Below are 56,021 nucleotides of genomic sequence, written 5' to 3'. Positions count from 1 at the left end.
AACACGTAGCGGTCGGCGCAGTAGAGGCCGGTGAAGCTGGCCTTGAGGTCGGGCCGGGCCTTGCGCTCGTGTTCCTTGTCCACCAGTACGGCGGTGTGCACCGCGCGTGCGCCGGCATGCTTGCAGAAGTCGATGATCGCCGAGAGGGTGTGCCCTTCGTCGAGGATGTCGTCGATGATCAGCACGTCACGGTCGATGAAGGAGATTTCCGGCTTGGCCTTCCAGAACAGTTCGCCGCCGGAGGTCTCGTTGCGGTAACGGGTCGCATGCAGGTAGGACAGTTCGAGGGGGAAGTCGAGCAGCGGGAGCAGCTTGCCGGAGAAGATCAGGCCGCCGTTCATCACGCAGAAGACCACCGGGTTGGTCTCGCCGAGATCGCGGTTGATCGCCTCGGCGACGCGACCGATGGCTGCCTCGACCTCGTCGTTGTTGAACAGGCAGTCGGCTTCCGCCATGACTTGGCGGATGTGCGCGAGATCGACGGACATGGTGCTTCTCCCTGGCTGGGCTGAGAAAAAGTCGGCAAAGGTACTCATCCGGTCGCCATCGGGCAACCCCCGGCGGTCGAGTGCGAATCAGAATAATGGTCCAGACTGTGCGGAATGCATTACGCTAGCGCAATTTTTTTGCCCGCCCCCGTTGGAGACAGTCGCCCATGCCCGTACATGAGATCCGCCACCCCCTCATCCGCCACAAACTGGGCCTGATGCGCCGTGCCGATATCAGCACCAAGAACTTCCGCGAACTGGCCCAGGAAGTCGGCGCCCTGCTGACCTACGAGGCGACCAAGGACCTGCCCCTGGAACAGTACGAAATCCCCGGATGGGCCGGCCCGGTGACGGTGGAGAAGATCTCCGGGAAGAAGATCACCGTGGTGCCGATCCTGCGCGCCGGCATCGGCATGCTCGACGGCGTGCTCAGCCTGATTCCCGGCGCCAAGGTCAGCGCGGTCGGCGTCGCCCGCAACGAAGAGACCCTGGAAGCACGCACCTACCTGGAAAAACTGGCGCCGGACATCGCCGAGCGCCGCTCGCTGATCATCGACCCGATGCTCGCCACCGGTGGCTCGATGGTCGCCACCATCGACCTGCTGAAGAAGGCCGGCAGCAAGGAAATCCGCGCCATGGTGCTGGTCGCCGCCCCCGAGGGCATCGAGGCGGTACGCAAGGCCCACCCGGACGTAATCATCTATACCGCCTCGATCGACGAGAAGCTCGACGAGAACGGCTACATCATTCCGGGCCTGGGCGACGCCGGCGACAAGATCTTCGGTACCAAGCAGAAGGAAGCCTGAACATGGGCGATACCTTCCAGGAGCCGCTCTGGCGCCAGGTGCTGTCAGGCGCGCAGATGCTGTTCGTCGCCTTCGGCGCGCTGGTGCTGATGCCGCTGATCACCGGTCTGGATCCCAACGTCGCGCTGTTCACCGCCGGCCTCGGGACCCTGCTGTTCCAATTGGTGACCGGGCGCCAGGTACCGGTGTTCCTCGCCTCCAGCTTCGCCTTCATCACCCCGATCATCCTCGCCAAGGGCCAGTTCGGCCTGGCCGCGACCATGGGCGGGGTGGTCGCCGCCGGCTTCGTCTACACCTTCATGGGCCTGGCGGTGAAGATCAAGGGCACCGGCTTCATCGATAAACTGCTGCCGCCGGTGGTGATCGGCCCGGTGATTATCTCGATCGGCCTGGCGATGGCGCCGATCGCGGCGAACATGGCGATGGGCAAGGCCGGCGACGGCAGCGAGCTGCTGCCGTACCGCACCGCGATGATGATCTCGATGCCGGCGCTGCTCACCACCCTGGTGGTGGCGGTATTCGGCAAGGGTATCTTCCGCCTGGTGCCGATCATCGCCGGCGTGCTGGTCGGCTTCGCCCTGTCGTTCGTCTTCGGCGTGGTCGACACCGCCGCGATCGTCGCCGCACCCTGGCTGGAACTGCCGAAATTCACCGCGCCGGAATTCAACTGGCAGGCGATCCTGTTCATCGTCCCGGTGGCCCTGGCCCCGGCCATCGAGCATATCGGCGGGGTCATCGCGGTGGGCGGCGTCACCGGCCAGGACTACCTGAAGAAGCCCGGCCTGCACCGCACCCTCCTCGGCGACGGCCTGGCCACCTCGGCCGCCGGCCTGTTCGGCGGACCGCCCAACACCACCTACGCGGAAGTCACCGGCGCAGTGATGCTGACCAAGAACTACAACCCGAAGATCATGACCTGGGCGGCGGTGATCGCCATCACCCTGGCCTTCGTCGGCAAGTTCGGCGCGATCCTGCAAAGCATCCCGGTACCGGTGATGGGCGGCATCCTCTGCCTGCTGTTCGGCACCATCGCCTCGGTCGGCATGAACACCCTGATCCGGCACAAGGTCGACCTCTCGGAAGCGCGCAACCTGGTGATCGTCTCGGTGACGCTGGTGTTCGGCATCGGCGGCGTGCTGATCGGCAGCGGTACCGGTCCCGACGACATCGGCCTGAAGGGCATCGCCCTGTGCGCCATCGTCGCCATCGTCCTCAACCTGCTGCTGCCGGGCAATGACGGCTGGCAGAACAAGGCGCTCGACGAACAGCACAAGGATTCGCACTGAAACCAACGGGCGGAACACTTCGCTGTTCCGTCCGTATTCCACCCGCCTCGTTATTTTCAAATCATGTAGTCAATCGCTTATTACTTTGTAATTAAACTTCCTTGCATTTCCCAAATAACCACGCCATCTGACTGGCAGAGATCTACTCGCGCTGCTATATAGCCAGTCAAGCATGACTGGCGACCGCCCTGCGCCGTGCCATCCATGAACTTAGAGTTTTACGGACATATAAGGCCGATCATTTAAAGTCGTGGGAACTTTAATTATCCGCCAACGTCCTTCTGCGCCACCGACATTCATTATCGACAGGAAGTTAGAGATGAATAAACGCACTCCGGCAGTCTTGTTGTTCTGTGCCTGCGCCAGCCTGCTGGGCACCGCCCAGGCCGCCGGTACGCTAATCGGCCAGGTCGGCGTGCAGATGGTCATCGGTGCCGGCTGCACCATCATCAACGGCAGCGTCAGCGGCGGTATCAACCAGTGGGGAACCCTGGACTTCGGCAGCCATCCCGACCTCACCAACGTGGTCGACGCGCAGACCGTCGGCACCAGCGGCAACATCCAGATCCAGTGCAGCACCGGCCTGACCCCGAGCCTGACGGTGAACGCAGGCCTGCACGCCAGCGGCGGCCAGCGCTACATGCAGAACACCACCACCACCACCAGCACCATCGCCTACAACATCTATTCGGACGCCGCGCGCAGCGCGCTGATCCAGGCCAACACACCGGTGGACATCTCCTCGGTCTCCACCGGCACCGCGGTCAACATCCCCCTCTATGGCCGCGTGGTGCCCACCGGACAAAGCACGCCCACGCCGACGGCGGGGACCTACACCGACACCCTGCTGGTCACCATCGCCTGGTAAGACGCGCCGCCAGGCGCGGCGCCGGGCAGCATGGTCCTGGGGGGACCGATGAGCCTGAACCGCTACTTCACCGGAGGACTGCTCTGCCTGCTCGGCTGCAACCCGGCAAACGCGCAGACCGCCACCATCGTCCTGAGCGCCACGCTGCTCCCGGCCTGCGAGGCAGGTAGCGTCGGCAGCGGTGGCGCGATCACCTTCGGCACCCTCGACTTCGGCCAGTACGCCTCCCTGAACAACGCCATCAGCGCCACCAGCCAGCAGGGCGCAGGCTCCATCCGGGTCAAGTGCGTCAGCGGCCAGACCTATGCGATCACGCTCGACGGCGGGCTCTACGGCAGCGTCGCCACGCGGCGCATGGCGAACATCGCCAACACCGCCCTCACCCTGACCTACAACCTGTACAGCGACCGCCCCGGCGGCATCGTCTGGGACAACACCACCGGCGTTGCCGCCACCGGCAACGGCAACGACCAGTGGTACCCCATCTACGGCCTGGTGCCGGCACAGACCACGCCGGTCGCCGGGACCTACCGCGACACCGTCAACGTGACCATCAGCTGGTGATGCCGATGTCCAGCCGACATCTACTCCTGTCGCTTCTCCTGCTCCCGCTGCCGAGCCTGGTCGCGCATGCCGATCCATCGCCGATCAGCCGCGCCTTCCAGGTCGAGGCGGTGGTCGCCAACGGCTGCGCCTTCGGCACCGCCATCAGCGACAACGCCTATGACCTCGGCACCCTGAGCTTCGGCACCCTCGGCAACCTGGCCAGTCCGGTTAACGTCGCCAGCAGCTCCGGGGCCGGCTCCATCGTCCTGACCTGCACTCCGGGAATGACCGTCTCCGTCGCCCTCGACTACGGGGTCAATGGCGGCAGCAGCAGCCAGCGCTACCTGAAGCGGGTGAGCGGTAACGAGACCCTCGCCTACCAGCTCTACCAGGATGCCGCCTACTCCCAGGTCTGGGGCAACGGGGCACTCGCGCGGACCATCGCCAACTTTCCCGCCAGCACCCAGACCTACACGGTATACGCACGCCTGTTCGCGGTCGGCAGCCTGCCGTCCGCCGGCAACTACCGCGATACCGTCACCGTCACCCTTTCGTTCTGAGCCGTCATGGAGGATCACATGCCCAGTCCACACCTACCTCTCCGCCCCGGCCGCTGGCTTGCGGCGCTGCTGGCGCTGTTCCTGGGCGGCCCGGCACAAGCCGCCAGTGCGGTGCTGATCTGGCCGATCAACCCGGCCATCGAAGCCGACCAACCGGCCACCGCGCTGTGGCTGGAGAATCGCGGCAAGCAACCGGTGACCCTGCAGGTGCGCGTGCTCGGCTGGTCCCAGGCGGATTTCCAGGACGTCTATCGCAACCAGCAGGCAGTGATTCCCAGCCCGCCCTTCGTCAAGGTCGAGCCGGGCCGCCGGCAGCTGGTCCGGCTGATCCGCCAGGGCGGCCAGCCCAGCACGCCGGAGGACGCCTACCGGGTGCTGATCGATGAAGTGCCCGACGGCAGCGCGGGGCAGACGCAACGAAGCCCCGGTCTCGCCCTGCAGTTCCAGATGCGCTATTCGGTGCCGCTGTTCGTCAGCGCCGACGGCGTCTGGACCCAGCCCCGCAGCGATGTCGAGCGCGACCCGGCCGACGCGACCCGGCCGAAGCTGGCCTGGCGGCTGGTCGAGGAACAGGGCAAGCGTTACCTGCAGGTGCGCAACGAGGGTAGCGTGCACGCCCGCCTGAGCCATGTCCGCTGGGAGGGCAACGGCCGCAGCCTGGCACTGCTGGACGGCCTGCTCGGCTACGTGCTGCCCGGCCGGCAGATGCGCTGGCCGCTGCCGCCGGGGCTGTTGCCGGACGCCGGCATGACCCTGAAACTGCAACTGGCGGACAACGACGCGCCGATCAGCGTTCCCGGGTACTGAGGCGGACGTCGGTCCCGTGCCTCGCCCGTGTCAGCGGCGCTCTCGCCGCCACCGCTCGCTACTGATCGGCCTGGCGCTGCTCTCCCCTGTCCATGCGGCGGACTACCTGGCCGGACTGCCGCCGCCGCAACCCGCTCCGTCCGGCGGCGGCGGCAACGTCCTCTACTACCTGGAACTGGTGATCAACGGCCGCGACAGCGGCCAGGTGGTGCCGGTCAACGCCGCCGATGGCCATTACCTGCTCGACGCCGCGGCCCTGCGCGAAGCCGGCGTGCGCCTGCCTGGCAACCCCGCCGGACAGGTCGCGGTGGACGCCCTGCCCGAGGTCCGGGCGGACTATGACAGCGCCAGCCAGCAACTGCACCTGCAAGTGCCGCCGGACTGGCTGCCGGAGCAGCGCTTCGACGATCCCGGACTGGTCGCCCGCGCCCCGGCGCGCAGCAGCCTCGGCGCGCTGTTCAACTACGACCTGTACTACTCGGACCCCGCCGACGGCGCCACGCCCTGGCTTTCCGCGCTGCTCGAGCAACGTCTGTTCGACGGCTTCGGGGTGATCTCCAACACCGGCGTCTACACCCGCTATTTCGGCGACGCCGACAACCTCGACAGCCGCTACCTGCGCTACGACACCTACTGGCTGTACAACGACGAACGCAACATGCACAGCTACCAACTGGGCGACTACGTCAACGGCGCGCTGAACTGGACCACCCCGGTACGCATGGGCGGCTTTCGCTTCGCCCGCAACTTCGGCGTACGTCCGGACCTGGTCACCTATCCGCTGCTGCGCTTCGACGGCCAGGCCGCCGTACCCAGCACCGTCGACCTGTTCATCAACGGCTACAAGGCCAGCAGCGCCGACCTGCAGCCCGGTCCCTTCGCCATCAGCAACGTGCCGTACATCAACGGAGCCGGCGAAGCCACGGTGGTGACCACCGACGCCCAGGGCCGACAAGTGGTGACCAGCCTGCCGTTCTACGTATCCAACACCCTGCTGGCGCGCGGCCTGAGCGATTTCGACCTGTCCGTCGGGCGCCTGCGCGACGACTACGGCCTGCGCAACTTCTCCTATGCCGACAACGCCGCCAGCGGCATCTATCGCTACGGCGTCAGCGACCGCCTGACCCTCTCCACCCACGCCGAGGCCGCCAGCGACCTGCGCCTGCTCGGCATCGGCGGCGACATCGCCGTGGCCACCTTCGGCACCCTCAGCCTGGCGGCCAGCGGCAGCGACGGCCAGGGCGACAGCGGCCAGCAATACCTGCTCGGCTACTCCTACTATTCGCGACGGCTCGGCCTCAGCCTGCAACACATCGAGCGCAGCGCCGGCTATGGCGACCTCGGCACCCTGGACGGCGAGTACCAGCTGAGCCGGCGCACCGACCAGGCTACCGCCAGCCTGACCTTTGACGAGCAGGGCACCATCGGTGCCGGCTACTTCGACATCCGCGCCCGCGACGGCAGCCGCACGCGCCTGGCCAACCTCTCCTACAGCCGCCCGATCGGCAGCCGTAGCAGCTTCTACCTGGCGCTGAACAAGGATCTCGACGGCGACGGCTACAGCGCGCTGATGCAACTGGTGATTCCCTTCGACATCAACGGCCTGCTGAACATCGGCGTCACCCGCGACAGCGACCGGCGCTACAGCGAGCGGGTGATCTGGAGCCGCTCCACGCCGAGCCAGGGCGGTCTCGGCTGGAACCTCGGCTATGGCGGCGGCGCCAGCCGCTACCAGCAGGCCGACCTGACCTGGCGCATGCAGAACGTGCAACTGCAGGGCGGCCTCTATGGCGAGACCGGCAACTACACGCGCTGGGCCGATCTCAGCGGCTCGCTGGTATGGATGGACAACGCCGTGTTCGCCAGCAACCGGATCAACGACGCCTTCGTCCTGGTCAGCACCAAGGGTTATCCACAGGTGCCGATCCGCTACGAGAACCAACTGATGGGCAGCACCGACGACAACGGCCACCTGCTGGTGCCCTGGGTCGCGGCCTACTACCCGGCGAAGTTCCAGATCGAGCCGCTGGACCTTCCGGCCAACGTCAGCGCGCCCGAAGTCGAGCAGCGCGTGGCGGTACGCCAGGGCAGCGGCCTGCTGCTGGATTTCCCGATCCGTGCCGTGGTCGCCGCCAGCATCAGCCTGGTGGACGAGCGCGGCGAACCGCTGCCGCTGGGCAGCCGGGCCGAAGAAACCGGCAGCGGCCAGCGCGCCAGCGTCGGCTGGGACGGCCAGGTCTATTTCGAAGGATTGCAAAGCGACAACCAGCTACGCGTGGTCCGCCCCGACGGCCGGGCCTGCCAGGCACGCTTCCGCCTGGACACGCGCAAACCCACCGTCAGCCAGGTCGGCCCGCTGACCTGCTCGGCCCCCATCGGAGATACGCCATGAGCCGCCACTCCACGTCCGCCTGCCTGCTCGGCTTCGCTACGCTCTGCGCCAGCCCGTTGCTGCTCGCCGCCTGCACCACCAGCTCCGGCACCGGCAATTTCGGCAGCCTGAGCTCGTTCACCGTGGCCAGCACCGCCCAGACCATCACCGGCACCACCGGCTTCAAGTGCACCGGCAGCCTGTTGTCGATCCTCAGCACCAACACCATCGACGCGACCATCGCCAGCACCGCCAATCCGCTGGGCACCACGCCGCGGCTGTACAACGCCGCCAGCGGCACCTACCTGCCCTACAGCATCTGCAAGGACAACGGTTGCGGCACCGTCTACAACGTCGGCTCGACGGTACGCTGGAGCAGCACCACCTTCCTCGGCATCCTCGGCCTGTTCAACGCCACCGACGGCAGCCTGCCGCTGTACCTGCGCACCGCCACCGGGGTGACCCTGCCGGCCGGCACCTATACCGATACCATCGGCCTGAACTGGGCCTGGCACCTGTGCGCGGCGGGCATCGGCCCAGTCTGCGTATACGACGACGGCACCGCCAGCAGCAGCGTCAACGTTACCCTGACGGTGCTCAAGGACTGCTTCATCGACAGCGCTCCGGACCTCAGCTTCGGCAGCGCCGCGCTGGTCTCGGCCTTCACCGCGGTGAACCAGAACATTGGCGTGCGCTGCACCCTGAACGCCACCTATACCATCGGCTTCGACAACGGCAACAACTTCAGCGGCGGCTGGCGGCGAATGCTCAGCGGCGCCAGCGCGATCCAGTACAACCTCTACAAACCGGGCGACTCGACGGTCTGGACCACCAGCAACACCCAGGCAGGCACCGGTAGCGGCGCCGCGCAGAACGTGCCGTACCGGGCCATCGTCAACCCGGCACAGGGCAACGTCCCCGCCGGTACCTACAGCGATACCGTGCGGGTCATCCTCACCTACTGAGTCAGGCCGGCTGCCGGGACGCCTTCCAATCCTCGCCGCCCTCGCCTTCTCGTCGCAGGCTCCAGTCCTTCAGGTGCTCCAGGCTGGCGCGATAGGGCTTGAGGCCGATCCCCAGCAGGACCACTGCACCGAGCACCGCGGCCAGGGTCACCAGCAGCAGCGAGTAGCGCAGCGCCATATCGTCGGCGAAGACGAAATCGGTGACCAGCGCCACCGCCGTCGGGCCCACGCCGAGACCGAACAGGGTGACCACGAACAGGTAGATCGCCGAGGCCTGGCCGCGCATCGAGTTGGGCATGATTTCCTGGATCGCCGCCGGGGCCACGCCGAACGGCATGCTCAGGAAGAACACCGTCGGCGCCATCAGCGCCGCCGCCCAATTGGCGTTGTCCAGCAGCGGATAGACCAGGGTGAAGGGAATCACCGCCCAGGCGGCGAGCAGCCCGACGCGCATGTTCGCGTCGCTGCGCCCGCGCTTCGCCCAGTAGTCGGCCAGGCGCCCGCCGAAGACGATGCCGAGACAGCCGAACACCGCGACGATGCTGCCGTAGACCACCCCGACATGACCGGCGTCCCAGCCGTGGGTGCGGACGAAGAAGGTCGGCACCCAGGCGCCGCTGCCGTAGCCGGCGAAGGACAGGCAGGCGAAACCGAAGTTGTGGCAGAGCACGGTCTTGCGGTTGGCCCGCAGGTAGGCGCCGACCTCGCCCAGCGGCACCGCCACGCCTGCGCCGACTCCGCGCCGGGCCGGCTCGCGGATAGCCAGCAGCAACAGGCAGAAGAGCACGCCGGCGGCGCCGAGGATGAGGAAGATCAGTTGCCACGGGCGCACCTCGCCGAACAGCGGCAGGTGCACGTCGCCCTGGGCCGAGGCGAACTTGATCACCAGCCCGCCGAGCAGGAAGGCCAGCCCCGAGCCCAGGTAGATGCCCATCGAGTAGACGCTGATCGCCGTCGCCCGACGCTCGCGCGGGAAGCTGTCGGCGATCAGCGAATAGGCCGCTGGCGACAGCGCCGCCTCGCCGACCCCGACGCCGACCCGGAAGGTGAGGAATTGCCAATAGCTGCGCGCCAGACCGCAGGCCGCGGTCATCGCGCTCCACACCAGCACGCCGAACAGGATCAGACCGCGCCGGCTGCGGTTGTCGGCCATGCGTCCGAGCGGGATACCGCAAAGGGTGTAGAACAGGGCGAAGGACAAGCCCATCAGCAGGCTCATTTCCGTGTCGCTGATGGCCAGGTCGCGGCGGATCGGGCCGACCAGCAGGTTGAGGATCTGCCGGTCGATGAAGGACAGCACATAGGCGACCATGAGGATCGCCACCGTGGTCCAGGCCGCAAGGTTGGAGGGATAGCCGTTATTGTTGTTATGCATGCCGAACTCCTGGACGCCGCCGAAGCGGCGGATGCGAAGGGAGGGTCGACAGGCAGGATAAGCCGGCAACATCCGGGCTTATACCCAGGGCAAGGGACTATAGAACTGCTGAATGCGGGAAGCGGGTTCCGGCGAATGACCGCCAGGTCATTCGCCGCCGCATGCGCTCAGAGCCTGTCCAGCATCTCGCGAGCTGGGCGGGGAAGCGGAGCTGACGAGCGGCAAATGAGCACTTCAAAGCCGTCATACCGCGCCGCGCAGCGGATCATGAACAGGCTCTCAGAGCGGCCTGGCCAAGCGCCCGCTCATGTCGGCCAGGGCGCCGACCCAGGCGGGGTGGTCGTTGAGGCAGGGAATCAGCACCAGATCCTCGCCGCCGGCACTGATGAACTGCTCGCGGCCGCGCATGCCGATTTCCTCCAGGGTCTCGATGCAGTCGGCAACGAACGCCGGACACATCACCAGCAGGCGCTTCACCCCACGCTGCACCAGTTCGTCGAGCTTGGCGTCGGTATAGGGCTCGATCCACTTGGCGCGCCCCAGGCGCGACTGGAACGCCACCGACCAGCGCCCCTGCTCCAGGCCGGCGCGCTCGGCGAAGGCCTCGGCGGTGCGCAGGCACTGGCTGCGGTAGCAGAGGGCGAGGGCTTCGGGGCTGACGTTGCGGCTGTTCTCGGCCAGCAGGTCGTGGGCAGGATCCTTCACCAGCTTGCGGATGTGCCGCTCGGGCAAGCCATGGAAGCTCAGCAACAGATGGTCGTGGGGCTGCTGCAGGTACGGACGCACGCTTTCCACCAGGGCATCGAGGTAGACCGGCTGGTCGTAGAACGGCGGCAGCGTGCTGACCTCCAGCTCCAGGCGATGGGCGGCGATCACCCGGCGCACCTCCTGTTCGGCGGTGGTCGTGGTGCTGTCGGCGAACTGTGGATACAGCGGCGCCAGGGTCACCCGCCGGATACCGCGGCGCGCCAGGTCGAGCAGGACCTTCTCGATGGCCGGCTGGCCGTAGCGCATCGCCAGTTCCACCGGTCCATGCGGCCAGTGCGGCTTCATCGCTTCCTGCAGGCGACGACTGAGGACGATCAGTGGCGACCCTTCGTCCCACCAGATCGAGCTGTAGGCGTGCGCCGATTCGGCCGGACGCTTGATCAGGATCAGCGACACCAGCAGGCGCCGCAGCGGCCAGGGTAGGTCGACCACGTAGGGATCCATGAGGAACTGGTCGAGATAGCGGCGGACATCCTCCACCCGGGTCGAATCCGGGGAGCCCAGGTTGAGCAACAGCAGGGCATTCTCGGTCATGCCTGATCCTTTCGTCGGGCGTCCAGGACATCGGCCAGCGCCACGTCCAGGTCGGTGAATTGAAAACGGTAGCCGGCGTCCTGCAAGCGTTGCGGCAAGGCTCGCTGGCCGCCGAGCAGCAATCCGGACATTTCTCCCAGCCCGAGGCGCAGGACGAACCCGGGGGTCGGTATCCGCGCCGGCTTGTGCAGCGCCCGGCCCAGGGCCTTGGCGAAATCGCGGTTGCGCGCCGGGTTGGGAGCGCACGCATTATAGGGACCGCTGGCATCGGGCCGCCGCAAAAGAAAATCGATCAGCTCGATTTGATCCTCGATATGAATCCACGGCATCCATTGCCGGCCGTCACCCAGCGGTCCGCCCAGGCCGAGCCGGTAGAGCGGCAACAGGCGCCCGAGGAAGCCGCCCTCGGGGGCCAGCACCAGGCCGGTGCGCAGCAGCACGACACGGGTGCCAAGCTTCTCCGCCTCGCGGGCGATCTGCTCCCAGGCGAGGCATAGCTCGCTGGCGAAATCCTCGCCGGCCGCCGCCCCCTCCTCGGTCACCGGGCGCTCGCCGCTGTCGCCATACCAACCCACCGCAGAACCCGATAACAGAAGGTCCGGGCGCTGCTCGCGAGCGTCCAGCCATTCCACCAGGCGCTCGGTAAGGCGTACCCGGCTTTCCCACAGCAGCGCCTTGCGCTTGTGGCTCCAGGGTTTGTCCGCGATCGGCTCGCCGGCCAGATTGACCACCGCGTCGAGCGGCTGGTCGCCGTACTCGTCGAAACGATCGATGCCGCGCACGCCGGCGCCGCACAGCGATTCCACCTGCTGCGGCCACCGGCTGAACACGGTCAGCCGGTGCCCGGCCTGTCGCCAGCGGGCGCACAGGCGGCGTCCCATCAGGCCGGTACCGCCGGTCAAGAGAATGTGCATGGCTGTCTCCTCGTTTTGCCTGCGTGCCCTTTCAGTCTGGACCCTGGACATCGATCTGCCCGATGACCGTGCATCCTCCCCCCATTCCGGCGTTATCCTGTGAATGGAAGATCCGTCGGCTCCGGCCGGGGAACCCTGGCGTCGTTTTCGACTCAGCCAAGGAACAGGGCTTGCATCGCATTGGTGCCTTAGTGAACGGCGCCAGCCGTCTATTCTTCAGATAACTCGGTTGATACTTCCGAACGGAACGTCTGAAGGTTCGACAGGCCAGGAAGCGAGCCGTGCGCCGCAAGCGCGCCATCGGCGCGACGCAAGGTGCGCCTCGAAGCACGCGCAACACTGTACATTAAATCAAGCTTGTACAAGAAACCTGATTCGCCTGTCCAGACGCTACACAACCAGAGAGGCATGTCATGAGCGTCCCCATCGCCATCATCGGTACTGGCATCGCCGGGCTTTCCGCCGCCCACGCATTGAGATCCGCCGGCCAGACCGTACAACTGTTCGACAAGGGCCACGGCAGCGGCGGCCGCATGGCCAGCAAGCGCAGCGAGGCCGGCACGCTGGACCTCGGCGCGCAATACTTCACCGCCCGCGACCGGCGCTTCCTCGACGCCTTGCAACACTGGCGCGAGGAAGGCTGGGTGGACGAGTGGAAACCCGCTCTCTACCAATACCGCGACGGCCAACTGAGCCCCTCCCCGGACGAGCAGCCACGCTGGGTCGGCATCCCACGGATGAGTGCGATCACCCGCGCCCTGCTCACCGATCTGCAAGTGGTCTTCTCCTGCCGCATCACCGAGGTCTTCCGCGGCAAGCAGCACTGGCACCTGCAGGACGCCGAGGGACAGAACCACGGTCCGTTCAACCAGGTCCTGATCGCCATCCCCGCTCCCCAGGCCACGCCGCTGCTGGCCAGCGTGCCGAAACTGGCGGCCACCGCCGCGAGCGTGGTCATGGAGCCGACCTGGGCGGTGGCGCTGGGCTTCCGCGAGGTACTCGACACCCCGGTGCAGGGCTGCTTCGTGCACGGCAGTCCGATCGCCTGGCTGGCCTGCAATCGCAGCAAGCCGGGGCGCGACACCGCCCTCGACACCTGGGTGCTGCACGCCACCAGCCAGTGGAGCCGGCAGCACATCGACATGGCCAAGGAAGACGTGGTCGAGCACCTGCGCTGCGCCTTCGCCGAAGTGATCGGCTGCGCCGTGCCGGAAGCCGCCTTCAGCATCGCCCACCGCTGGCTCTATGCACGCCCGGCGGAGGCTCACCAGTGGGGCGCCCTCGGCGATCCCGACCTGGGCATCTACGCCTGCGGCGACTGGTGCTCCAGCGGCCGCGTCGAAGGCGCCTGGCTCAGCGGCCAGGAAGCCGCGCGGCGCCTGCTGGAACATCTCTGAGGGGATCGGGCCGTCGCCTGGCGGCCCGATGTGACAAGAAAATACCTATACAAATACATTGACCTGTACAAGATAAGTTCTAGGATGTGTCGTACGACCGCCCGGCTGTCGAGCTGCGCGCGAACCTCCTTTCCCCTCGGGAGACGACACCGATGCACGAATCTCACCCTTCCCTGACGCCCCGACTCGGCATCAGCGCCTGCCTGCTCGGCGAACCGGTGCGCTTCAACGGCGGCCACAAGCGATCCGCGCTTTGCGAGGAACTGGCGCGACACGTCGAATTCGTCTCCTTCTGCCCGGAACAGGCCATCGGCCTGGGCACGCCGCGCCCGGCGATTCGCCTGGAAGGCACTCCGGAAGCCGCCGAGGCGCGGAGCCGCGACGGCCTGGCGGTCGGCGAAGCGCTCGCCGAATATGCGCGGCGAGTGGCGCAACGGGCGGATACGCTGGACGGGTTCATCTTCATGCAACGTTCGCCGTCCTGCGGGCTGCAACGGGTCAAGGTCTACCCTGAAGGCGGCGGCGCGCCGCGCGCCGAAGGCCGTGGACGCTTCGCCGCAGCCCTTTGCGAAGCCTTGCCGGAGCTACCGGTGGAAGAAGAAGGCCGGCTGCACGATCCGGTCCTGCGGGAGAACTTCCTCACCCGCGTGTTCGCCCATGCCCACTGGCAGGCCCTGTGCCAGCGCGGCCTCAGCCATTCGGCCATCGTCGCCTTCCATAGCCGCTACAAGTACCAGTTGCTGGCGCATTCGCCGGAGCACTACCGCAGTCTCGGCCGCCTGCTCGGCGAAGCCGGCCACTACCAGCCGGAAGCCCTCGGCATGCGTTACTTCGGCGAGCTGATGCAGGGCCTGCGCCGCTGCGCGACCCGCGGCAGCCATGGCAACGTGTTGCTGCACCTGAGCGGCTACCTGAAACGCGACCTCGCAGCCGAAGACAGGCGTGAATTGCGCGAGCTGATCGAGCAATACCGGCATGGCAGCGTGCCGCTGGTGGTACCGCTGACCCTGCTAAAGCACCACTTCCGTCGCCACCCGCATGCATACATCGCCCAGCAGGCCTACCTGCAACCGCACCCGACCGAACTCGGCCTGCGCAACGCCCTCTAGGATTTCCCGATGAACTCGCCCCACCTCGAACGCGGCGGCCTGCCGATCCGCGAAGTCACTCGTCTGACCGGCGTCCATCCGGTCACCCTGCGCGCCTGGGAGCGCCGCTATGGCCTGGTGGTGCCGCAACGCACCGGCAAGGGGCACCGGCTCTACAGCGAAGAGCAGGTCGAGCGCATCCGCCGGATACTCGTCTGGCTCGAGCGTGGCGTCGCCATCAGCCAGGTGCGCGCGCTGCTGGAGCGTCCGGAGGAAACCCCGGCGGCGGATGTCGAATCCCCCTGGGAACGCCTGCACGAACAACTGCTGGACGCCATCGCCGCGCTGGCCGAGCGACGCCTCGACGATCTGTTCAACCAGGCCGCTTCGCTCTATCCGGTAGCGACCCTCTGCGAAAAGCTTCTGCAACCCTTGCTGCAGCACCTCGAACGACGCTGGCAGGGACAATTCGGCGCGCGCATGGAGCGGGCCTTCTTCTTCTCCTGGTTGCGCAGCAAGCTGGGCGCCCGCCTTTATCACCAGCAGCGGCTGCAACAGGGCGCGCCGCTGCTGCTGGTCAACCAGTCCGAGCTGTCGCTGGAACCGAACCTCTGGCTGTGCAGTTGGTTGCTCGGCAGCGGCGAGGTGCCGCTGCAGGTCTTCGACTGGCCGCTGCCACCGGCCGAACTGGCCCTGGCCTGCGAACGCCTGGAAGCTCGCGGCGTGTTGCTGTACGCCAGTCATCGCCTCAATCCGGAGCACCTGCCGCGCCTGCTGGCAGGGGTGAGCTGCCCGGTGGTGCTGGTCGGACCGGCCGTGGAGATCCAGCGCGAAGCCTTCGAAACCTTGGCGCTAGCTGGCCTGCTGCTGGCGAGCACGCCCCTGGAAGCCCGCCGCCTGCTCGGCGAACGAGGCCTGTTGAACCCATGAACGGACTTCCGATGAACCTGATCTGGTTTCGCTGCGACCTGCGAACCACCGATAACAGCGCGCTCCTCGCCGCCGCCGATGGGCGCCCTTGCGTGGCCCTCTACCTGCTCAGCCCGGCGCAGTGGCGGGAACACGACGATGCGCCCTGCAAGGTCGACTTCTGGCTGCGCAACCTGGGCGAGCTGCAACGCCAGCTCGCCGCGCTGAACATCCCGCTGCTGGTGCGCGACTGCGGCCACTGGCGGCAAGCCCCGGAAGTCATCGGCCGGCTCTGCCGGGAGCTGGGAATCGGCGCGGTACACGTCAACCAGGAATACGGGGTGAACGAGGAACGCCGCGACCAGGCCGTCGGCCAACGCCTGCGCGAACAGGGCGTGGCCTTCCACAGCCACCTCGACCAGCTGTTCTTCGCCCCCGGCTCGGTGCTGACCCGAACTGGCGGCTATTTCCAGGTGTTCAGCCAGTTCCGCAAGGTCTGCCACGAACGGCTGTACCAGGCCCCGCCGGGTGTCCGCCCGCGTCCGCAGCCCCAGCCACCGCACGCGCTGGCCAGCGACCCGCTGCCGGATGCCGTGCCCGCCTTCCCGCGGCCGGCCGATAGCTTGCGCCGCCTCTGGCCGGCAGGCGAAGAGGTAGCGCAGGAACGCCTGCGCGACTTCGCCGACCAGCACCTGGCCGACTACCATGAACGGCGCGACTTCCCGGCGCTTCCCGGCACCAGCCAACTGTCGCCCTACCTGGCCGCCGGCGTACTCTCGCCCAGGCAATGCCTGGACGCCGCGCTGGTTGCCAACCGCGGCGAGTTCAGCGGCGGCCAGCAAGGCGCCGCGACCTGGATCAACGAGCTGCTCTGGCGCGAGTTCTACAAGCACATCCTGGTCGGCTACCCACGGGTCTCCCGGCACCGCCCCTTCCGCGAGGAGACCGAAGCCCTGCGCTGGCGCCAGGCCCCGGCGGAACTCGAAGCCTGGCAACAGGGGCGCACCGGCATACCGATCATCGACGCGGCAATGCGCCAGTTGCTTGCCACCGGCTGGATGCACAATCGCCTGCGGATGGTGGTAGCGATGTTCCTCAGCAAGAACCTGCTGATCGACTGGCGCGAAGGCGAACGCTGGTTCATGCGCCACCTCATCGACGGTGACCTGGCGGCGAACAACGGTGGCTGGCAGTGGAGCGCATCCACCGGCACCGACGCCGTCCCCTACTTCCGCCTGTTCAATCCGCTCTCGCAGTCCGAACGCTTCGATCCACGCGGCGAGTTCATCCGCTACTGGCTGCCGGAACTGGCCGGCCTGGAGCGCAAGGCGATCCACGATCCGTCCAGCCTGGGGCTGTTCGCCGGGGTCGACTATCCACGGCCGATGGTCGACCTGAAGGCCAGCCGCGAACGGGCGCTGGCGGCTTTCCGCAACCTGCCGCCGCGCGATGGTCGCGCGTAGGGCGCGTCAGCGAGCTATCGCCTCCCGCCAAATGGCTCGCTCTTTCCATAGGGCGGGAGGCGTGGTGGAAGAATCGCAGGCATGAAAAAGCCGGGATGAACCCGGCTTTTTTCGACCGTGCCGACTAGATCGGGATCTTGTAGAACAGGCTGTAGGACTCGATACCGTCGTTCGGCTGTTTCAGGCCGGCGTTGGAATAGTGGATCGCCCGAACGCCGACCGACTGGCCGTTGGCGAACTTCAGGCCGGCACCGATGCGGTCTTCGAAGTTCAGGGAGGAACCCAGGTTCTGGTCGCCGACACGGGTGCCGGAGAACGCCGCCACGCCGATACCGGCCTCGATGAATGGCTTGATCGAGTCGCCGGCGAACTCGTAGACGAATACCGGAGCGAACGACAGCGAATGCTTGCCGGCGCCTTCATCGCCACCTTCCCAATAGGTGTAGCCCGCATCCCAGTAGCCGGTCAGGCGCCCGGTGGAGGACTGCCACCAGCTCTTGTCCCAATCCCAGCTCAGGCCCAGGCGATAGGTCATGCCCGACTGGCCGGTCGCACCGACGGCGGCCGAGACGTCCGCCGCCTGGGCGGAGGCCACGTGGACGGAGGAAAGTGCGGCCAGAACGGCCAGCGGAAGTAGTTTCTTCATTGAAACGTCCTTTTCGAAAGTTGCATGAAAGCCCCCGCATTCAAGCTGCGCATTATAAGAGCGCACTTACTAAAGCAGATACTAGACCAAACGCTTTAGTTCAAAAAATCGCTGTCACGTCTGCCAGGAACGACTAAACGACTAATTTTCCTACGCTTTCCGGGCTTCCCCAGAGGATCGGCAGGATCCTTTCCATCTCCTCCGGCAGCGCGCTGGTCCAGAAACGCGGCGTCGCGGCCTGGCCAGAGGCCAGTAGCGCCCGCGCCGACAATACGCGCTCCAGCTGCCGGGCGACAGCCGCTCCCGTATCGATCACCGCCATCTCCGCCGGGATCAGCTCGGCCAGCAGGGGTTTGACGAAGGGATAATGAGTACAGCCGAGGATCAGCGTATCGCAGCCCTGTTCGAGGATGGGCGCCAGCAGGCGTTCCAGCAGTGCCCGGGTTTGCGGCCCATAGAGATCGCCGGCTTCGATGCGCTCGACCAGCCCCGGGCAGGGCTGGGTGAAGACCTGTACGTCGCTGGCGAAGCGGTCGAGCAAGGCGGCGAAACGCGCGCTCTTCAGAGTTCCGGTGGTGGCCAGGACGCCGACCCGACCGTTGCGGGTGGCCGCCGCGGCCGGCTTCACCGCCGGCTCCATGGCCACCAGCGGCACCTGCGGATAACGTTCGCGCAATTCCGCCGCAGCCGCTGCCGTCGCGGTATTGCAGGCCAGTACCAGAGCCTTGGCGCCCTGCTCCAGAAGGAAATCACCGATCCGCTCGCAGCGTTCGCGGATGTACTCCGCGCTCTTCTCGCCGTAGGGCACATGGGCGTTGTCGGCGACGTAGAGCAACGATTCGGATGGCAGGCGCGCACGAATCTCACGCAATACGCTGAGCCCGCCGACCCCGGAATCGAAAACGCCGACCGCGGCCGACTCAACCGCCATGGCGTTGCCCGCAGACGGCACAGGAAGGATCGCGACGCACCCGCAATTCGCGGAAGCGCGTGCCGAGGGCGTCCACCAGCAGCAGGCGGCCCACCAGCGGTTCGCCGAAACCGGCCAGCAACTTGAGCGCCTCCAGCGCCTGCAGGCTACCGACCAGCCCCACCAGCGGACCGATCACGCCGGCCTCGCTGCAGGTCAGCTCGGCCTCGCTGCCGTGCCCGTAGAGGCAGTGGTAGCAGGGGCTTGCGTCGCGGCGGGTATCGAATACCGAAAGCTGGCCCTCGAGACGGATCGCCGCGCCGCTGACCAGCGGCTTGCCGGCGCGCACGCAGGCGACGTTGACCGCCTCACGGGTGGCGAAGTTGTCGGTGCAGTCGAGCACCAGGTCGACCGCCGCCACGGCGGCATCGAGGGAATCCTCGTCCAGCGCGGCGCTATGGCTGACCAGGCGGATCTGCGGATTCAGCGCGCCCAGCCGGCGCATCGCCGACTCCACCTTGCCGATACCCACGCTGGCGCCATCGTGGATGACCTGCCGTTGCAGGTTGGTCAGGTCGACCGTATCGAAATCCGCCAGGTGCAACTCGCCGACCCCGGCCGCGGCCAGGTACAGCGCCACCGGCGAACCCAGGCCGCCAAGACCGACGATCAGTGCGCGGCTGCGCTTCAGGCGCAGTTGGCCCTCGACGTCGACCTGCGCCAGCAGGATCTGGCGACTGTAGCGCAGCAGTTCCTCGTCGCTCAGCATGCCCATTGTCCGAGAGTGATCCGCTCGTTGCCGCCGAGGTCGCGCAACGTATGTACCCCGGCGAAGCCGCGGGCGCCGAGCAGTTCGCGCACCGCCGCCCCTTGATCATAGCCGTGCTCGAGCAGCAGCCAGCCTTCGTCCAGCAAATGCCGCGGCGCCTGGGCGACGATCTGGCGGATGTCGTCGAGGCCATCGCTACCCGCGACCAGCGCGCTCTTCGGCTCGAAACGCACGTCGCCCTCGCTCAGGTGCGGGTCGCTGGCAGGGATGTACGGCGGATTGCCGACGATCATCCGGAAGCGCCGGCCATCGAGGGCGGAGAACCAGTGGCTGCGGCGCACCTCGACGTTCTCTAGGAGCAGCCGCTGGCGATTGCGCTCGGCCAGCGCCACGGCCTCTTCCACGCGGTCCACCGCAGTCACCGTCCACAGCGGCCGTTCGCTGGCCAGGGCCAGGGCGATGGCGCCGGTGCCGGTGCCCAGGTCGAGCACCGTAGCGGTGTCCGCCGCGAGGGTCGCCAGCGCGGTTTCCACCAGCAGTTCGGTGTCCGGGCGCGGGATCAGGGTGTGTGGCGCGACCTCCAGGTCCAGGCTCCAGAAGCCCTGGTGGCCAAGGATGTAGGCCACCGGTTCGCCGTTGCGCCGACGGGCGATCCAGTCGTCGAACCGCTCGTTGGCCTCGCGCGGCACGATGCGCTCCGGCCAGGTACGCAGGAAGCTGCGCGGCTTGCCCATCGCCGCCGCCAGCAGCAACTCGGTGTCGAGCCGGGCGCTGGGCGAATCGGGCAGTTGGGAATCCTTGAGAAGGGTACAGATAGTGGTCATGTCAGTCGCCCAGGGCCGCCAGTTGATCGGCCTGGTATTCCTGCAGCAGCGGCTCGATCACCTGTTCCACCGCGCCCTCCATCACCTCGCCCAGGGAGTACAGGGTGAGGTTGATGCGATGGTCGGTGACCCGCCCTTGCGGGAAGTTGTAGGTACGGATGCGCTCCGAGCGGTCGCCCGAGCCCACCAGCAGCTTGCGCGTGCTGGCGATCGCCTGCTGCGCCGCGGCCTGCTGCTGGTCGTTGAGCTTGGCCGCCAGCCAGGCCATGGCCTTGGCGCGGTTCTTGTGCTGCGAGCGCTCTTCCTGGCACTCGACCACGATGCCGCTGGGAATGTGGGTGATGCGCACCGCCGAGTCGGTCTTGTTGACGTGCTGGCCGCCGGCGCCGGAGGAACGATAGGTGTCCACCCGCAGGTCGGCCGGGTTGATCTCGATCGCTGCCTGCTCGTCCGGCTCCGGCAGCACCGCGACGGTGCAGGCGGAAGTGTGGATCCGGCCCTGGGACTCGGTTTCCGGCACCCGCTGCACGCGGTGCGCGCCGGACTCGAACTTGAGCTTGGCGTAGACGTTGTCGCCCTCGACCCGGGCAATCACTTCCTTGTAGCCACCGTGCTCGCCCTCGTTCTCCGACAGCGTCTCGACCCGCCAGCCCTGGCGCTCGGCGTAGCGCGAATACATGCGGAACAGGTCGCCGGAGAAGATCGCCGCCTCGTCGCCACCGGTGCCGGCACGGATTTCCAGAAACACGTTGCGGCTGTCGTTGGGATCCTTCGGCAGCAGCATGCGCTGCAGGCTGTCGCCGAGGGCGGCGAGGCGGCCGCGCGCTTCGGCGACCTCTTCCTCGGCGAGGTCGCGCAACTCCGGGTCGCTGTCCTTGAGCAACGCCTGGGCGCCCTCGAGGTCGGCCTGCACCTTGCGGTAGTCGCGGAACGCCAGGATCACCGGTTCGACCTCGGCGTACTCGCGGGAATAGGCGCGGAAGCGGGTCTGGTCACTGATCACCTCGGCGTCGCCGAGCAGCGCCGTCAGTTCTTCGTAGCGATCGCTGAGGACATCCAGCTTTTTCAGCAGAGAAGCTTTCATGCAGGCATAGGTACCGGTCAGTGGCGCGGCGCGCCCTCGTCGAGGGCGAACAGCTCCTGGGCCAGGGCCAGCGCGTCGATGCGGCCCTCGGCGGACATTTTCTTCATCTGCACGCTGGGCGCGTGCAGCAGTTTGTTGGTCAGGCCGCGGGCCAACTGGGCCATCACCTCGGCCGGGTCGGCACCGTTGGCCAGTTGCCGCTGGGCCTTGCCCAGTTCTTCATCGCGCAGGCGCTCGGCCTGCTGCCGATAGGCGCGCAGCACGTCCACCGCAGCCAGTTCGCGCAGGCGCTGCATGAACTCGGCGACGCCGCTGCCAACCAGTTCCTCGGCAGCCTGGGCAGCGCCCTGGCGGCTCTTGAGATTCTCCGCCACTACTTCGTGGAGGTCGTCGACGCTATAGAGGTAGACGTCGTCCAGTTCGCCGACTTCCGGCTCGATGTCGCGCGGCACGGCGATGTCGACCATGAACATCGGCTTGTGCTTGCGCTGCTTCAGCGCGCGCTCCACGGCGCCCTTGCCGAGGATCGGCAACTGGCTGGCAGTGGAGCTGATGACGATATCGCTGTTGGCCAACTCCTCGGGGATCTCCGAAAGCAGCACCGCATGGGCGCCGAACTGCTCGGCGAGCAGGCTGGCGCGCTCCAGGGTGCGGTTGGCCACCACGATGCGCTTCACGCCTTGCTCGAACAGGTGGCGCGCGACCAGGGTGATGGTCTCGCCGGCGCCGATCAGCAGCGCCTGGCTGCGGTGCAGGTCGCTGAAGATCTGCTTGGCCAGGCTCACCGCGGCGAACGCCACGGACACCGGGTTCTCGCCGATGGCGGTATCGGTGCGGACGGTCTTCGCCGTACTGAAGGTGGCCTGGAACAGGCGGCCGAGCAGCGGACCGACGGTGCCGGCCTCGCGCGCGACGGCGTAGGCCGACTTCATCTGACCGAGGATCTGCGGCTCGCCGAGGACCATTGAGTCGAGGCCGGAGGCCACGCGCATCATGTGGCGCACCGCGTCTTCGTCCTGGTGCACATAGGCGCAGGCGCGCAACTCGTCGAGAGTCAGGCGATGGTAGTCCGCCAGCCAGGCGAGCACGTCGTCCGCGGTCGGATGGTCGATCTCCAGGTAGAGTTCGCTCCGGTTGCAGGTCGACAGGATGGCCGCCTCGCGGCTGGTGGTCAGGCGGCAGAGCTGCTGCAGCGCCTCGACCATCTGTTCCGGAGTGAAAGCCACGCGCTCGCGGACAGCCACCGAGGCGGTCTTGTGATTGATGCCGAGGGCAATGAAGGCCATGCAGGATCGCTGAGCTAATCGGGGAAACGCGCAATTCTCCTACTTCGCCAAGGGCAGGACAACCATTGCCGATGTATTGACCCCATAGACAGCTTCGTCGACGCCCGTCCCGGCCCCCTTGGGCTTGCCGGACGGCTTATGTCATGATGGCGCCACCCTCGCAGGTTCAAGGCCGGCTTTCTTCCTCTATGAACAAATCCCTTGCGCTGCTGACCGTCACGCTGCTGCTCGGCGGCTGCCAGTCACTTATCCACAAGACTCCCGATGGCACCCCGCCGGTGGAAGACACCGCGGTCGAGACCAAGGCCAAGCCGGAAAAGTACGGCTCCTTCAGCGAGGACAGCCTGTATTCGCTGCTGGTGGCCGAACTGGCCGGGCAGCGCAACCGCTTCGACATCGCCCTGAGCAACTATGTGGTGCAGGCGCAGAAAACCCGCGACCCCGGAGTTTCCGAGCGCGCCTTCCGCATCGCCGAATACCTCGGCGCCGACCAGGAAGCCCTCGACACCTCCCTGCTCTGGGCGCGCAGCGCGCCGGACAACCTCGATGCCCAACGCGCCGCCGCGATCCAGTTGGCCCGCGCCGGGCGCTACGAGGAGTCCATGGTGTACATGGAGAAGGTCCTCAACGGCCAGGGCGACACGCACTTCGACTTCCTCGCCCTGTCTGCCGCGGAGACCGACCCGGATACCCGCGCCGGCCTGCTGCAGAGCTTCGACCACCTGTTGAAGAAATACCCGAACAACGGCCAGTTGCTGTTCGGCAAGGCCCTGCTGCTGCAACAGGACGGCCGCCCGGACGAAGCCCTGACCCTGCTCGAGGACAACTCCGCAAGCCGCCACGAAGTTGCCCCGCTGCTGCTCCGCTCGCGCCTGTTGCAGAGCATGAAGCGCAGCGACGAGGCCCTGCCGCTGCTCAAGGCCGGGATCAAGGAACACCCGGACGACAAGCGCGTGCGCCTCGCCTACGCGCGCCTGCTGGTGGAGCAGAACCGCCTGGACGACGCCAAGGCCGAGTTCGCCGGACTGGTCCAGCAATTCCCCGACGACGACGACCTGCGTTTCTCCCTGGCGCTGGTCTGCCTGGAAGCCCAGGCCTGGGACGAAGCCAGGATCTACCTGGAAGAACTGGTCGAGCGCGACAGCCACGTCGACGCCGCCCACTTCAACCTCGGCCGCCTCGCCGAGGAACAGAAGGACACCGCGCGCGCCCTCGACGAGTACGCCCAGGTCGGCCCGGGCAATGACTTCCTCCCGGCGCAACTGCGCCAGACCGACGTCCTGCTCAAGGCCGGTCGCGTCGACGAAGCCGCCCAGCGCCTGGACAAGGCGCGCAGCGAGCAACCCGACTACGCCATCCAGCTGTACCTGATCGAAGCCGAGGCGCTGTCCAACAATGACCAGCAGGAAAAGGCCTGGCAGGCCATCCAGGAGGGTCTGAAGCAGTACCCGGAGGACCTCAACCTGCTCTACACCCGCTCGATGCTGGCGGAGAAGCGCAACGACCTGGCGCAGATGGAAAAGGACCTGCGCTTCGTCATCGCCCGCGAGCCGGACAACGCCATGGCCCTCAACGCCCTCGGCTACACCCTGGCCGACCGCACTACCCGCTACACCGAGGCGCGCGAGCTGATCCTCAAGGCGCACAAGCTGAACCCGGACGACCCGGCGATCCTCGACAGCATGGGCTGGATCAACTATCGCCAGGGCAAGCTGGCGGACGCCGAGCGCTACCTGCGCCAGGCGCTGCAGCGCTACCCCGACCACGAGGTCGCCGCGCACCTGGGCGAAGTCCTCTGGGCCCAGGGGCGCCAGGACGACGCCCGAGCCATCTGGCGCGAATACCTCGACAAGCAGCCCGACAGCGACGTGCTGCGCCGCACCATCAAGCGCCTGACCGGCGCCGAGACTCCTTGAAACCATGCGTCTACGTCTTTTCCTCGCCGCCTCCGCGCTGGCCCTGCTCAGCGGCTGCGCCGGCCTGACCTCCCACGAAGCCCTGGAAGGCCAGGGCGATGCGCAGACCTGGAAAACCCACAAGCAGCAACTCAGCGAGCTGGATGCCTGGCAGATCGACGGCAAGGTCGGCATCCGCGCCCCGCGCGACTCCGGCAGCGGCACCCTGTTCTGGCTGCAGCGCCAGGGCTACTACGACATCCGCCTGTCCGGCCCGCTCGGCCGCGGCGCAGCACGCCTGACCGGGCGTGAAGGCGCGGTGAGCCTGGAAGTCGCCGGGCAGGGCCGCTACCAGGCGGAGTCCCCGGAAGCCCTGCTGGAAGAACAACTAGGCTGGCGCCTGCCGGTCTCGCACCTGCTCTGGTGGGTACGCGGCCTCCCGGCGCCGGACAGCAAGAGCCGCCTGACCCTCGACGCCGACAGTCGCCTGGCGCGCCTGGAACAGGACGGCTGGCAGATCGAATACACCCGCTACGCCGAACAGAACGGCTACTGGCTACCCGAGCGCCTGAAGCTGCACGGCCAGGACCTCGACGTCACCCTGGTGATCAAGGACTGGCAGCCGCGCCAGCTCGGCCGCTGACATGAGCGTGCGCCTCAGCCTGCCTGCCCCGGCCAAGCTCAATCTGTTCCTGCATATCCTCGGCCGCCGCGACGATGGCTATCACGAGTTGCAGACCCTGTTCCAATTCCTCGACCACGGCGACGAGCTGCATTTCGAAGCCCGCCAGGACGGCCAGGTACGCCTGCACACGGAAATCGCCGGGGTGCCGCACGACAGCAACCTGATCGTGCGCGCCGCGCGCGGGCTGCAGGAAGCCTCCGGCAGCCTGCAAGGCGTCGACATCTGGCTGGACAAGCGCTTGCCCATGGGGGGCGGCATCGGCGGCGGCAGCTCCGACGCCGCCACGACGCTCCTGGCCTTGAACCATCTCTGGCAACTCGGCTGGGACGAGGACCGCATCGCCGCCCTGGGCCTGCGTCTGGGCGCCGACGTGCCGGTCTTCACCCGCGGACGCGCGGCTTTCGCCGAGGGCGTGGGCGAAAAGCTCACCCCGGTGGACATCCCGGAGCCCTGGTATCTCGTCGTGGTTCCGCAAGTACTTGTCAGCACAGCAGAAATTTTTTCAGATCCACTGTTGACACGCGATTCTCCCGCCATTAAAGTGCGCACCGTTCTCGAGGGGGACAGCCGAAACGACTGTCAGCCGGTAGTCGAGAGGCGTTACCCAGAAGTTCGTAACGCTTTGATCTTGCTAAACAAATTTGTTTCAGCTAGATTAACCGGCACTGGAGGTTGTGTGTTTGGGAGCTTCCCAAACAAAGCTGAAGCTGATAAAGTCTCGGCCCTTCTTCCAGACCACCTTCAGAGGTTCGTCGCCAAAGGAAGCAACGTCTCGATGTTGCACCGGAAGCTGGAAACTCTGGTCTGAGAAAGGAATGCCGAAACGGCATTCGAGCAATACCACAGGGGCGTCGCCAAGCGGTAAGGCAGCAGGTTTTGATCCTGCCATGCGTTGGTTCGAATCCAGCCGCCCCTGCCATTTTCCTCTTCTGTATTTCATCCGGATCCCTTCGGTCGACACAGGTACCTGTAGCGTGTCCAAGATGATGGTCTTCACGGGGAACGCTAACCCCGATCTTGCACGACGCGTCGTGCGTCAGCTGCACATTCCTCTTGGCGATGTTTCAGTTGGCAAATTCTCCGATGGCGAAATCAGCGTCGAAATCAACGAAAACGTCCGCGGCAAGGACGTATTCCTGATTCAGCCGACCTGCGCGCCGACCAACGACAACCTGATGGAACTGGTGGTGATGGCCGATGCCTTCCGCCGCTCCTCGGCCACTCGTATCACCGCTGTCATCCCCTACTTCGGCTATGCCCGCCAGGATCGCCGTCCGCGCTCCGCCCGCGTGGCCATCAGCGCCAAGGTAGTGGCCGACATGCTGACCGTCGTCGGGGTCAACCGTGTCCTCACGGTCGACCTGCACGCGGACCAGATCCAGGGCTTCTTCGATATCCCGGTAGACAACATCTACGGTTCCCCCGTGCTGGTGGACGATATCGAAGACCAGCGCTTCGAGAACCTGATGATCGTCTCCCCGGACATCGGCGGCGTGGTGCGCGCGCGCGCCGTGGCCAAGTCCCTGGGCGTGGACCTTGCGATCATCGACAAGCGTCGTCCCAAGGCCAACCAGTCCGAAGTGATGCACATCATCGGTGACGTCGAAGGCCGTACCTGCGTACTGGTAGACGACATGGTCGATACCGCCGGCACCCTCGGTCACGCCGCCAAGGCCCTGAAAGAGCACGGCGCCGCCAAGGTCATCGCCTACTGCACCCACCCGGTGCTGTCCGGCCGTGCCATCGAGAACATCGAGAAATCCGTACTGGACGAGCTGGTGGTGACCAACACCATCCCGCTGTCCGCCGCTGCCCAGGCCTGTGGCCGCATCCGCCAGCTGGACATCGCTCCGGTCGTTGCGGAAGCCATGCGCCGGATCAGCAACGAAGAATCGATCAGCGCGATGTTCCGCTGAGGTCCAGCCTCGGCGAACGCGCCTGAACGAAAACGCCCCGCTCCGGCGGGGCCTTTGAAATCGCCCGAACGCTGGTCGCAAGCGTTCGGGCGCATTGTTATTTTTGGAGATACACAATGGTCGACTTTATTCTGAATGCCCAAGTGCGTTCCGATCTGGGGAAAGGTGCGAGCCGCCGCCTGCGTCGTAACGCCGGTCTGGTTCCTGCTGTCGTTTACGGCGGCGACAAAGAGCCCCAGTCCGTAACCCTGGAACTGCGCGAAATCGCCAAGCTCCTGGAAAACGAGGCTGCCTTCAGCCACGTGATCGCCCTGAACGTTGGCGGCGCCAAGGAAACCGTACTGATCAAGGCCCTGCAGCGCCATCCGGCGAAAGGCTTCGTGATGCACGCCGACTTCCTGCGCGTGGTCGCCGACCACAAGCTGACCGCCCACGTACCGCTGCACTTCATCAACGAAGAAGTAGCCGTTGGCGTCAAGCAATCCGGTGGCGAGATCTCCCACACCATCTCCGAAGTCGAAGTTTCCTGCCTGCCGAAAGACCTGCCGGAATTCATCGAAGTCGACATGGCCAAGGTCGAGCTGGGCCAGATCGTTCACCTGTCGGACCTCAAGGCTCCGAAAGGCGTCGAGCTGGTACAACTGGCCCACGGCAACGACCTGGCCGTTGCCAACATCCACGCTTCCCGCGTGGTGAAGGAAGAAGGTAGCGAAGAAGGCGCCGCCGAGTAATTCATTACTCGATCGCCTTTTTATAGAGAGGGGCTCCCGTCGTGACTGCCGTACAACTGATCGTTGGCCTGGGAAACCCGGGTCCTGAATACGACCAGACCCGGCATAACGCGGGGGCCCTTTTCGTTGAGCGCCTGGCGCATGCCCAGGGCGTCAGCCTCGTGGCTGACCGCAAGTATTTCGGCCTGGTCGGCAAGTTCAGCCACCAGGGCAAGGACGTTCGTCTGTTGATCCCGACTACCTATATGAACCGCAGCGGCCAGTCCGTGGCGGCGCTGGCGGGATTCTTCCGGATCGCCCCGGACGCCATCCTGGTGGCCCACGACGAACTCGACATGCCCCCTGGCGTCGCCAAGCTCAAGACCGGCGGCGGACACGGCGGGCACAACGGGTTGCGCGACATCATCGCCCAGCTCGGCAATCAGAATTCTTTCCATCGCCTGCGGCTTGGCATCGGCCATCCGGGGCACAGCAGCCTGGTTTCCGGTTACGTGCTCGGCCGCGCCCCGCGCAGCGAGCAGGAACTGCTCGACACCAGCATCGACTTCGCCCTCGGCGTGCTGCCGGAAATGCTCGCCGGGGACTGGACCCGGGCGATGCAGAAGCTGCACAGCCAGAAGGCCTGAACCACTTTTCTAGCGCCTGTCTGAGCGCGAGGGACATAGCATGGGATTCAACTGCGGCATCGTCGGCCTGCCCAACGTCGGCAAGTCCACCCTGTTCAACGCCCTGACCAAATCCGGTATCGCGGCGGAAAACTTCCCGTTCTGCACCATCGAGCCGAACAGCGGCATCGTGCCGATGCCCGACGCGCGCCTGAACGCCCTGGCCGAGATCGTCAAGCCCGAGCGCGTACTGCCGACCACCATGGAATTCGTCGACATCGCCGGCCTGGTGGCGGGCGCCTCCAAGGGTGAGGGCCTGGGCAACAAGTTCCTCGCCAACATCCGCGAGACCGACGCCATCGCCCACGTGGTGCGCTGCTTCGAAGACGACAACGTGATCCACGTGTCCAACAGCGTCGACCCCAAGCGCGACATCGAGATCATCGACCTCGAACTGATCTTCGCCGACCTCGACAGCTGCGAGAAGCAACTGCAGAAAGTCGCCCGCAACGCCAAGGGCGGCGACAAGGAAGCCCTGGCCCAGAAGGCCCTGCTGGAAAAGCTCATCCCCCACTTCACCGAGGGCAAGCCGGCGCGTTCGCTGCTGAAGAACCTCGGTGACGAGGAGAAGCGCCTGGTACGCAGCTTCCACCTGCTGACCAGCAAGCCAGTGATGTACATCGCCAACGTCGCCGAGGACGGCTTCGAAAACAACCCGCACCTGGATGTGGTGAAGGCCATCGCCGAGGAAGAAGGCGCGGTGGTGGTGCCGGTGTGCAACAAGATCGAAGCCGAGATCGCCGAGCTGGAAGACGGCGAAGAGAAGGACATGTTCCTCGAGTCCCTCGGTCTCGAGGAACCCGGCCTGAACCGTGTGATCCGTGCCGGCTACGGCCTGCTCAACCTGCAGACCTACTTCACCGCCGGGGTGAAGGAAGTCCGCGCCTGGACCGTCCGCGTCGGCGCCACCGCCCCGCAGGCCGCCGGCGTGATCCACACCGACTTCGAGAAAGGCTTCATCCGCGCCGAAGTGGTCGCCTACGACGATTTCATCCAGTTCAAGGGCGAACAGGGCGCCAAGGAAGCCGGTAAATGGCGCCTGGAAGGCAAGGACTACATCGTCAAGGACGGCGACGTGATGCATTTCCGCTTCAACGTCTGAAGCCGGCAGGTTGCCCCCACCACTTCAATGAACAGAATCCCCCCTGGAGACAAGAGTTCTTCAGGGGATTTTCTCCCAGCCCCCCTAAGGCTGCCCGGCATCGTTGATGCGTTCCAACGCCTCCACACGCAGACGTTCCGCCTCACTGCTGAAACTGCCCCTACGCAACTCCTCCAACTGACGTTCGCGATCCTCACGGCTCAATCCCGGCGTTTTCAGCAACTCATCGCGCTGCGCGAACCATTCGCTCATGCGCCGGTCCCAGGCGATATTCTCCTGATCCAGCGCTTCGAGCCGCGCCGTCGCCTCCGCCCCTACGAGACTCATACGGATCTGGTACAACTCCTCTGCCGACCCAGCGTGCTGTTTCCATTCATCGGTCAGCGTCTTCAGGTTGAGATACTGATTCACGGCCTTGAGCGACTCTTGGAGGCCTTCCGGCAATTGCCGCTCCAGTTCAGCGAGTTGCTGCGCCCGTGCCTGCGCCGAAAGCGTCTTGTCTCGCATCAGCTCCAGTCGAGCCAATGTATAGCGATCATAGGCGTCTTCTTCGCCGAAAAACGCCACGATGACCTCGGTCGACAGATATTGCTCGCGCAGAGCGCGCATCTGCTGCATCCGCTGGCGTATCGCGTCCAGGTCAGCCCCCCCCACTTCGCGTACTTCGCTACCTTGTTGGATACTCTCCAAACCTCGTAAATAGGCGAGGTAGTCCACCAGTATCCGCTCGGCCTCTCCACGCGCCGGCTCTTGCAACCGGCCGCCCAGTTGGGCGCGAATACGCGCGACGAGAACATCCAGGCTTTCCTCACCGATGGCGGCCAGAAAATAATCGAAGCACTGGCGAAGTCCGTTGGTTATTCGCAAATGACCGTCATCGCCAGCCTCCACCGGGCAATTCACTTCGGTACCGACCAGTGATCGCGGCAAGGTCGTCGGCGCAGCGACAGCCAAGGCTTGGGCTGAAGACTCCTGGACTTTCGCCGGAGCCAGCTCTGCCCGAGAAATCCTCTCGACCGTAGCGGGCCTTGCCGTAACCAGACTCTCGCCCTGCAGCCACCATCCCACTCCCGCCCCCGCCACTGCCAAGGTGCAACACCCGAGGAACGTGAACACCTTCTTGTTCATATCGACTCCGCTGTTTTCCACTGCAAGAGGTCAGGGGCGACTCCCGCCGTCCCCACCCCGTCGAGCGCTCCGTCAGCTCTCAAAGCCCTGCCAGTTTCAGGCGATTAGCCTGTTGGAGGTAAACGGTCTTGGGATTGGTTTCATTGAGCGCAACCAGGCCCAATATGTGGTTGACGGTGTCAAGGTGATTCATCTTGTAGTCGTCGCGGATCACCATGCCGAGATGGCTGGAGCATTGCGGCACCAGACCGTCATTGGGTCCCGAGATCAACAACCCGAGAGAGAGCATCTGCCAATCCGAAGGGTCAATCGCACTGGTCAAGTGCTTGGTACCACTCCAAGAGTAGTAGCGGACCCCATTGGCCTCGGCGGCCCCCTCTCCACAGGTGCTGGTCGGAATCCCGCCCGGAAAACGCTGGTTGAAGGTCAAAGCACCGACGGCGGTCAGATCGCGCATGGCGAGCAGCGAATCCTGCTTGCCGACGGAGCCGTCACCCAAGAAGTCGAGCACCCAGGTGATGGCATTCACAGCGCCAGCGATGATGTTCGATCCGGTCGGTCCCACGATATTAGAAATGACCTGAACCGCATCTGCCACCGGCGAGCCCTTGTGCGGCGTACTGACGGAGGTCGCCGAGGCCACCAGTTCCGGCGCTACTCCCGCCACATACCGCACGGTCATGCCTCCCTGGCTATGGCCAATCAGATTGACCTTGGCCGCACCGGTGATGGCCTGGATCTCCTTGATCTCCGCCAGCAACTGCTCGCCACGAGCATCGTTGCTCTGGGCCGGTACCTGAGCGGTGACATAAACATTGGCACCGTTTTTCCGGAGCTCGCTGGGAATGCCGTACCAATAATCTATCGGGCCAATGCTGCTGAAGCCGAAAAGGCCGTGTGCGAACACGATAGGGTATTTGGTCTTGGCGTAATCGGAGTATGCATATGCAGGGGTTGCACCCACTGCGGCGGCAGCTAGTACCAGGGGAGCTATCAGTTTCTTCATGAGGACCTCGTTATGCTTGTTCGTTACGGTCGTCGGTCGCAAGGAGCCCGAAGGCATCCTCTTGGCAGTTCTTCGTTGGCCCGGGGGCTCTGCGAGCATTACGGAGGAGCCGTGGAGAGGAAATGAGGAAATCGGACATCGGCCTTGTCAGTCTGGGACATGGGTTGCCCTTTCCACTCGACATTGCGCAGGCCCGGCATTCACGCTACAAATTGATGAACAACAAAAAGCTCGCCAAGCCTCTCAGATCCCAGCATGAGACACTTCACACCACGTCCGGCTGCCGACAACACCATGGACGAGAATCCCAAGTCCGAGGGATTCTTCCTTGCCAGCATTCTTCTGGACGCATTGGAGACGCTGCGCGCCCGTGGCATCGATGCAGAAGCCATTGGCCGGGCGCTTGATCTGAACTTACACAGTCTGCTGGCCGACCCCAATGCCTGGATTCCGACTCATCTGCTGGAAACTATTCTGCACAAGGCGCTGCAGCTGTATCCCGACCCACTCTTGGGGCTGCACGCGTCCCAATCGCCGCGCGACTCTGCTTTCGGCGTACTGGGTTACCTGGGACAGACCTGCGCCACCCTGCAGGAGGTCTTCACCACCAAGGCCCGCTACGAACGGCTGGTGAGCAACATCGGTACCACTTCGATGCGACAAGAGCCTGGCATGATGCTCTGCTGCTGGAGCTGTAACACCTGTGACCCGCTATTCGCCAGGCACGCCACCGAGTTCCTGCTGGGACAATGGCTGCGGCACATCCATTCGATCCGGGAGCAGAAACACGGCCTGCTGCTGCGCGTACATTTTCGCCATTCGTCCCCCAAGCAACCCAATCTTCTGGCGGAATACGAACGCATTTTCGGCTGTCCTGTCCTGTTCGATCAGCCAGAGTCGGCGTTGGTGATTCCAACCACCGTCATGAGGCTGCGTCTGCGTACCCCTGATCCCGGCCTGCAAGCCACTCTGCAGCATCACGCCGACCTGCTGCTCAATGAACGTAATGGCGCGCCGTCGCTGCTCGACCAAATCCGTTCACGTATGCGGGTGTTGCTGATGGAAGGCAGCGTCTCCCGAGACCACCTGGCAGAAGAGCTCGGCATCAGCAGCCGTCATCTGCATCGCCAGTTGCAGAAAGCCGGCAGCAGCTACCGCGAATTGGTCGACGATATCCGCATCGAACTGGCCAAGACCCTCCTTCGTGACGATGCACTAACCGTAGAGGCCATCAGCCGGCGCCTCAACTTCAAGGAAGGTCCCTCTTTCAATCGCTGGTTCCGCGAGATGACCCAAAGGACGCCCGGCGAGTACCGCCGGCAATTGCATGCCCCTGAGGCCTCTATCGCCCCGCAGGCGCCACTGTGCCGGGGCGGGACGGCAAGTCCAGCGACCCGGGACCGTACCTTCCGTCTAAACGATTGAAAGAACAGAAAATTATCTAGAACCGGGGCTTGACAGCCCCAGCCGGTATGCGGAAAATGCGCGCCACTCGGCTACATAGCTCAGTCGGTTAGAGCGCAGCATTCATAATGCTGATGTCCCAGGTTCAAGTCCCGGTGTAGCCACCATATTTTTCAAGGGGTTAGCGCAAGCTAACCCCTTTTTGTTTTGGTCGGCAGACTACAAACCGACTACAAACCGTCTACGCCCCCCTTTACCGATTTACGGTTCGCATAAAAAAGCCCCGCATCTGCGGGGCTCTACGATCAACGTCACCGCTATCCGTGAGCAAGCAGCGGCTCAATCTCATGTTCGATCTGCTCGCCATTCGCCGCATAAGCAGTTGCTAACGAATACTCACTCTGGAGATTCATCCAGAACTGAGCGGACGTATCAAAGTAACGCCCCAGACGAATCGCCATATCTGCGGAGATACCACGCTGCTCACGAACGATATCGTTCACTGTCGGAGCGGAGACTTTCAAAGCGCGTGCTAGAGCAGCTGGAGAGATATCCAACTCCATCAGAAACTCATCGCGCAATATTTCCCCAGGATGGATGGGGCGCATACCATTGGTAGCCATGGTCCACCTCCTCAGTGGTAATCAACTATTTCGACTTCTTCGGGACCCGCATCCGTCCAGACGAAACAGACACGCCACTGGTCGTTGATCCTGATGCTATGTTGGCCCGCCCGCTTTCCCTGCAACGGCTCCAACCGGTTTCCAGGTGGAGAGCGCAGGTCTCGAAGCTCCGTAGCCGCATGAAGCATTGCGAGCTTACGCGTAGCGACTGTGAGGATCGCTCCCCACTGCCTCGAAAGACCCGTCTCAAAAAGCTGACGAGCCTCGTCGCAGCGAAAGGTCAGAATCATTCATTAACCCTTAACGTTAAGCGTTAACTTCACTACAGATTACCACAGATCCTCATGTGGTCAATTTGTAGCCAGACTGAGTAATCGGAGAAAAGCGCATCGCCGATTCCAAGTGCTCCGGCGTTAGGTGCGCATACCGCATCGTCATCGAGGAATGCCCGAGGATCCGCTGTAGGGCCACGCCATGCGCAGCGCCCCGTGTCAGGCATTTCATCTTGCTTTGGAAGCCAGGCATGCCGCATTGAAACAGTTCGAATCATTTGATAATCATTATCGATTTGTTTAGCTTTTCCGCCCATCAAAACAACAGCAACTCGGACATTTCCTCATGCCCCGCTCCATCCCTTCGCGCCCGGCTCCCCTGGCGCTTTCCCTGTCCCTCTTCGCTTCGTTTTCCGCTCCTGCGCTGGCTGCCGATCCGGTGGAGCAGCAGATGGTGGTGATCGGCTCGCGCGCGCCGACCAGCATCAGCGAGTTGCCCGGCACGGTCTGGGTGATCGAGCGCGAGCAACTGGACCAGCAGACCCAGGCCGGCGTGCCGCTGAAGGAGGCGTTGGGACAATTGATCCCGGGCCTGGATATCGGCTCCCAGGGTCGTACCAACAACGGCCAGAACCTGCGCGGACGCAGCGTGCTGGTGATGATCGACGGGGTGTCGCTGAACAGTTCGCGGGGCATCAGCCGGCAGTTCGACTCCATCGACCCATTCAACATCGAGCGCATCGAGGTGATGTCCGGCGCCAGCGCGGTATACGGCGGCGGCGCCACCGGCGGGATCATCAACATCGTGACCAAGAAGGGCGTCGGCGGCGACACTCGCTTCAACACCGAGCTGGGCGCCCGCAGCGGCTTCCAGAGCCATGAGGACCACGACCTGCGCGCGGCGCAGTCGATCAGCGGCGGCAACGACCTGTTCAACGGCCGCCTGGCCATCGCCTACCAGAAGAACGGCGCGGCCTACGACGGCAGTGGCGACCAGGTACTGACGGACATCACCCAGACCGACCTGCAGTACAACAGGTCGGTGGACCTGATGGGCAGCCTTGGCTTCACTTTCGCCAATGGCCACAGCCTCGATCTCGGCCTGCAGTACTACGACTCCGGCTACGACGGCGACCGCGGCCTCGATCTCGGGCGCAACTTCGACGCCCTGCGCGGACGGGCACCCTATTCGATCAAGGGCGGCGTCGACCTCGACCGCGAGCCGGAGAGCAAGCGCCATCAGTTCAACGCCACCTACCACGCGCCGGAAGTGCTGGGTCACGACCTCTACCTGCAGGCCTACTACCGCAACGAGAAGATGGCCTTCAACCCCTTCCCCACCATCCGCTACAGCAATAGTGGCGCAATCAACTACGGCACCTCCTACTACTCGGCCTCGCAGCAGGACACCGACTACTACGGGATGAAACTGGCCCTGGTGAAGACCTGGGAGCGCGCCAGCCTGACCTACGGGGTGGACCTGGACCGGGAAAAATTCACGTCCGACCAGATGCTCTTCAACCTGCCGCTCGCCGCCGCCAGCGGCGGGCTGGTAGCCAGCGAAAAGGCCAAGCTGGGCCGCTACCCGGACATCGATACCGACAGCCGCGCCTTCTTCCTCCAGGGCAGTTGGAAGGCCACCGACGACCTGACCCTGAGCGCCGGCGTGCGGCGCCAGTCGATGAGCACCGACGTCAGCGACTTCGTGGCGGCGAACCAGCAGATCCTCATCGCCAACGGCCTCGGCAAGACCGCCGACGCGGTTCCGGGCGGGAGCAAGGACTACGACGTCAACCTGGTCAACGTCGGCGCCATCTACAAGCTGAACCTGCAACAACAGGTCTGGGCCAACTACAGCGAAGGCTTCGAGCTGCCGGACCCGGCCAAGTACTACGGTTTCGGACGCTACGGCGCAGCCGACGGCAATGGCCACTACCCGCTGCTACAGGGGGTCAGCGTGAACGACTCGCCGCTGGACGGGATCAAGACCAAGCAGGTCGAGCTGGGCTGGCGGCATACCGACGGTGCCCTGGATACCCAGGTGGCGGCGTTCTATTCCTGGTCGGACAAGAGCATCAAGTACGACTCGAAGACCCTGGCGGTGCTGCAGCAGGACACCAAGAAGCGCAACTACGGCCTGGAGGGCCAGGCTACCTACTGGCTGGACGATCACTGGCAGGTCGGCCTCAACGGCCTGGCCATCCGCTCCCAGGAGAAGGTCGACGGCCGCTGGCTGAAGCAGGACGTGACCTCGGCCAGCCCGTCCAAGGCCGGCGCCTTCGTCGGCTGGAAGGACGATCAGCGCAGTCTGCGCCTGCAGGGCGTGCGCACCTTCAACCTGAACGACGAGTCGGGCAACAAGATCGACGGCTACGCGCTGTTCGACCTGCTCGGCACCCAGGCGCTGCCGGTGGGCACCCTCACCGCGGGCATCCAGAACCTGCTGGACAAGGACTACACCACGGTCTGGGGACAACGCGCGCAGGTCTACTACGGCGGGCTCGCACCAGCGGGACTGTTCGACTACAAGGGACGGGGACGGACCTACAGCCTGACGTATAGCGTGGAGTTCTGAAGCCCGTCCTCGACAGTTCCCCTGTCCCTCCAGGGACAGGGGAACTCGTGGGAAAGAGCTTCCGCCTCTCTCAGCAGCAACCGCCCAGCGGACTCAAGCGATACTGCGGCGGCAACTGGTCGAGGCCGCTGACGGTGACGTTGAGGTTCTTCCACAGGCCATCCTTGATCCCGTAGATGCAGCCATGCACGGACAGCGACTGGCCGCGGTGCCAGGCGTTCTGGACGATGCTGGTGTGGCTGACGTTGGCCACCTGCTGGATCACGTTGAGCTCGCAGAGGCGATCGACGCGCTCCTCCTCGGTCGGCAACTGCTCCAGGTGCTCGCGGTATTCGTAGGCGAGGTCGCGAATGCTGCGCAGCCAGCCGTCGATCAGGCCGAGCTGGTCGTTGTGCAGGGAGGCGCGCACGCCGCCGCAGCCGTAGTGGCCGGTGACCAGGATGTGCTTGACCTTGAGCACGTCGACGGCGAACTGGATCACCGACAGGCAGTTGAGGTCGGTGTGCAGCACGACGTTGGCGACGTTGCGATGGACGAACAGGTCGCCGGGCAGCATGCCGACGATTTCGTTGGCCGGCACCCGCGCGTCGGAGCAGCCGATCCAGAGGTACTCGGGGGTCTGCTGGCGGGCCAGCTTGGCGAAGAAGTCCGGGTCTTCCTGCTTGATCGCTTCGGCCCAGCGGACGTTGTTCTCGAACAGTTGCTGCAAGTCGCTCATGGCATGCCCCTCGTTTGACCGGTGCAGCACCTTACGGAAGGCGATGCCCGTTTGACAAGCGTCATAGCGCGGCGTGGCTACGCCACCAGCGCTGCTGCGCCAGCGGCTGCATGGCGACCTGATCATGCCAACAGGCGTGCCAGGCTGCGGCGTCCTCTGCCAGGCGCGGCCAGTCGGGCTGTTCGAGGTCGGCGAAGAGTTCCCGTTCCAGCCAATCGCGGCCGCTGCGCAGGAGCCGGCGGAAGGCGCGGTCGGTGAGCGCGCGGCGGTGCACCGCCTCGAAGCGCCACCAGGGGGACTCCTGTACCGCCTCGCGCGGCTGGCTGAGCACGGCGGTGCCGGAGGCCGGATCGAAGGACAGCGGCTGGAACAGTCCCAGGCACGGCGCCGAAGTACCGGTGGCGGCCAGCAGCGGGCCGTCGTCGCGCAAGCGGGCGACCAGACTGGCGGTGGTCTGCGAAGGCCGCCAGAAGCTGCCGGCGTGCATGCATACCTGGCGGTTGTTGTGGCGGCGGAAGTGGTCCCCGCGCGGGCCATGGTGGCGCAGCGCGGCGAACAGCGCGTGCCAGTCCGGCTCGCCAGGCAGGCTGTCGAGGAAGCGCTGGTTGATCCGACAGCGCCGGTGCGCACCGCCGACCCAGGGTAGCAGGCGGGTGTCGAAGACCCGCGCGAAGTGGAAGTCGCCGCGACCATCCCAGCAGCCCTGGCGGCGTGCCTGGTCCTCGAGGTCGCGGCTGCACAGGTCGAATTCGTGGCCAAGGGTCAGGGCGTTGGAGATGGCCCAGCGCTCGACCTTCTTCGCCGCCCACAGGTTGCCGGCGGTTTCCAGCACCCAGGCTTCGCCGGGGTCGGCGATGAGGAAGCTGTTGTCGTAGCGGATGCGCTTGTCGCGGTAGCCGGCCGGGCCGCCCTGGCCGTAACGCTGCAACAACCCGGTGATCACCTCCAGCGCCTCGCGGGCGCTGGCGCCGCGCTCCAGTCCCAGGCGCAGCAGGTCCATGCCGAGCAGCGCGGTGCCGCGCTGACGGGTCAGCTTGGTGAACACCGCTTCGTTGCCGATGGCCACGCCGTGCTCATTGACGCCCATTTCCGCGCCCCAGATCCAGCTCGGCTGGCTGATCACCAGCGCATGCCGCTGGGCGGCCTGGGGAATGTCGAGGTAGGTGGTGCGCAAGCGCGCTTCCGGATCGTTGCGCACCGCCGGCAGGCGCAGCAGACGCTGCGGTTCGGCGGGCTCGCGGTCGCTGTTCTTGGCGAACCAGGTCTGGCCCTGGTGGCGAAGGATCAGGGTGTCGCACATGGGGGGCTCCAGTCTGCGCATCCTGCCACCGGCCGCTGTCGACCTGACTTCGCACTCCAGCGAAGGGTTACCGCATGAAGGGACCTGCCTGCGGTATGCAGGCGAGAATCGGAATGCTGGTAAGGGTACGGCGGTGCCAGAAGGCCAGCCAGCTACTCCAAGTGATAGCTAGTTGCCGCCAGGGAAGCGGAGCAAGCCTCAGTCGAACAGGGTACAGGCCATGACCAGGGCGTCTTCGCGCCCACCGACGGCGGGGTAGTAGTCGCGACGGCGGCCGATCTCGTTGAAACCGTAGCGTTCGTAGAGGCGGTAGGCGGCCTGGTTGGAAGCGCGCACTTCGAGGAAGCATTCGCGAGCCTGGTGGCCGGCCGCCTCGCGCATCAGGTGTTCGAGCAGGCGCAGACCGAGGCCACGCCCCTGGCTTTCGGGCTTCACCGTGATATTCAGCAGGTGCGCCTCGTCGAGGATGATCTGGATGACGCCATGGCCGACCTGCTGGCTACCCTCGAACATCAGCCAGCAATGGTAGTTCTTCAGGCCTTCGCTGAAGATGCCACGGGTCCATGGGTGGCTGAAGGCGGCATATTCGATTTTCAGCACGGCATCGAGGTCCGCCTCGGTCATTGGGCGGAAGGAAATCGCATCGCTCATTGAATCTCGCTCGACCAGCGCTGACGGACACGGCGCATGGCGCGCCACAGCTCGCCCTTGAGGGCGGGTTCTTCCATGAGGGCTTCCAGGCCCGGCACGGCCCAGGTTGCGCCCAGACCGTCCACCTGCAGTTCGCGGAACAGGCTGCCCTCGTCGCCCTCGCCGGCGAAGCGGATCGCCGGCAGGCCGACCAGCCACAGGCAGCGGCTACGCTCGCTCTCCTCCATGCGCGCGGCGACGAAGCTCTGGACGAACTCCAGGGCCGCCTGCGGCCCCTGGTCGAGGTTGCCGCGCGCCAGCAGCGGCCAGCGTACCGGTTCGCCGATCAACCGCGGGCTGTCCGGCAGGCCGGCGGCGCGCAGCAGGTCGCGCAGCAGCAGGTAACCCGGATCGCGGCTGGCGAAGGGTTCGCCGGTGGGCAGTTCGACCAGCAGGGTGCAGGAGCCCGCCTGCAGCAGTTGCAAGGCGAAGCGCGGCGGCGGGGCCTGGACCGCCGGCGGCTCGGCCGGGGCCTCTTCGACCGGCGCGACCGGCTCGGCTTTCTTCGCCGCCGGGGCGCCCGGCTTCGGCAGGCTGATCGGGATCCCCCGGCCTTCCACGGGCGCGGCGGGAGCCACGCTCGGCGCGCTGGCCGGCGCCTCGGCTTGCGGGACGCGGGCCTGCGGCGCATCGATCGCGGCGCGCGCACGCACAGGCACCGCCGGCTCTTCCCGGGGCGGGGTCTCCAGCAACTCCGGCCGCGAGGGTGCGGCGAACGGCAACGGCTGGCGGGGCAGCCAACTGGTTATCTGCATCGCGCCCAGGAAGGCGCGGCGACGCTGTTCTTCGATCAAATCTCGGGCACCGGCAATTAGGCGATGCGCGGGGACGGTTTCGCCCCCGGCGTTCAGGCAGGCAATGATAGCGGTTCTTCGACCTCGGCGGAGCGGCTTTGTCCCGCCATGCGACGGTTCGCCCTCAACGCGGGGCGACGGTGAAGATGTTGACGTTGCCCTGCAGCTTGAGGGTGCCGTCGATGCGTGCGCTGACCAGGTTGGTCTGCACCAGCCCGGGATCGGTACCGCGTGCCTTGTTGGCGCCAGCGATGGTGAAGCGCAGGTCCTGGAAGCTGGTGTCCTTCAGGCCGACGCGCAGCACCGGGCGGTTGAAGGCAGCGCCGTCGCCGCCGAAGCCGTCCTTGATGGTCACCACGTCCAGGGTGACTTCGTCGAAGCTGAACTTGCCGCTGATATCGTCGATCACCAGGTAGTTGTTGCCGCTGCCGGCCGGCTGGATCGCCAGGCGCGCGCCGCAGCCGCCGGCGCAGCGCGTCTGCGAAGGATTTTCCTGGAGATTGAGCGAGGCGCTGATGCTGATCCCGGCCTGGCCGACCACGTCGTCCAGATCGCTATCGCCCAGCGAGCGCAACTCGGCCCCGGCCGAAGCGCTGAACAGCAGCGCCAGCGCCGCGAGGATGCCGATGCCGCCTGCCAGTGGATGAGTCTGCTTGGCCATGTGCTGCGTACCTCGTTTCGCGCCGCCACCTCAGAGGTTGTGCGACGTCACCTTCAGGTAGTTGAAGCTGAGCCCGGATATCTCGTTGCGGCCCATGTTGTAGCCGCCGGTCGGTACCTGCCCGTAGCCTGGCCGGGTACCGCCGATGTTGAGGTTCTCGATCACCAGGCTGGTGCGCGGCGCATTGGCGTAGAAGTCGGCGGCGTTGGCCAGGGTCAGCTTGGGCAGTTCGAAAGTGAAGTTGCCGTCGGCGGTGACCGAGAACAGCAACGGCTGCGACTTCCCGTAGCCAAGCGCGACACTGGCATAGGCGTTGGTCAGGTAGACGGTGCGCGCAGCCTGCTCGGCGGCGCTGACGCAACTGGGCGAGCCAGCACCGCAAGACATGATCTCGAAAGTCTTGGCGTAGAGGTTCAGGCGCATCTCGCCAACCAGTTGGCTGCGCGCGTTGGCGCCCCAGAAGCGCAGGTAGGAACCGTCCATCGCCAGTTCGGAGAAGTCCAGGTTGAGCACATCGGTGCGCGTGGAAGTGACGCCGAAGTCGAAGCGGATGCCGGCGTCGACCTTTTCGCTGGCCCGGCTCGAGCAGTTGCTGCCGGCACCGGCGTAACCAGCGATGCACGGCTGGCCGCCGGCGCCGCTCACCAGGCTGGGGAAGGCCAGTTCGATCACGTCCGCGGTGTCCGGCAAGGTGCTGACCACCCGCCCGTCGTCGAGCTGGGTGGTCAGCACCGAACCCTTGGCCAGATTCAGCTTGAACGGGAAATTGAGACGGCCGAGAGTCACCGGCGCCAGGGTGCTGCCCTTGTTGCTGCCAGTGGCGGCGACGTACAGCTCCTTTACCGTGATCGGCACGTTCTGCCCGGTGGCGGTGTTGGTCACGCCATTGATCGCGATGGTGGCCTTGTTGCCGTCGACCATGGCGCTGTCGAGGACGAAGCCGATGCCGGCACCCTGCACGTCCGACAGTTGCTCGTCGTCGAGCGCTGTCATCTCGGCATGGGCGAAGGGGGCGGCCAGCAGGGCCGCGAGCAGGCAGGCGCGACTCATCTCAGCAGCCCTTGTTCAGGCCGCCCAGGCAGGTGTCCTGCCGTGGAATGCCATTGAAGGCCTGACCGAAGTCGACCTTGATCGGCGCCGTTCCATCGGCGTTGCGCGACATGTTGAGGAAGGCACCGGCCAGTGCGGCGACCAGCTTGGAGGGATCCTGCTGGTCGCGCCACTGGACGTTCTGGCTCTGCATCGAGATGAAGAAGCCTTTCGACGAGTCGATGAAGTTCTGCGCGTTGTTCGGATCCACGGTGCCGATCGGGAACGACTGGTACTGGGCCAGGTTGAAGCAGGTCTGGGCGCCCATCAGCTTGCAGTCATTGGAGGTGAGGAAGGGCAGCAGGACGTTCACCAGGCTGCCGATGATGGTGCTGTCGTGCATGTCCAGGGCTGTGCCGTTCTTCAGGCCGATCATGGCAGCGCGGATCGGGTCGGGGTTGCCGGAGCTGTTCACCAGTTCGGCCTGGGCGGTGTATTGGGAACTGCCGGTGAGGGTGATGGCGGTCTTCGCCGCCAGGCAGTCGAGGGCCAGCAGGCCGCAGGAAATGCTGCCTCCCAGTTGGCTGCCGGTGCCGTACAGGTCCACCGGCACGTTGCCGGTGAGGGTCTTGATATCGCCCGAGAGGTAGCCCTTGGCTTCGCCGAAACCGATACGGATGCCGACCATCTTGCTGCCGTCGTAGGCGAACTCGATGTAGGGATTGCTGATGAGGAACGGGTTGATCGCGCCGGTGGCGTCGTTGACCGTGCCCAGGGCGAAGTTGTCGATGGCGATGTCGGCACTGCCGGCAAGCTCGCCGCTGCGGTTGTACTGGCCCAACTGCAGCTTCTTCATGTTCAGTTGGGTCTCGATGTCGGCGCCGAAGTTGATGCGGGTGAAGTTCAGTCCGTTGGCGGCGTCGGTGGTGAGGTTGATGAAGGCCTGGCCGACCACGTCGGAAAGCTGGTCGTCGTCCAGCGACTCCATCCTCGCCTGGGCGGTGGCAGCCAGCAGACCGGCGCCGCAGAACAGCGCGCAACGCAGCAGGAAGGGCAGACGACGGGACATGGGCTCACCTCTTGTTCTTCTCGTGGCCGACGGCAGAGACACTGCGACCTGTAGTCACTATAGAAAGCCCCGGGCGAATCGGGGCCGACCCATAGTCGAGAAAAACCGCCGAACGACGCGGTCGCCGCGCTCGCTGCAGCGGATGAGCGGTCGCTCGGCCAGGATGGATGTTACTCATCGTCACACGGGGGTAACGTCAGCCCTTCACTGCTGGCGGAACAGGCCGATCAGATGGTCGGCGATGGCGCCCTTGATGGCGTTGAGGCTGAGCAGGGAGTGTGCGCTGAGGCGGGCGGGGTTGATCCGGTGCAGGTGCAGCGAGGGCATGCGCGCTTCGTACTCGCGCAGGTCGCCCTTGACCAGGATCGGCAGGAACACGTCGTCGTGAGCCTGGTAACGCTGGATCAGCAGTTTCAACCCTTCCTGGAACGGCAATTCCTTCGACGCCACCAGGCGGTGCTCGCCGGGAATCTTCAGGTAGAGCCCGCGATAGCCCATGGTCTCGCCCGGCAGGATATGGATCCCGGTGGGCTCCACCGCGGCCAGCGGGATATCGTGGAAGGTGTCGTGCCAGGCCTGCTCGCTGGGCAGGATGGTGATGCCGCCATGGTCGCTCTCGGGAATCACGAAGCTGTAGTTGCTGTAGAGCTTCTCGACATAGGCCGAGTAGATGCACAGGCGGTTCTCGAAACGTTTGAGGAAGGCGATCGCCTCGCTGCGGTTGGTGATGGCATCCAGGTCCCAGGCAAGGTCACCCTGGTTCTGCAGTTCGGCCCAGCGGGCCTCGGCGTAGGCGGCGTCGTTCAAGAGTCGGCATTCATTTGGAATAGACAGGCCAGGGGACTTCAGCAGAAAGCGTGCCAGCCCCTGGAAGCCCCATTCCCCGGACCAGGCGGGGCAGGAAAGTCCTTACGCAGTCATAAACTGCCGCTTTTCGACACCTCGATGATAGCCAGATGCCATCCGCCGATACCGGGCCCGTACCTGCGCCGCAGACGTGTCGACGGCCTGCATCGCACTCATCGGCGGCGTCTGCGTCGCCCGTGCCTTTGCAGTACAATCGGCGCTTTTTCCACGGACCGGCCCTCCCGATGATCGACCCCCGACGCGTACTGCGTGCGCTTGCCGAACACTGGGCCCTGCTCGAGCCTCTCTGCGAGCGCTTCGATGCCGGCACCCTGAGCCTGGCGGAACTGCGCAGCCAGTTGAACACCCAGTTACCGGAAAGCAACCCGGCGGAAATCACCGCCCTGCTCGACCAGTGGATCCGCCTGGATATCCTGGTCCCGGTGGCCAAGAGCCCCAACCGTTTCGAGCTGAACGCGCAGATCCACGACTTCCTCGCCTACCTGCGCCACGAGCATCGCCTTGGTCTGTGCCTGGAGATCGAGGCCTACCTGCGCCATCTGGAGCGCCTCGCCGGGTACATCCAGGACGCCTTCGAGACCCGCGACAGCCAGGACCTGGCGCGCCAGCTGCGACTGCTCGACATGCGCGTGCGCGATGTACTGAAGAAGCTCGGCAATGACGAGCAGGCACTGATCGGCGTGGCCGAGCGGGCCAAGACCAGCGACCGGCAGATTCCCCTGGCGCAGCGCTACGCGGAGGTCCTGGCGACCTGGGACGAGTACGTCGAGCCGATGATCCAACTGGTCAGCGCCGACGGCGCCTTCGAGCAGGGCGTGCGGCGGGTCGAACAGGTCCTGCTGCGCCTGCTAGGCGAACAGCAGCGCCTCGGCCACCTGGTCGACGACGACCTGGTGCTGCGCACCCACGCGCGCATCCTCGAGATGCAGACCAACGCCCAGCTGACCCTGCGCCGCGCCCGCGAATTATTGCTGCCGCTGCGCGAGGAAGCGCGCCGGCACAACGCGGTGACCCGTGGCGCCGCCCTGGCGCTGGCGGCGATCCGGCGCAAGGGCCTGGATGCCGTGCCGCAGGCGGCGATGCCGCTGTTCACCCGGCCGCAGAGCACCTTCCTCGGCACCGCCTCGCAGGTCGAGAGCTACGTCTTCGCCCTCGCCCGCTTCGAGCCGAAGCCGGCGCAGTTCCCCAAGTCCAGCGGCACGCGCAAGAGCAACGGGCCGGCGCGACCACCACGGACCGCGCGGGAAATGATCGAGCGCTGCCAGGCGGCGCTGCCGCTGCCGGACCTCATGCAATGGCTGCTGGCCCAGGAACCGGACGGCGCCACCGACGAGTTGCTCTACTGGTTCTCCCGGCTGTCGCGCGACGCGCGCTTCCAGCGCGAACGCCTGCAACGCCGCGAGTACGAAACCACCGAACATTGCGTCAGCCTCTGCTCCTTCGCCCTGAACCCCGCCGCCAAGGACAAGGGCCAGGCCAGGGACGCAGACACCCTTTCCGCGAGCGAAACCCATGCATCTTGATCTCTCCGAACTGACCCAGCTCGCGCCGATCTTCCGCGAGCTGTTCAAGGGCTACCACATCAGCCACCGCGACCCCGAGCTGTACACCCAGCTGTCCTCGCACCAGGACCAGTACCGCGGCCTGTTCCGCGCCATGGGCTTCGAGCTGGTCTGCGACACCCGCGGCTTCTACTACTTCGTCCCGGAGCAGGTCGGCGCCCAGGTGAACAAGACCGCCCAACGCCTGGCGCTGTTCACCTTCATCCTCGTCGAACACCTCGCCGACCAGGGCCGCGACCCGCTGTCCGTGCTGGACGGCGGCAGCATCGGCCGCGAAGAGCTGCCGCCGCTGCTGGAGAAATACCGCGACCTGTTCCTCCAGGCCGAGGTGCAGACCCAGGAAGAACTGGAAGAGAAAGTCATGCGCCGCCTGACCCAGCTCGGCTTCGCCTCCGAGGACAGCGGCGTGTACCGCTTCATGCCGCCGATGCACCGTTTCCTCGACGTCTGCCTGTCGGTGCAGCAGGACCGCAACCTGTCCGCCAGCCTGCACGCCGACCTGCCGTTGCAGACGCCGGTGCTGGTCGATGACGGCGAGATCGAACCGCTGATGGCCAGCGACGAAGAATTGTCCGAAGAGAGCGAGGAAGACGCCCTCGCCCGCGCCATCGCCGAAGAACACGCGCAACAGGAGGCTGACGCATGAGCCAGACCCGCTACGGCATCCGCCGCTTCGCCCTGCTCAATACCGCCGGCTACAGCCTGGGTATCTTCCCGCTGGAAAACCCGCTGTCGATCTACGGCGCCAACAACCTGGGCAAGAGCGCCTCGATCAACGCCCTGCAGTTCCCGATCCTTGCCCGCCTGTCGGACATGAGCTTCGGCAAGTACAGCATGGAGCAGTCGCGGCGCTTCTACTTCGCCTCGGACACCAGCTACATTCTCCTCGAACTGATGCTGCCCCACGGTCCGCACGTGATCGGCGTGGCCGGGCGCGGCCCGGGCGGCGGCTTCGGCCACCAGTTCTTCGCCTACGCCGGCGAGCTGAGCCTGGACCACTACCAGAAGAACGGTACCTGCCTGCGCCAGCGCGAGCTGTTCGCCAACCTCGAGCGCGAAGGCATCAAGGCCTACGAGGTGAAGCCGGAAGAGCTGCGCCGCCTGCTGGTCGGCGGGCACACGTCGATCCCGCTCGACCTGACCATGATCCCGCTGCGCTCCACCAGCGAGCAGAGCCTGAAGACCTTCCGCTCGCTGTTCATCAACCTGCTGCACATGCGCGAGATCACCGCGGCCAAGCTCAAGCAGCTGTTCCTCGACGCCTTCGAGCACAGCCTGCGCTCGGGTAACGTCGACTACATCGCCGCCTGCGAGGAGGCCTTCCGCGACGTGCGGCGGATGGAGCAGGACTACCAGGCGCTGGTCGCCGCCGGCCCGCTGGTGGAAGCCCTGGCCAACGGCGTGACCCAGCGCGACGTACTGCGCGGCAAGATGCACCGCCTTTCACCGCTGCTCGACAGCCTGCTCGGCACCTGGCACGACTACGCCGGGGCGCGCCGCGAGGAACTGCTGATCCAGCACGAGCAATACCGCGCCGAGCAGGACGGCCTGCAGAACGAACAGCGTGGCGGCACCCAGGAGCTGATGCGCCTGGAGCGCGAAATCGCCGGCATCCAGCGCTGGCTCGGCGAACTGTCGGTGCTCAAGACCCGCTTCGCCCTGGTCGACGACGCCAAGGTCCTCGAACAACAGCTGCTCGCCGCCAAGGATGCCCACGACGAACTGGCCGGCGCCCTGGCCCATTCGCGGCAGTTCTCCAGCGAAGACCTGGAAGAGCGCCTGCGCGACCTGGAAAAACGCCTGAAGAACGTCCGCCAGCAGCTCGAACACGCCGACAACAACAGCTACGCACGCCTGCGCGAGGAGTTCAGCCAGCAAGACGTGGAACGCCTGATGCGTCTGTTCAACGGCGCGCTGTTCAGCCTGCCGCTCGGCGAGAACGGGGTGAACCTGGATGACGGCGACGTCTGGGTGAAGAGCGTCGAAGCCATCCTCGACCACTTCAAGGGCGAGCATTTCGAAGCCCCTGGCCTGAGCATCGACCTGTCGCACATCGAACCGCCGGCGTTGCAGGCCCTGGCCGACCGCGCCGCCCTGCGCGACCAGAAGGAGCGCCTGGAGAAGGAGCTGAAGCAGCTCAAGACCCAGCAGAGCGTCGCCGCCGACCGCGCCGCGAGCAAGGCCCAGGCAGAGAAGCTGTACCAGGACGTGCTGGATTCGCAGAAGGCCCTGGAAGACTTCCGCCGCACCCAGACGCTGACCGCCGAGGAGCCCGAGAAGCTCGCCGAACTGGCCCAGTTGGAGGCGTCCCAGGACGAACTCAAGCGCTCCAGCGACGCCTTCGCCGAGCGCGTCCAGCAACTCTCCGCGCGCCTGCAACTGGTGGCCCGGCAACTGGGCGACCTGGAGGCCAAGGAGCGCACCCTGGAAGATGCCCTGCGCCGCCGCCAGCTACTGCCGGCCGACCTGCCCTTCGGCACGCCGTTCATGGAGCCGGTGGACGACTCGCTGGACAACCTGCTGCCGCTGCTCAACGACTACCAGGACACCTGGCAGGCGCTGCAGCGCATCGACGGGCAGATCGAGGCGCTGTACGCCCAGGTGCGCCTGAAGGGCGTCGCCAAGTTCGATAGCGAAGACGACACCGAGCGCCGCCTGAAGCTGTTGATCAACGCCTACGCGCATCGCCAGGACGAGGCCCTGACGCTGGCCAAGGCGCGCCGCGCGGCGGTCACCGACATCGCCCGGACCCTGCGCAACATCCGCAGCGACTACGACAACCTGGAACACCAGTTGGCCCTGTTCAACCGCGAGATCAACAAGCGCCAGGTGTCCAACCTGCAGAGCTTCCGCATCGTCCTCGCGCCGAACAAGGATGCGCTCAAGCACATCGACCAGATCATCCACAGCGCCGGCCAGTACGAGGAAGGCGAGAACCTCTCGGTGTTCGACCTGACCCAGAGCGCCGAGCAGGACGCGAAGAACGAGGAGGCCAAGGAATACCTGGCCCGCCTGGTCGCCGCCAACCACAACCAGTTGGGCCTGAAGGACCTGTTCGAACTGGCCTTCGAGATCACCAAGGTCAACGGCCAGCCGATCATGCACACCGACATCGACGGCGCCGCCTCCAACGGCACCACCATGACCATCAAGGCGCTGACCAACATGTACCTGTTGCTGCACCTGATGGACCGCGAGCAGGCCGGGCGCGTGCGCCTGCCCTACTACCTGGACGAGGCGGCGGACATCGACGAGCGCAACCAGGCCGCGCTGCTGGAGACCAGCCTGCAACTGGGCTTCGTGCCGATCCTGGCGAGCGTGAAGCCGCAGGTTTCCGCACACGTGGCGATCGACCTGGAAGGCGGTAGCGGCCCGAACGGCATCTATATCGACGAAGCCGACTGGAAATACATCCGTCGCCGGGATGCCGCCGCCAGCGGCGAAACCCGCGCAGCCAGCGAGCCGGAGGAAGCCGGCGAACCGGCGTGAAGCGTCTGCCACGGCCCTGCCTGACAGGGCCGTGGACTTTTCCGATAGGCCCGAAGCTCCCGCGAAGATATAATTGGTTACATTCGCATTTGTAACCCACGGGGAGAATCCATGCCTGTTCGACTTCTCAACCGTTTCCGCCACGCCGCCCTGGCGTGCCTGCTCGGTTCGCTTTCCCTCAATGCGGCGGCCGATCCCGTCACCCTTACCCTCTACAATGGCCAGCACGCCGCCACCGGTATCGCCATCGCCAAGGCCTTCCAGGACAAGACCGGCATCCAGGTGAAGATCCGCAAGGGCGGCGATGGCCAGCTCGCCAGCCAGATCACCGAGGAAGGCGCGCGCTCGCCGGCCGACGTGCTCTACACCGAGGAATCGCCACCGTTGATCCGCCTGGCCAGCGCCGGCCTGCTGGCCAAGCTGGAGCCAGAGACCCTGGCCCTGGTCGAGCCGGAGCACGCCGGCGGCAACGGCGACTGGATCGGCATCACCGCCCGCACCCGGGTACTGGCCTACAACCCGAAGAAGATCGACGAGAAGGATCTGCCGAAGAGCCTGATGGATCTTTCCGATCCGTCCTGGTCCGGCCGTTTCGGCTTCGTGCCCACCAGTGGCGCCTTCCTCGAACAGGTCGCCGCCGTGATCAAGCTCAAGGGCCAGGAGGAAGCCGAGGATTGGCTGACCGGCCTGAAGGCCTTCGGCTCGATCTACACCAACAACGTCACCGCCATGAAAGCCGTGGAGAACGGCGAGGTCGACATGGCGCTGATCAACAACTACTACTGGTACACCCTGAAGAAGGAAAAGGGCGAGTTGAACTCGCGCCTGCACTACTTCGGCAACCAGGACCCGGGCGCGCTGGTCACCGTCTCCGGCGCCGCAGTGCTCAAGTCCAGCAAGCACCCCAGGGAAGCCCAGCAGTTCGTCGCCTTCATGCTCAGCGAGGAAGGCCAGAAGGCGATCCTCAGCCAGTCCGCCGAGTACCCGATGCGCAAGGGGATGCAGGCCGATCCGGCGCTGAAGCCGTTCGCCGAACTGGACCCACCGAAACTGACCCCGGCCGACCTGGGTGAGGCCAGCGAGGCCCTCAGCCTCGAACGCGACGTTGGCCTGAATTGATCGGCGCCGCCTCCACGCCCGTGCGCCTGCGCACGGGCTCGCGCCGGCGAACGCCATTCTGGCTGTTCCTGCCGGTCCTGCTCCTCGCCCTGCTGGCCAGCCTGCCGCTGCTCTACGTCGCGGCCAAGGCCTGGGACGCCGGCTGGCACAGCGCCTGGCAACTGCTCTGGCGCCCCTACGTATTCCGCTTGCTGGGCAACACCCTGTGGCTGATGTTCGGCGTGACCCTGCTCAGCGCCCTGCTCGGCCTGGCCCTGGCCTGGTGCGTCGAGCGCAGCGACCTGCCGGCACGGCGCTTCTGGAACGTAGTGCTGTGCCTGCCGTTCGCCATCCCCGCCTTCGTCAGCAGTTTCACCTGGGTTTCGCTGAGCCCGATGTACGAAGGCCTCGGCGGCGCCATCCTGGTCATGACCATGTCCAAGTATCCGCTGGTCTACCTGCCGGTAGCGGCGACCCTGCGCGGCATCGATCCTTCCCTGGAGGAGTCGGCGCGGATGCTCGGTCTGTCGCGGCGCCAGGTGTTCCTGCGGGTCACCCTGCCGCTGCTGCGCCCGACCCTGGCCGCCACCGGGCTACTGGTGGCGCTGCACATGCTGGTGGAGTTCGGCGCGCTGTCGATCCTGCGCTACCAGACCTTCACCACAGCCATCTACCAGGAGTTCGAACTGGAGTTCAGCAACGCCACCGCGGCGATGCTCTCCTCGGTACTCCTGGCACTGTGCTTCCTGCTGCTCTGGCTGGAGTTGCGCATGCGCGGCCGCGGCCGCCTGGTACGCACCGGCCAGGGCAGCGCGCGGCGGGCCGAACGAGTCCGCCTGGGGTTCGGCAAGTGGCCGCTCCAGGCGCTGCTGGCGACGCTGGTGCTGGTCGGTACCGGTATCCCCCTGGTGATGCTCGGTTATTGGCTGTACGAAGGCTCCTCGGCCAGCTTCCCGCTGATGGAAATCGCCTCGACCCTGCTTTCCTCCCTGTCGCTGGCCTTCGGCGGGGCCCTGCTCAGTTGCCTGCTGGCGCTGCCCGTAAGCATCCTGGTGGTGCGCTACCCCGGCGCCCTGGCGCGCTGGACCCAGCGCCTGCCGTACCTGCTGCAAGCGTTGCCGGGACTGGTGATCGCCCTCTCGCTGGTGTACTTCTCGCTGCACTACCTGCCAGCCACCTACCAGACCACCGGCTTGCTGCTGGTCGCCTATGCCCTGCTGTTCATGCCGCTGACCCAGGCACCGATCCGCGTGGCCCTGGAAAAGGCCTCGCCGCAGTTGGAGGAAGCCGCCCGCACTCTCGGCCAGACGCCCTTGATGGCCTTCCTGCGGATCACCCTGCCGATCATCTCGCCGGCCATCGGCGCCGGCTTCGTGCTGGTGTTCCTCGACACCATGAAGGAACTGACCGCCACCCTGGTGCTAGGTCCCACCGGGCTGTCGACCCTGGCCACCTCGGTCTGGGTGCACACCGCCAACCTGGAGTACGCTGCCGCCGCACCCTACGCCGCGCTGCTGATTCTGATCTCCGGCTTGCCGGTGTACCTGCTGACCACCCGGGCGCATCTCAGCACTCACTGACACCCACTCCCCAGCAGGCATGCATGAACGAAAACGCCGCTTACCCAGGTAAGCGGCGTTTCTTTTTGCCGATCCGACAATCAGCGGCGGGCGGTTTCCTTCAGAGGAATCTTCGGCGCCCACTCCAACCATTCGTCATTGGCCGAATCGAACAGGGCGAAGGTCTGCCCCGGCTTGGCGGGCTCGCCCATCTGCGCATTGTTCGGGGTGGCGAAGGCAATGCCGCCCTCCATCAGCGCCTCCATCGACTCGGTGCGTAGCGACAGACCTTTGAACAGGCTGGCGTCGACGCCGAAGCCGCTGGCATTCCAGAAACGGCTGCCGGTACGCACCAGCGGTACGTAGCGCGGTTCGATGAGGATGCCGATCAGCACCCGGTCGGCCTGTTCGCCCAAGGCCAGGTCGACGACCTTGCCCACCGGGATCTGCCGGTAGGTCACCAGGTTGCCCGGCTTGATCGAGCCCTTGCGCGGCGCACTGAGGGTCAGCCGCAGGCCGCTTTCCCGGCCCAGCAGGTTGGGCGCTTCGGCGAGAGTCTGGAAGCGTGCCTGGCGCTCGCCCGGCGTGCTCGACGGCAGCGCCTCGATGTAGGGGCCGCTGACCAGGGTTCCGAGGTTCTCGGTACGCAGCAGGCCGAGCGCCGGACGCACCACCCAGAAGCGGGTTCCGCTGCGGGCGACGCGCTCGCCGGCGGAAGTCAGGCGGGCCTTCATCAGTACCCCGGAGAGATCCGGGTTCAGCTCGACGCTTTCGATCTTGCCGATGTCCAGGCCCTTGAAGCGGATCGGCGTGCCTTCGCGCAGGCCGTCGGCATTGTCGATGCTCAGCTGGATTTCCACGCCACGGGCCATCGCCGCCTCCTCGCTGTCGAAGAGGGTGAAGCGCCGCACCTTGGTCACGGTCGGCGCCTTCGGATCGAGGGTGTCGAAGGAGATCCCGCCGGTGATCAGGGTCTGTAGCGACTCGCTCTTCACCTGCACGCCGCTGAGGTTGCCGGTCAGGGTGATCCCGCTGGAGTTCCAGAAGCGCGTCGAGGTATTCACCAGGTGCGCGTACTCCGGCTCGATGTGCACACCCACCACCACTCGCTGGCGGTCGCGCGATAGCTGGTAGCTCTGCACGCTGCCGACGCGGACCTGGCGGTAGAGGATCGGCGCGCCGATATCGATCGAGCCGAGCTTGTCGCTGGTCAGCACCAGGTGCAGGCCGGGCGCGTCGGTGTTCAGCGGCGGCGCTTTCGGGCGGATGGTGAACTCGCGACTCGGCGCGCCGCTCTTGGCGAAGCGCACGTCGATATAGTTACCTTTCACCAGGGCCTCGAGGCCGGTGATGCCGGCCAGGGAGATGCTTGGCTTGACGGTCCAGAATTCGGTGCCTTCCAGCAGCATGTCCTCGACCCGCGGATCCATCGCCAGGTCGGCAGTGGCGCTGCTGTAGTCCTTGCCCATGTCGATCGACTTGACCAGGCCGACCTGCACGCCGTTGAACATCACCGGGGTGCGGCCCGGATCGATACCACTGACGTCGTTCATCTTCAGCTTCACGCGCAGACCGGCCTGGGCCGCGTCGTAGTCGTCGTACAGGCGGAACGGCTTGCTCGGGTCGGTCGGCGGGCTGTCGGTGCGGTTCTCCGGGGTAGAGAAGGCGATACCGCCGGCGACCAGGGTCAGCAGCGACTCGCTGTGCACCTTGAAGCCGGACAGGCCGCCGGAAATGGAGATGCCGCTGGCGTTCCAGAATCGCGTGTGCTTGCGCACCAGGTCGGCGTAGGCCGGCTCGATGTGCACCTTGATCTCGATGGTCCTCTGGTCATCGCCCAGTTGGAAGCTCTTCACCTGGCCGACCTGGATCTGCCGGTAGAACACCGGGCTGCCCTGCTCCAGGGAGCCCAGGCGATCGGCCTTGAGGGTCAGGTGCAGGCCGGGCAGCTTGTCGGAAAGGGGTGGCGGCTCCTTCAACGCGGTGAAGTAGCGCTCTTCCTTCTCGCCCTTCACCGGATCGACCGCGATGTAGACGCCGGAGACCAGGGTTTCCAGGCCGGTGACGCCAGCCAGGGAAACGCGCGGCTTGACCAGCCAGAAGCGGGTGTCCTTGCTCAGGTACTCCTGGGCTTCCTTCTTGATCTCGATGGTCGCGACCACGCCCTTGATGTCCTTGCTGACATGCAGGTCGGTCACCTTGCCCACCGAGATGCCCTTGTACAGCACCTCGGTCTTGTTGGCCTGGATCCCGTCGCCGCTCTCGAAGCGAACCTGGATGTCCACGCCGGCCTGGTCGAAGGCACGCCACGCCAGCCAGGCACCGATGGCCAGGGCCACCAGCGGCAGCACCCAGATCGCCGACCAGTTCGAGGTCTTGTGTTTCTTCGGACTTGGCAGATCACTCATTCTCGTCATCCAGATTGGTGTTGTCCCAGATCAGCCGGGGGTCGAACGTCACGGCGGCGAGCATGGTGAGCACCACCACGCTGGCGAAGGCGGCGGCGCCGAGGTTGGCCTCGATGCTGGCCAGGTTGCCGAAATTCACCAGCGCCACAAGGATGGCGATGACGAAGATATCGAGCATCGACCAGCGCCCGATCCATTCGATGAAGCGATACATCAGGATACGCTGGCGGGCCGACATCGGCTGGTGCCGCTGTACCGAATAGAGCAGCAGGGCGATGCCGACCAGCTTGAAAGTAGGAACCAGGATACTGGCGACGAACACCACCAGGGCGATGGGGAACATGTCGGCATGCACCAGTTCGACCACGCCCTCCATGATGGTGGCGGGCATTCCGCTGCCGAAGAGGTTGACCGTCATGATCGGCAACAGGTTGGCGGGTATGTAGAGGATCGCCGCGGTGATCAGCAACGCCCAGGTGCGCGTGAGGCTGTTTGGGCGCCGGGCGTGCAGCACCGCACCGCAGCGACTGCAACGCGGATGCTCGTCCCCGTCGGCGCGATTCAACTGGTGGCACTCGCCGCACACCAGGATTCCGGCATCAAGCGCGCGCATCGTCGTCCTCGCCGCCCAGCGCTTCCCATACCTGGTGCGGCGACATGGTGACCTCCAGCCAGACCTGGGTGAACAGCAGCGCCACGAAACAGGCCAGGCCGATGCCCAGGCTGAGGTCGGCCATGTCGATCAGCTTGACGATGGAAACCAGGATGCCCATGAGGTAGACCTCGAGCATCCCCCACTCGCGCAGATGGTGATAGCCGCGGTAGAGCAGCATGCCGATGTGACGGGCGATGCCGAAACGCACGCTGATCATCACCAGCAACTGGCAGAGCAACTTGACCAACGGGATCACCATGCTGCACAGGAATACCAGGATGGCGACGCCCTGCATGCCACTGTCGTAAAGACCGAGCACTCCCGTCCAGACCGTATCGCTGCGGGTCTGGCCGAGCAGGCTGAGATTCATGATCGGCAGGAAATTGGCTGGGATATAGAGGAAGAGCGCCGTCAGAACCAGCGCGAAGCAACGGCGTTTCCATTGATGGCGATGCGCGGCCAACTCGAAACCGCAGCGCGGACAATTGGCTTTCTCGCCCGGTCCCAGGGGTTCCCGGCGCATCAACAGATCACACTCATGGCAAGCAACCAGTTCTTCCAGGGGAAGATCCTGCAGGCCACGGACATCGGTATCGGACATGAATGAGCTCGGCTGGATTTGTCGGCTATTGTAGACGAGCGCACAGTGCAAATCGCGTCTCCCATGCCCTCGGAAGTACGCCGCCCGGCAGCTCTCGAAGTTTTTCGATTATCGTCCGCAGCGCTGCTGGCTTGCCACTTTTCCGCGCGCAAAAGCAAAACCCCTGGTCATCGCTGACCAGGGGTTTTGGGATAGGAGCTTGACGATGACCTACTCTCACATGGGGAGACCCCACACTACCATCGGCGATGCGTCGTTTCACTTCTGAGTTCGGGAAGGGATCAGGTGGTTCCAACGCTCTATGATCGTCAAGCAATTCGGTTGGATATCCGTTTGCTTGGGCTTACGTCTATCCGGATTCAGGTATGTGATTTCAATGTGTTTTGCGGTTCATGCGAACTTTCGGTTCGTCGACTTCACCTTACAACACACAATCGTCAGATTGTTTGGGTGTTATATGGTCAAGCCTCACGGGCAATTAGTACTGGTTAGCTCAACGCCTCACAACGCTTACACACCCAGCCTATCAACGTCGTAGTCTTCGACGGCCCTTCAGGGGAATCAAGTTCCCAGTGAGATCTCATCTTGAGGCAAGTTTCCCGCTTAGATGCTTTCAGCGGTTATCTTTTCCGAACATAGCTACCCGGCAATGCCACTGGCGTGACAACCGGAACACCAGAGGTTCGTCCACTCCGGTCCTCTCGTACTAGGAGCAGCCCCTCTCAAATCTCAAACGTCCACGGCAGATAGGGACCGAACTGTCTCACGACGTTCTAAACCCAGCTCGCGTACCACTTTAAATGGCGAACAGCCATACCCTTGGGACCGGCTTCAGCCCCAGGATGTGATGAGCCG

Annotated in this window: 51 protein-coding genes, 2 tRNA genes, 2 rRNA genes and 1 pseudogene (2 of these 56 running past the window's edge); 28 read left to right on the top strand and 28 right to left on the bottom strand. The window is 65.3% G+C overall.

From position 1 onward, the window contains the following. On the bottom strand, window positions 1-488 hold the 5' portion of the coding sequence (locus tag FOC67_RS01200) for a hypoxanthine-guanine phosphoribosyltransferase (RefSeq protein WP_003094967.1). The gene continues 70 nt to the left of window position 1, outside the view; 488 of the gene's 558 nt are visible here — the first part of the coding sequence; the start codon lies at window positions 486-488; its stop codon lies beyond the left edge, outside the window. Window positions 489-655: 167 nt separating this feature from the next. Here FOC67_RS01200 and upp point away from each other — a divergent pair, with 167 nt between their 5' ends. From upp to FOC67_RS01160, 8 genes are all read left to right on the top strand, one after another. Beyond that, on the top strand, window positions 656-1,294 hold the full coding sequence (upp, locus tag FOC67_RS01195) for a uracil phosphoribosyltransferase (protein WP_003094968.1): 639 nt from the start codon (window positions 656-658) through the stop codon (window positions 1,292-1,294). 2 nt (window positions 1,295-1,296) lie between these two features. After that, entirely contained in the window at window positions 1,297-2,580 is a 1,284-nt protein-coding gene (locus tag FOC67_RS01190; RefSeq protein ID WP_009316225.1) for a uracil-xanthine permease family protein, read from the top strand. A gap of 319 nt (window positions 2,581-2,899) precedes the next feature. Continuing rightward, window positions 2,900-3,448, top strand: coding sequence for a spore coat U domain-containing protein (locus FOC67_RS01185; protein WP_009316223.1), 549 nt, complete (start codon window positions 2,900-2,902; stop codon window positions 3,446-3,448). A 30-nt stretch (window positions 3,449-3,478) separates the two neighbouring features. Beyond that, window positions 3,479-4,012, top strand: coding sequence for a spore coat U domain-containing protein (locus tag FOC67_RS01180; RefSeq protein WP_003135089.1), 534 nt, complete (start codon window positions 3,479-3,481; stop codon window positions 4,010-4,012). Then, window positions 4,012-4,554 (top strand): spore coat U domain-containing protein, encoded by a 543-nt coding sequence (locus FOC67_RS01175; RefSeq protein ID WP_009316220.1) that lies wholly within the window; start codon window positions 4,012-4,014, stop codon window positions 4,552-4,554. The genes FOC67_RS01180 and FOC67_RS01175 overlap by 1 nt, the downstream gene beginning before the upstream one ends. An 18-nt stretch (window positions 4,555-4,572) precedes the next feature. Continuing rightward, window positions 4,573-5,361, top strand: coding sequence for a molecular chaperone (locus FOC67_RS01170; RefSeq protein WP_003099335.1), 789 nt, complete (start codon window positions 4,573-4,575; stop codon window positions 5,359-5,361). Window positions 5,362-5,377: 16 nt separating this feature from the next. Further along, the gene (locus FOC67_RS01165; RefSeq protein ID WP_009316218.1) at window positions 5,378-7,753 is read left to right on the top strand and encodes a fimbria/pilus outer membrane usher protein; all 2,376 of its coding nucleotides are present in this window, start codon (window positions 5,378-5,380) and stop codon (window positions 7,751-7,753) included. Continuing rightward, window positions 7,750-8,697: a spore coat U domain-containing protein gene (locus FOC67_RS01160; RefSeq protein ID WP_004355226.1), complete on the top strand. Its 948-nt coding sequence runs from the start codon at window positions 7,750-7,752 to the stop codon at window positions 8,695-8,697. The genes FOC67_RS01165 and FOC67_RS01160 overlap by 4 nt, the downstream gene beginning before the upstream one ends. A 1-nt stretch (window position 8,698) precedes the next feature. Here the strand turns inward: FOC67_RS01160 and FOC67_RS01155 are convergent, their stop codons facing one another. The 3 genes from FOC67_RS01155 to FOC67_RS01145 form a co-directional block, all read right to left on the bottom strand. Continuing rightward, the gene (locus FOC67_RS01155) at window positions 8,699-10,072 is read right to left on the bottom strand and encodes an MFS transporter (RefSeq protein ID WP_003099328.1); all 1,374 of its coding nucleotides are present in this window, start codon (window positions 10,070-10,072) and stop codon (window positions 8,699-8,701) included. Window positions 10,073-10,351: 279 nt separating this feature from the next. Further along, window positions 10,352-11,374, bottom strand: coding sequence for a ferrochelatase (gene hemH / locus FOC67_RS01150; RefSeq protein WP_004355227.1), 1,023 nt, complete (start codon window positions 11,372-11,374; stop codon window positions 10,352-10,354). Further along, complete coding sequence (locus FOC67_RS01145; RefSeq protein ID WP_009316216.1) at window positions 11,371-12,288, bottom strand: TIGR01777 family oxidoreductase; 918 nt, start codon at window positions 12,286-12,288, stop codon at window positions 11,371-11,373. Before FOC67_RS01145 ends, hemH begins: the two co-directional genes overlap by 4 nt. Before the next feature lie 413 nt (window positions 12,289-12,701). Between FOC67_RS01145 and FOC67_RS01140 the strand changes: the two genes are divergently transcribed. The 4 genes from FOC67_RS01140 (at window position 12,702) to phrB (ending at window position 17,145) form a co-directional block, all read left to right on the top strand. Beyond that, the gene (locus FOC67_RS01140) at window positions 12,702-13,685 is read left to right on the top strand and encodes an NAD(P)/FAD-dependent oxidoreductase (protein WP_003094987.1); all 984 of its coding nucleotides are present in this window, start codon (window positions 12,702-12,704) and stop codon (window positions 13,683-13,685) included. A gap of 152 nt (window positions 13,686-13,837) precedes the next feature. After that, window positions 13,838-14,794 (top strand): DUF523 and DUF1722 domain-containing protein, encoded by a 957-nt coding sequence (locus FOC67_RS01135; RefSeq protein ID WP_009316215.1) that lies wholly within the window; start codon window positions 13,838-13,840, stop codon window positions 14,792-14,794. Between the two features lie 9 nt (window positions 14,795-14,803). Next, on the top strand, window positions 14,804-15,703 hold the full coding sequence (locus FOC67_RS01130; protein WP_003141623.1) for a MerR family transcriptional regulator: 900 nt from the start codon (window positions 14,804-14,806) through the stop codon (window positions 15,701-15,703). Then, a complete protein-coding gene (gene phrB / locus FOC67_RS01125) occupies window positions 15,700-17,145 on the top strand; it encodes a deoxyribodipyrimidine photo-lyase (RefSeq protein ID WP_031627780.1) in 1,446 nt (481 codons plus the stop codon). The genes FOC67_RS01130 and phrB overlap by 4 nt, the downstream gene beginning before the upstream one ends. 124 nt (window positions 17,146-17,269) lie before the next feature. Here the strand turns inward: phrB and pagL are convergent, their stop codons facing one another. The 6 genes from pagL to hemA form a co-directional block, all read right to left on the bottom strand. Continuing rightward, on the bottom strand, window positions 17,270-17,791 hold the full coding sequence (gene pagL, locus FOC67_RS01120) for a lipid A 3-O-deacylase (protein WP_009316213.1): 522 nt from the start codon (window positions 17,789-17,791) through the stop codon (window positions 17,270-17,272). Between the two features lie 133 nt (window positions 17,792-17,924). Next, entirely contained in the window at window positions 17,925-18,722 is a 798-nt protein-coding gene (murI, locus tag FOC67_RS01115) for a glutamate racemase (RefSeq protein ID WP_003099300.1), read from the bottom strand. After that, entirely contained in the window at window positions 18,712-19,470 is a 759-nt protein-coding gene (locus tag FOC67_RS01110; RefSeq protein WP_009316212.1) for a molybdopterin-synthase adenylyltransferase MoeB, read from the bottom strand. The genes murI and FOC67_RS01110 overlap by 11 nt, the downstream gene beginning before the upstream one ends. Then, window positions 19,464-20,294 (bottom strand): peptide chain release factor N(5)-glutamine methyltransferase, encoded by an 831-nt coding sequence (gene prmC, locus FOC67_RS01105; protein WP_003114694.1) that lies wholly within the window; start codon window positions 20,292-20,294, stop codon window positions 19,464-19,466. Before prmC ends, FOC67_RS01110 begins: the two co-directional genes overlap by 7 nt. Before the next feature lies 1 nt (window position 20,295). Then, window positions 20,296-21,378: a peptide chain release factor 1 gene (prfA, locus tag FOC67_RS01100; RefSeq protein WP_003099290.1), complete on the bottom strand. Its 1,083-nt coding sequence runs from the start codon at window positions 21,376-21,378 to the stop codon at window positions 20,296-20,298. Window positions 21,379-21,395: 17 nt separating this feature from the next. Then, window positions 21,396-22,664, bottom strand: a complete 1,269-nt coding sequence (gene hemA, locus FOC67_RS01095) for a glutamyl-tRNA reductase (protein WP_003095001.1) — start codon at window positions 22,662-22,664, stop codon at window positions 21,396-21,398. 143 nt (window positions 22,665-22,807) lie between these two features. Here hemA and lbcA point away from each other — a divergent pair, with 143 nt between their 5' ends. From lbcA to ychF, 8 genes are all read left to right on the top strand, one after another. Further along, complete coding sequence (lbcA, locus tag FOC67_RS01090; protein ID WP_003162407.1) at window positions 22,808-24,580, top strand: proteolytic complex protein LbcA; 1,773 nt, start codon at window positions 22,808-22,810, stop codon at window positions 24,578-24,580. Window positions 24,581-24,584: 4 nt separating this feature from the next. Beyond that, window positions 24,585-25,202 (top strand): lipoprotein insertase outer membrane protein LolB, encoded by a 618-nt coding sequence (gene lolB, locus FOC67_RS01085; protein ID WP_003095005.1) that lies wholly within the window; start codon window positions 24,585-24,587, stop codon window positions 25,200-25,202. Between the two features lies 1 nt (window position 25,203). Next, the gene (gene ispE, locus FOC67_RS01080) at window positions 25,204-26,052 is read left to right on the top strand and encodes a 4-(cytidine 5'-diphospho)-2-C-methyl-D-erythritol kinase (protein WP_009316211.1); all 849 of its coding nucleotides are present in this window, start codon (window positions 25,204-25,206) and stop codon (window positions 26,050-26,052) included. Between the two features lie 36 nt (window positions 26,053-26,088). Further along, window positions 26,089-26,163: transfer RNA gene (locus FOC67_RS01075), tRNA-Gln, on the top strand. A gap of 55 nt (window positions 26,164-26,218) precedes the next feature. Then, window positions 26,219-27,160: a ribose-phosphate pyrophosphokinase gene (locus FOC67_RS01070; protein ID WP_003099281.1), complete on the top strand. Its 942-nt coding sequence runs from the start codon at window positions 26,219-26,221 to the stop codon at window positions 27,158-27,160. A 116-nt stretch (window positions 27,161-27,276) separates the two neighbouring features. Further along, window positions 27,277-27,891, top strand: coding sequence for a 50S ribosomal protein L25/general stress protein Ctc (locus tag FOC67_RS01065; protein ID WP_003095013.1), 615 nt, complete (start codon window positions 27,277-27,279; stop codon window positions 27,889-27,891). Between the two features lie 41 nt (window positions 27,892-27,932). Beyond that, window positions 27,933-28,517 (top strand): aminoacyl-tRNA hydrolase, encoded by a 585-nt coding sequence (gene pth, locus FOC67_RS01060; RefSeq protein WP_003099278.1) that lies wholly within the window; start codon window positions 27,933-27,935, stop codon window positions 28,515-28,517. A 40-nt stretch (window positions 28,518-28,557) separates the two neighbouring features. Further along, window positions 28,558-29,658 (top strand): redox-regulated ATPase YchF, encoded by a 1,101-nt coding sequence (ychF, locus tag FOC67_RS01055; RefSeq protein WP_003099270.1) that lies wholly within the window; start codon window positions 28,558-28,560, stop codon window positions 29,656-29,658. An 84-nt stretch (window positions 29,659-29,742) separates the two neighbouring features. Here ychF and FOC67_RS01050 read toward each other — a convergent pair whose 3' ends face one another. Together FOC67_RS01050 and FOC67_RS01045 are read right to left on the bottom strand one after the other, a co-directional pair. Beyond that, complete coding sequence (locus FOC67_RS01050) at window positions 29,743-30,786, bottom strand: lipase secretion chaperone (protein WP_049321234.1); 1,044 nt, start codon at window positions 30,784-30,786, stop codon at window positions 29,743-29,745. Window positions 30,787-30,865: 79 nt separating this feature from the next. Next, window positions 30,866-31,792: a triacylglycerol lipase gene (locus FOC67_RS01045; RefSeq protein WP_009316208.1), complete on the bottom strand. Its 927-nt coding sequence runs from the start codon at window positions 31,790-31,792 to the stop codon at window positions 30,866-30,868. A gap of 294 nt (window positions 31,793-32,086) precedes the next feature. Between FOC67_RS01045 and FOC67_RS01040 the strand changes: the two genes are divergently transcribed. Next, window positions 32,087-33,217: an AraC family transcriptional regulator gene (locus FOC67_RS01040; RefSeq protein WP_009316207.1), complete on the top strand. Its 1,131-nt coding sequence runs from the start codon at window positions 32,087-32,089 to the stop codon at window positions 33,215-33,217. A gap of 69 nt (window positions 33,218-33,286) precedes the next feature. Further along, a tRNA-Met gene (locus tag FOC67_RS01035) sits at window positions 33,287-33,363 on the top strand. Window positions 33,364-33,513: 150 nt separating this feature from the next. Here FOC67_RS01035 and FOC67_RS01030 read toward each other — a convergent pair. From FOC67_RS01030 to FOC67_RS29640, 3 genes and pseudogenes are all read right to left on the bottom strand, one after another. After that, entirely contained in the window at window positions 33,514-33,819 is a 306-nt protein-coding gene (locus FOC67_RS01030) for a HigA family addiction module antitoxin (protein WP_003133769.1), read from the bottom strand. An 11-nt stretch (window positions 33,820-33,830) separates the two neighbouring features. Then, entirely contained in the window at window positions 33,831-34,109 is a 279-nt protein-coding gene (locus FOC67_RS01025; RefSeq protein WP_023436306.1) for a type II toxin-antitoxin system RelE/ParE family toxin, read from the bottom strand. A 52-nt stretch (window positions 34,110-34,161) separates the two neighbouring features. Next, a pseudogene (locus tag FOC67_RS29640) lies at window positions 34,162-34,287 on the bottom strand (integrase); the annotation flags it as partial. A 150-nt stretch (window positions 34,288-34,437) separates the two neighbouring features. Here FOC67_RS29640 and FOC67_RS01020 point away from each other — a divergent pair. Further along, window positions 34,438-36,666 (top strand): TonB-dependent receptor, encoded by a 2,229-nt coding sequence (locus FOC67_RS01020; RefSeq protein WP_009316206.1) that lies wholly within the window; start codon window positions 34,438-34,440, stop codon window positions 36,664-36,666. Between the two features lie 70 nt (window positions 36,667-36,736). Here the strand turns inward: FOC67_RS01020 and can are convergent, their stop codons facing one another. From can to FOC67_RS00980, 8 genes are all read right to left on the bottom strand, one after another. Beyond that, window positions 36,737-37,384, bottom strand: coding sequence for a carbonate dehydratase (gene can, locus FOC67_RS01015; RefSeq protein ID WP_003095021.1), 648 nt, complete (start codon window positions 37,382-37,384; stop codon window positions 36,737-36,739). Between the two features lie 61 nt (window positions 37,385-37,445). Further along, entirely contained in the window at window positions 37,446-38,684 is a 1,239-nt protein-coding gene (locus FOC67_RS01010) for a C69 family dipeptidase (protein WP_009316205.1), read from the bottom strand. Window positions 38,685-38,882: 198 nt separating this feature from the next. Continuing rightward, window positions 38,883-39,335, bottom strand: coding sequence for a ribosomal protein S18-alanine N-acetyltransferase (rimI, locus tag FOC67_RS01005; protein WP_003095025.1), 453 nt, complete (start codon window positions 39,333-39,335; stop codon window positions 38,883-38,885). Continuing rightward, on the bottom strand, window positions 39,332-40,033 hold the full coding sequence (locus FOC67_RS01000) for a hypothetical protein (RefSeq protein ID WP_003141633.1): 702 nt from the start codon (window positions 40,031-40,033) through the stop codon (window positions 39,332-39,334). The genes rimI and FOC67_RS01000 overlap by 4 nt, the downstream gene beginning before the upstream one ends. 259 nt (window positions 40,034-40,292) lie before the next feature. Beyond that, complete coding sequence (locus FOC67_RS00995) at window positions 40,293-40,829, bottom strand: DUF6160 family protein (protein WP_003141635.1); 537 nt, start codon at window positions 40,827-40,829, stop codon at window positions 40,293-40,295. A 30-nt stretch (window positions 40,830-40,859) separates the two neighbouring features. Then, window positions 40,860-41,879, bottom strand: a complete 1,020-nt coding sequence (locus FOC67_RS00990) for a hypothetical protein (RefSeq protein ID WP_003095031.1) — start codon at window positions 41,877-41,879, stop codon at window positions 40,860-40,862. A gap of 1 nt (window position 41,880) precedes the next feature. After that, entirely contained in the window at window positions 41,881-42,927 is a 1,047-nt protein-coding gene (locus tag FOC67_RS00985) for a DUF6160 family protein (RefSeq protein ID WP_003095033.1), read from the bottom strand. Between the two features lie 204 nt (window positions 42,928-43,131). Continuing rightward, window positions 43,132-43,734: a hypothetical protein gene (locus tag FOC67_RS00980; RefSeq protein WP_003095035.1), complete on the bottom strand. Its 603-nt coding sequence runs from the start codon at window positions 43,732-43,734 to the stop codon at window positions 43,132-43,134. A gap of 284 nt (window positions 43,735-44,018) precedes the next feature. Between FOC67_RS00980 and mksB the strand changes: the two genes are divergently transcribed. The 5 genes from mksB (at window position 44,019) to FOC67_RS00955 (ending at window position 51,523) form a co-directional block, all read left to right on the top strand. Further along, window positions 44,019-45,317, top strand: coding sequence for an Mks condensin complex protein MksB (gene mksB / locus FOC67_RS00975; RefSeq protein WP_003095037.1), 1,299 nt, complete (start codon window positions 44,019-44,021; stop codon window positions 45,315-45,317). Then, complete coding sequence (gene mksE, locus FOC67_RS00970) at window positions 45,307-46,002, top strand: Mks condensin complex protein MksE (protein ID WP_003095041.1); 696 nt, start codon at window positions 45,307-45,309, stop codon at window positions 46,000-46,002. The genes mksB and mksE overlap by 11 nt, the downstream gene beginning before the upstream one ends. Continuing rightward, window positions 45,999-48,845 (top strand): Mks condensin complex protein MksF, encoded by a 2,847-nt coding sequence (gene mksF, locus FOC67_RS00965; RefSeq protein ID WP_009316203.1) that lies wholly within the window; start codon window positions 45,999-46,001, stop codon window positions 48,843-48,845. The genes mksE and mksF overlap by 4 nt, the downstream gene beginning before the upstream one ends. Before the next feature lie 111 nt (window positions 48,846-48,956). After that, window positions 48,957-49,964: an iron ABC transporter substrate-binding protein gene (locus FOC67_RS00960; RefSeq protein ID WP_003095046.1), complete on the top strand. Its 1,008-nt coding sequence runs from the start codon at window positions 48,957-48,959 to the stop codon at window positions 49,962-49,964. A gap of 20 nt (window positions 49,965-49,984) precedes the next feature. After that, the gene (locus FOC67_RS00955) at window positions 49,985-51,523 is read left to right on the top strand and encodes an iron ABC transporter permease (protein ID WP_003121056.1); all 1,539 of its coding nucleotides are present in this window, start codon (window positions 49,985-49,987) and stop codon (window positions 51,521-51,523) included. An 80-nt stretch (window positions 51,524-51,603) separates the two neighbouring features. Here the strand turns inward: FOC67_RS00955 and FOC67_RS00950 are convergent, their stop codons facing one another. The 5 genes from FOC67_RS00950 to FOC67_RS00930 all read right to left on the bottom strand — a co-directional run. Further along, complete coding sequence (locus FOC67_RS00950; protein WP_009316202.1) at window positions 51,604-53,910, bottom strand: PqiB family protein; 2,307 nt, start codon at window positions 53,908-53,910, stop codon at window positions 51,604-51,606. Further along, window positions 53,903-54,523, bottom strand: coding sequence for a paraquat-inducible protein A (locus FOC67_RS00945; protein WP_009316201.1), 621 nt, complete (start codon window positions 54,521-54,523; stop codon window positions 53,903-53,905). Before FOC67_RS00945 ends, FOC67_RS00950 begins: the two co-directional genes overlap by 8 nt. Beyond that, on the bottom strand, window positions 54,510-55,217 hold the full coding sequence (locus tag FOC67_RS00940) for a paraquat-inducible protein A (RefSeq protein WP_023187661.1): 708 nt from the start codon (window positions 55,215-55,217) through the stop codon (window positions 54,510-54,512). Before FOC67_RS00940 ends, FOC67_RS00945 begins: the two co-directional genes overlap by 14 nt. A gap of 146 nt (window positions 55,218-55,363) precedes the next feature. After that, window positions 55,364-55,479: ribosomal RNA gene (rrf, locus tag FOC67_RS00935) — 5S ribosomal RNA — on the bottom strand. Window positions 55,480-55,623: 144 nt separating this feature from the next. After that, window positions 55,624-56,021: ribosomal RNA gene (locus tag FOC67_RS00930) — 23S ribosomal RNA — on the bottom strand (it continues 2,492 nt past the right edge of the window).

It is taken from the genome of Pseudomonas sp. FDAARGOS_761 (genome assembly GCF_013343155.1).
Classification (GTDB): domain Bacteria; phylum Pseudomonadota; class Gammaproteobacteria; order Pseudomonadales; family Pseudomonadaceae; genus Pseudomonas; species Pseudomonas aeruginosa.
Note: the sequence above shows the minus strand (reverse complement) of the source record. Positions and strands in the feature narration are given on the sequence as shown.

What these genes read in the sequence shown, in the direction of transcription:
- upp (WP_003094968.1), top strand. Translation starts at nt 656, where the DNA reads ATGCCCGTACATGAGATCCGCCACCCCCTCATCCGCCACAAACTGGGC.
- FOC67_RS01190 (WP_009316225.1), top strand. Translation starts at nt 1,297, where the DNA reads ATGGGCGATACCTTCCAGGAGCCGCTCTGGCGCCAGGTGCTGTCAGGC.
- FOC67_RS01185 (WP_009316223.1), top strand. Translation starts at nt 2,900, where the DNA reads ATGAATAAACGCACTCCGGCAGTCTTGTTGTTCTGTGCCTGCGCCAGC.
- FOC67_RS01180 (WP_003135089.1), top strand. Translation starts at nt 3,479, where the DNA reads ATGGTCCTGGGGGGACCGATGAGCCTGAACCGCTACTTCACCGGAGGA.
- FOC67_RS01175 (WP_009316220.1), top strand. Translation starts at nt 4,012, where the DNA reads ATGCCGATGTCCAGCCGACATCTACTCCTGTCGCTTCTCCTGCTCCCG.
- FOC67_RS01170 (WP_003099335.1), top strand. Translation starts at nt 4,573, where the DNA reads ATGCCCAGTCCACACCTACCTCTCCGCCCCGGCCGCTGGCTTGCGGCG.
- FOC67_RS01160 (WP_004355226.1), top strand. Translation starts at nt 7,750, where the DNA reads ATGAGCCGCCACTCCACGTCCGCCTGCCTGCTCGGCTTCGCTACGCTC.
- FOC67_RS01155 (WP_003099328.1), bottom strand. Translation starts at nt 10,072, where the DNA reads ATGCATAACAACAATAACGGCTATCCCTCCAACCTTGCGGCCTGGACC.
- hemH (WP_004355227.1), bottom strand. Translation starts at nt 11,374, where the DNA reads ATGACCGAGAATGCCCTGCTGTTGCTCAACCTGGGCTCCCCGGATTCG.
- FOC67_RS01145 (WP_009316216.1), bottom strand. Translation starts at nt 12,288, where the DNA reads ATGCACATTCTCTTGACCGGCGGTACCGGCCTGATGGGACGCCGCCTG.
- FOC67_RS01140 (WP_003094987.1), top strand. Translation starts at nt 12,702, where the DNA reads ATGAGCGTCCCCATCGCCATCATCGGTACTGGCATCGCCGGGCTTTCC.
- FOC67_RS01135 (WP_009316215.1), top strand. Translation starts at nt 13,838, where the DNA reads ATGCACGAATCTCACCCTTCCCTGACGCCCCGACTCGGCATCAGCGCC.
- FOC67_RS01130 (WP_003141623.1), top strand. Translation starts at nt 14,804, where the DNA reads ATGAACTCGCCCCACCTCGAACGCGGCGGCCTGCCGATCCGCGAAGTC.
- phrB (WP_031627780.1), top strand. Translation starts at nt 15,700, where the DNA reads ATGAACGGACTTCCGATGAACCTGATCTGGTTTCGCTGCGACCTGCGA.
- pagL (WP_009316213.1), bottom strand. Translation starts at nt 17,791, where the DNA reads ATGAAGAAACTACTTCCGCTGGCCGTTCTGGCCGCACTTTCCTCCGTC.
- murI (WP_003099300.1), bottom strand. Translation starts at nt 18,722, where the DNA reads ATGGCGGTTGAGTCGGCCGCGGTCGGCGTTTTCGATTCCGGGGTCGGC.
- FOC67_RS01110 (WP_009316212.1), bottom strand. Translation starts at nt 19,470, where the DNA reads ATGCTGAGCGACGAGGAACTGCTGCGCTACAGTCGCCAGATCCTGCTG.
- prmC (WP_003114694.1), bottom strand. Translation starts at nt 20,294, where the DNA reads ATGACCACTATCTGTACCCTTCTCAAGGATTCCCAACTGCCCGATTCG.
- prfA (WP_003099290.1), bottom strand. Translation starts at nt 21,378, where the DNA reads ATGAAAGCTTCTCTGCTGAAAAAGCTGGATGTCCTCAGCGATCGCTAC.
- hemA (WP_003095001.1), bottom strand. Translation starts at nt 22,664, where the DNA reads ATGGCCTTCATTGCCCTCGGCATCAATCACAAGACCGCCTCGGTGGCT.
- lbcA (WP_003162407.1), top strand. Translation starts at nt 22,808, where the DNA reads ATGATGGCGCCACCCTCGCAGGTTCAAGGCCGGCTTTCTTCCTCTATG.
- lolB (WP_003095005.1), top strand. Translation starts at nt 24,585, where the DNA reads ATGCGTCTACGTCTTTTCCTCGCCGCCTCCGCGCTGGCCCTGCTCAGC.
- ispE (WP_009316211.1), top strand. Translation starts at nt 25,204, where the DNA reads ATGAGCGTGCGCCTCAGCCTGCCTGCCCCGGCCAAGCTCAATCTGTTC.
- FOC67_RS01065 (WP_003095013.1), top strand. Translation starts at nt 27,277, where the DNA reads ATGGTCGACTTTATTCTGAATGCCCAAGTGCGTTCCGATCTGGGGAAA.
- ychF (WP_003099270.1), top strand. Translation starts at nt 28,558, where the DNA reads ATGGGATTCAACTGCGGCATCGTCGGCCTGCCCAACGTCGGCAAGTCC.
- FOC67_RS01050 (WP_049321234.1), bottom strand. Translation starts at nt 30,786, where the DNA reads ATGAACAAGAAGGTGTTCACGTTCCTCGGGTGTTGCACCTTGGCAGTG.
- FOC67_RS01045 (WP_009316208.1), bottom strand. Translation starts at nt 31,792, where the DNA reads ATGAAGAAACTGATAGCTCCCCTGGTACTAGCTGCCGCCGCAGTGGGT.
- FOC67_RS01040 (WP_009316207.1), top strand. Translation starts at nt 32,087, where the DNA reads ATGGACGAGAATCCCAAGTCCGAGGGATTCTTCCTTGCCAGCATTCTT.
- FOC67_RS01030 (WP_003133769.1), bottom strand. Translation starts at nt 33,819, where the DNA reads ATGGCTACCAATGGTATGCGCCCCATCCATCCTGGGGAAATATTGCGC.
- FOC67_RS01025 (WP_023436306.1), bottom strand. Translation starts at nt 34,109, where the DNA reads ATGATTCTGACCTTTCGCTGCGACGAGGCTCGTCAGCTTTTTGAGACG.
- FOC67_RS01020 (WP_009316206.1), top strand. Translation starts at nt 34,438, where the DNA reads ATGCCCCGCTCCATCCCTTCGCGCCCGGCTCCCCTGGCGCTTTCCCTG.
- can (WP_003095021.1), bottom strand. Translation starts at nt 37,384, where the DNA reads ATGAGCGACTTGCAGCAACTGTTCGAGAACAACGTCCGCTGGGCCGAA.
- FOC67_RS01010 (WP_009316205.1), bottom strand. Translation starts at nt 38,684, where the DNA reads ATGTGCGACACCCTGATCCTTCGCCACCAGGGCCAGACCTGGTTCGCC.
- rimI (WP_003095025.1), bottom strand. Translation starts at nt 39,335, where the DNA reads ATGAGCGATGCGATTTCCTTCCGCCCAATGACCGAGGCGGACCTCGAT.
- FOC67_RS00995 (WP_003141635.1), bottom strand. Translation starts at nt 40,829, where the DNA reads ATGGCCAAGCAGACTCATCCACTGGCAGGCGGCATCGGCATCCTCGCG.
- FOC67_RS00990 (WP_003095031.1), bottom strand. Translation starts at nt 41,879, where the DNA reads ATGAGTCGCGCCTGCCTGCTCGCGGCCCTGCTGGCCGCCCCCTTCGCC.
- FOC67_RS00985 (WP_003095033.1), bottom strand. Translation starts at nt 42,927, where the DNA reads ATGTCCCGTCGTCTGCCCTTCCTGCTGCGTTGCGCGCTGTTCTGCGGC.
- mksB (WP_003095037.1), top strand. Translation starts at nt 44,019, where the DNA reads ATGATCGACCCCCGACGCGTACTGCGTGCGCTTGCCGAACACTGGGCC.
- mksE (WP_003095041.1), top strand. Translation starts at nt 45,307, where the DNA reads ATGCATCTTGATCTCTCCGAACTGACCCAGCTCGCGCCGATCTTCCGC.
- mksF (WP_009316203.1), top strand. Translation starts at nt 45,999, where the DNA reads ATGAGCCAGACCCGCTACGGCATCCGCCGCTTCGCCCTGCTCAATACC.
- FOC67_RS00960 (WP_003095046.1), top strand. Translation starts at nt 48,957, where the DNA reads ATGCCTGTTCGACTTCTCAACCGTTTCCGCCACGCCGCCCTGGCGTGC.
- FOC67_RS00950 (WP_009316202.1), bottom strand. Translation starts at nt 53,910, where the DNA reads ATGAGTGATCTGCCAAGTCCGAAGAAACACAAGACCTCGAACTGGTCG.
- FOC67_RS00945 (WP_009316201.1), bottom strand. Translation starts at nt 54,523, where the DNA reads ATGCGCGCGCTTGATGCCGGAATCCTGGTGTGCGGCGAGTGCCACCAG.